At 48.6% G+C, this 57671-nt stretch carries 48 protein-coding genes (2 of these 48 cut by a window edge); 19 read left to right on the forward strand and 29 right to left on the reverse strand.

What is annotated here, in order from left to right; translation table 11 throughout:
* From ACF8PK_RS01725 to cra, 4 genes are all read right to left on the reverse strand, one after another.
* Positions 1 to 1108 carry the 5' portion of a hybrid sensor histidine kinase/response regulator gene (locus ACF8PK_RS01725; protein ID WP_392439819.1) on the reverse strand. The gene continues 944 nt to the left of window position 1, outside the view, so 1108 of the gene's 2052 nt are visible here — the first part of the coding sequence; the start codon lies at positions 1106 to 1108; its stop codon lies off the left edge, out of view.
* A gap of 139 nt (positions 1109 to 1247) precedes the next feature.
* On the reverse strand, positions 1248 to 4289 hold the full coding sequence (locus tag ACF8PK_RS01730) for an SbcC/MukB-like Walker B domain-containing protein (protein ID WP_392439821.1): 3042 nt from the start codon (positions 4287 to 4289) through the stop codon (positions 1248 to 1250).
* A gap of 3 nt (positions 4290 to 4292) precedes the next feature.
* The gene (locus tag ACF8PK_RS01735; protein WP_392439823.1) at positions 4293 to 5435 is read right to left on the reverse strand and encodes an exonuclease SbcCD subunit D; all 1143 of its coding nucleotides are present in this window, start codon (positions 5433 to 5435) and stop codon (positions 4293 to 4295) included.
* A gap of 186 nt (positions 5436 to 5621) precedes the next feature.
* Positions 5622 to 6602, reverse strand: a complete 981-nt coding sequence (cra, locus tag ACF8PK_RS01740; protein WP_392439825.1) for a catabolite repressor/activator — start codon at positions 6600 to 6602, stop codon at positions 5622 to 5624.
* Between the two features lie 335 nt (positions 6603 to 6937).
* Between cra and fruB the strand changes: the two genes are divergently transcribed.
* From fruB to fruA, 3 genes are read left to right on the forward strand one after another with little or no spacing between them, the layout of a single operon-like run.
* Positions 6938 to 8071: a fused PTS fructose transporter subunit IIA/HPr protein gene (gene fruB, locus ACF8PK_RS01745; protein ID WP_238820769.1), complete on the forward strand. Its 1134-nt coding sequence runs from the start codon at positions 6938 to 6940 to the stop codon at positions 8069 to 8071.
* Positions 8072 to 8081: 10 nt separating this feature from the next.
* The gene (pfkB, locus tag ACF8PK_RS01750; RefSeq protein WP_004728191.1) at positions 8082 to 9035 is read left to right on the forward strand and encodes a 1-phosphofructokinase; all 954 of its coding nucleotides are present in this window, start codon (positions 8082 to 8084) and stop codon (positions 9033 to 9035) included.
* Positions 9036 to 9053: 18 nt separating this feature from the next.
* Complete coding sequence (gene fruA, locus ACF8PK_RS01755; RefSeq protein WP_004728192.1) at positions 9054 to 10796, forward strand: PTS fructose transporter subunit IIBC; 1743 nt, start codon at positions 9054 to 9056, stop codon at positions 10794 to 10796.
* A 170-nt stretch (positions 10797 to 10966) separates the two neighbouring features.
* Here the strand turns inward: fruA and ACF8PK_RS01760 are convergent, their stop codons facing one another.
* The 4 genes from ACF8PK_RS01760 to nrdD form a co-directional block, all read right to left on the reverse strand.
* Entirely contained in the window at positions 10967 to 11617 is a 651-nt protein-coding gene (locus ACF8PK_RS01760; RefSeq protein WP_158108577.1) for an ATP-dependent zinc protease, read from the reverse strand.
* A gap of 30 nt (positions 11618 to 11647) precedes the next feature.
* The gene (locus ACF8PK_RS01765; RefSeq protein WP_014257360.1) at positions 11648 to 12829 is read right to left on the reverse strand and encodes an amino acid aminotransferase; all 1182 of its coding nucleotides are present in this window, start codon (positions 12827 to 12829) and stop codon (positions 11648 to 11650) included.
* A gap of 72 nt (positions 12830 to 12901) precedes the next feature.
* Positions 12902 to 13369, reverse strand: a complete 468-nt coding sequence (gene nrdG, locus ACF8PK_RS01770; RefSeq protein WP_004728195.1) for an anaerobic ribonucleoside-triphosphate reductase-activating protein — start codon at positions 13367 to 13369, stop codon at positions 12902 to 12904.
* A gap of 1 nt (position 13370) precedes the next feature.
* The gene (nrdD, locus tag ACF8PK_RS01775) at positions 13371 to 15491 is read right to left on the reverse strand and encodes an anaerobic ribonucleoside-triphosphate reductase (protein WP_392439829.1); all 2121 of its coding nucleotides are present in this window, start codon (positions 15489 to 15491) and stop codon (positions 13371 to 13373) included.
* Between the two features lie 293 nt (positions 15492 to 15784).
* Between nrdD and ACF8PK_RS01780 the strand changes: the two genes are divergently transcribed.
* The gene (locus ACF8PK_RS01780; protein WP_392439831.1) at positions 15785 to 16687 is read left to right on the forward strand and encodes an endonuclease/exonuclease/phosphatase family protein; all 903 of its coding nucleotides are present in this window, start codon (positions 15785 to 15787) and stop codon (positions 16685 to 16687) included.
* A gap of 123 nt (positions 16688 to 16810) precedes the next feature.
* On the opposite strand, the gene ACF8PK_RS01785 is transcribed toward ACF8PK_RS01780, so the two are convergent.
* The 5 genes from ACF8PK_RS01785 to ACF8PK_RS01805 form a co-directional block, all read right to left on the reverse strand.
* Positions 16811 to 19972, reverse strand: a complete 3162-nt coding sequence (locus ACF8PK_RS01785) for an efflux RND transporter permease subunit (RefSeq protein ID WP_392439913.1) — start codon at positions 19970 to 19972, stop codon at positions 16811 to 16813.
* A gap of 1 nt (position 19973) precedes the next feature.
* Positions 19974 to 20978 carry an efflux RND transporter periplasmic adaptor subunit gene (locus tag ACF8PK_RS01790; RefSeq protein ID WP_392439833.1) on the reverse strand — a complete coding sequence of 335 codons (1005 nt, stop codon included), beginning with the start codon at positions 20976 to 20978 and terminating at the stop codon, positions 19974 to 19976.
* A 147-nt stretch (positions 20979 to 21125) separates the two neighbouring features.
* The gene (locus tag ACF8PK_RS01795) at positions 21126 to 21584 is read right to left on the reverse strand and encodes a DUF6691 family protein (protein WP_392439835.1); all 459 of its coding nucleotides are present in this window, start codon (positions 21582 to 21584) and stop codon (positions 21126 to 21128) included.
* Between the two features lie 21 nt (positions 21585 to 21605).
* The gene (locus ACF8PK_RS01800) at positions 21606 to 22025 is read right to left on the reverse strand and encodes a YeeE/YedE family protein (protein WP_004728201.1); all 420 of its coding nucleotides are present in this window, start codon (positions 22023 to 22025) and stop codon (positions 21606 to 21608) included.
* 35 nt (positions 22026 to 22060) lie between these two features.
* On the reverse strand, positions 22061 to 22363 hold the full coding sequence (locus tag ACF8PK_RS01805) for a metalloregulator ArsR/SmtB family transcription factor (RefSeq protein WP_004728202.1): 303 nt from the start codon (positions 22361 to 22363) through the stop codon (positions 22061 to 22063).
* A gap of 154 nt (positions 22364 to 22517) precedes the next feature.
* Here ACF8PK_RS01805 and ACF8PK_RS01810 point away from each other — a divergent pair, with 154 nt between their 5' ends.
* Together ACF8PK_RS01810 and ACF8PK_RS01815 are read left to right on the forward strand one after the other, a co-directional pair.
* The gene (locus tag ACF8PK_RS01810; RefSeq protein ID WP_004728203.1) at positions 22518 to 22703 is read left to right on the forward strand and encodes a DUF2892 domain-containing protein; all 186 of its coding nucleotides are present in this window, start codon (positions 22518 to 22520) and stop codon (positions 22701 to 22703) included.
* A gap of 56 nt (positions 22704 to 22759) precedes the next feature.
* Entirely contained in the window at positions 22760 to 24463 is a 1704-nt protein-coding gene (locus ACF8PK_RS01815; RefSeq protein ID WP_392439838.1) for an FAD-dependent oxidoreductase, read from the forward strand.
* Between the two features lie 1041 nt (positions 24464 to 25504).
* Here ACF8PK_RS01815 and ACF8PK_RS01820 read toward each other — a convergent pair.
* From ACF8PK_RS01820 to ACF8PK_RS01835, 4 genes are all read right to left on the reverse strand, one after another.
* Positions 25505 to 26713, reverse strand: coding sequence for a hypothetical protein (locus tag ACF8PK_RS01820; RefSeq protein ID WP_392439840.1), 1209 nt, complete (start codon positions 26711 to 26713; stop codon positions 25505 to 25507).
* A 245-nt stretch (positions 26714 to 26958) separates the two neighbouring features.
* Positions 26959 to 29373, reverse strand: a complete 2415-nt coding sequence (locus ACF8PK_RS01825; RefSeq protein WP_392439842.1) for a CS1-pili formation C-terminal domain-containing protein — start codon at positions 29371 to 29373, stop codon at positions 26959 to 26961.
* A gap of 93 nt (positions 29374 to 29466) precedes the next feature.
* Positions 29467 to 29946 carry a CS1 type fimbrial major subunit gene (locus ACF8PK_RS01830; RefSeq protein ID WP_392439844.1) on the reverse strand — a complete coding sequence of 160 codons (480 nt, stop codon included), beginning with the start codon at positions 29944 to 29946 and terminating at the stop codon, positions 29467 to 29469.
* 45 nt (positions 29947 to 29991) lie between these two features.
* The gene (locus tag ACF8PK_RS01835; RefSeq protein WP_392439846.1) at positions 29992 to 30732 is read right to left on the reverse strand and encodes a hypothetical protein; all 741 of its coding nucleotides are present in this window, start codon (positions 30730 to 30732) and stop codon (positions 29992 to 29994) included.
* A gap of 225 nt (positions 30733 to 30957) precedes the next feature.
* Between ACF8PK_RS01835 and ACF8PK_RS01840 the strand changes: the two genes are divergently transcribed.
* Positions 30958 to 31617, forward strand: a complete 660-nt coding sequence (locus tag ACF8PK_RS01840; protein WP_392439848.1) for a response regulator — start codon at positions 30958 to 30960, stop codon at positions 31615 to 31617.
* 10 nt (positions 31618 to 31627) lie between these two features.
* On the opposite strand, the gene ACF8PK_RS01845 is transcribed toward ACF8PK_RS01840, so the two are convergent.
* The 3 genes from ACF8PK_RS01845 to ACF8PK_RS01855 form a co-directional block, all read right to left on the reverse strand.
* Entirely contained in the window at positions 31628 to 33931 is a 2304-nt protein-coding gene (locus ACF8PK_RS01845) for an ATP-binding protein (protein WP_392439850.1), read from the reverse strand.
* Between the two features lie 538 nt (positions 33932 to 34469).
* Positions 34470 to 35135: an NAD-dependent epimerase/dehydratase family protein gene (locus ACF8PK_RS01850; protein ID WP_392439852.1), complete on the reverse strand. Its 666-nt coding sequence runs from the start codon at positions 35133 to 35135 to the stop codon at positions 34470 to 34472.
* A gap of 71 nt (positions 35136 to 35206) precedes the next feature.
* Positions 35207 to 36133 (reverse strand): alpha/beta hydrolase, encoded by a 927-nt coding sequence (locus tag ACF8PK_RS01855; RefSeq protein ID WP_197278148.1) that lies wholly within the window; start codon positions 36131 to 36133, stop codon positions 35207 to 35209.
* A 246-nt stretch (positions 36134 to 36379) separates the two neighbouring features.
* On the opposite strand from ACF8PK_RS01855, the gene ACF8PK_RS01860 reads away from it, so the two are divergent.
* From ACF8PK_RS01860 to ACF8PK_RS01870, 3 genes are all read left to right on the forward strand, one after another.
* A complete protein-coding gene (locus tag ACF8PK_RS01860) occupies positions 36380 to 37285 on the forward strand; it encodes a LysR substrate-binding domain-containing protein (protein WP_392439854.1) in 906 nt (301 codons plus the stop codon).
* Between the two features lie 39 nt (positions 37286 to 37324).
* On the forward strand, positions 37325 to 37822 hold the full coding sequence (locus ACF8PK_RS01865; RefSeq protein WP_392439856.1) for a GNAT family N-acetyltransferase: 498 nt from the start codon (positions 37325 to 37327) through the stop codon (positions 37820 to 37822).
* Between the two features lie 111 nt (positions 37823 to 37933).
* Positions 37934 to 38419 (forward strand): GNAT family N-acetyltransferase, encoded by a 486-nt coding sequence (locus tag ACF8PK_RS01870; RefSeq protein WP_392439858.1) that lies wholly within the window; start codon positions 37934 to 37936, stop codon positions 38417 to 38419.
* Positions 38420 to 38677: 258 nt separating this feature from the next.
* On the opposite strand, the gene ACF8PK_RS01875 is transcribed toward ACF8PK_RS01870, so the two are convergent.
* Complete coding sequence (locus tag ACF8PK_RS01875; protein WP_392439860.1) at positions 38678 to 39580, reverse strand: LysR substrate-binding domain-containing protein; 903 nt, start codon at positions 39578 to 39580, stop codon at positions 38678 to 38680.
* A gap of 118 nt (positions 39581 to 39698) precedes the next feature.
* Here ACF8PK_RS01875 and ACF8PK_RS01880 point away from each other — a divergent pair, with 118 nt between their 5' ends.
* Complete coding sequence (locus ACF8PK_RS01880; protein ID WP_143680049.1) at positions 39699 to 40310, forward strand: LysE family translocator; 612 nt, start codon at positions 39699 to 39701, stop codon at positions 40308 to 40310.
* 4 nt (positions 40311 to 40314) lie between these two features.
* On the opposite strand, the gene ACF8PK_RS01885 is transcribed toward ACF8PK_RS01880, so the two are convergent.
* A complete protein-coding gene (locus ACF8PK_RS01885) occupies positions 40315 to 41280 on the reverse strand; it encodes a diguanylate cyclase domain-containing protein (RefSeq protein WP_004728221.1) in 966 nt (321 codons plus the stop codon).
* Positions 41281 to 41419: 139 nt separating this feature from the next.
* On the opposite strand from ACF8PK_RS01885, the gene ACF8PK_RS01890 reads away from it, so the two are divergent.
* Both ACF8PK_RS01890 and glpD read left to right on the forward strand, forming a co-directional pair.
* A complete protein-coding gene (locus ACF8PK_RS01890; RefSeq protein ID WP_004728222.1) occupies positions 41420 to 41857 on the forward strand; it encodes a DUF3069 domain-containing protein in 438 nt (145 codons plus the stop codon).
* A 376-nt stretch (positions 41858 to 42233) separates the two neighbouring features.
* Positions 42234 to 43784, forward strand: a complete 1551-nt coding sequence (gene glpD / locus ACF8PK_RS01895; RefSeq protein ID WP_392439863.1) for a glycerol-3-phosphate dehydrogenase — start codon at positions 42234 to 42236, stop codon at positions 43782 to 43784.
* Positions 43785 to 43861: 77 nt separating this feature from the next.
* On the opposite strand, the gene ACF8PK_RS01900 is transcribed toward glpD, so the two are convergent.
* The gene (locus ACF8PK_RS01900) at positions 43862 to 45424 is read right to left on the reverse strand and encodes a methyl-accepting chemotaxis protein (protein ID WP_392439865.1); all 1563 of its coding nucleotides are present in this window, start codon (positions 45422 to 45424) and stop codon (positions 43862 to 43864) included.
* A 211-nt stretch (positions 45425 to 45635) separates the two neighbouring features.
* A complete protein-coding gene (locus ACF8PK_RS01905) occupies positions 45636 to 46250 on the reverse strand; it encodes an OmpA family protein (protein ID WP_206981935.1) in 615 nt (204 codons plus the stop codon).
* A gap of 153 nt (positions 46251 to 46403) precedes the next feature.
* On the opposite strand from ACF8PK_RS01905, the gene ACF8PK_RS01910 reads away from it, so the two are divergent.
* Both ACF8PK_RS01910 and ACF8PK_RS01915 read left to right on the forward strand, forming a co-directional pair.
* Entirely contained in the window at positions 46404 to 47030 is a 627-nt protein-coding gene (locus tag ACF8PK_RS01910) for a thioredoxin domain-containing protein (RefSeq protein WP_014257374.1), read from the forward strand.
* Positions 47031 to 47045: 15 nt separating this feature from the next.
* Entirely contained in the window at positions 47046 to 47519 is a 474-nt protein-coding gene (locus ACF8PK_RS01915) for an FKBP-type peptidyl-prolyl cis-trans isomerase (protein ID WP_004728228.1), read from the forward strand.
* A 94-nt stretch (positions 47520 to 47613) separates the two neighbouring features.
* Here ACF8PK_RS01915 and ACF8PK_RS01920 read toward each other — a convergent pair whose 3' ends face one another.
* Positions 47614 to 48207, reverse strand: a complete 594-nt coding sequence (locus ACF8PK_RS01920) for a beta-phosphoglucomutase family hydrolase (protein ID WP_014257376.1) — start codon at positions 48205 to 48207, stop codon at positions 47614 to 47616.
* A 141-nt stretch (positions 48208 to 48348) separates the two neighbouring features.
* Here ACF8PK_RS01920 and ACF8PK_RS01925 point away from each other — a divergent pair, with 141 nt between their 5' ends.
* Positions 48349 to 50109: a methyl-accepting chemotaxis protein gene (locus tag ACF8PK_RS01925; RefSeq protein WP_158141861.1), complete on the forward strand. Its 1761-nt coding sequence runs from the start codon at positions 48349 to 48351 to the stop codon at positions 50107 to 50109.
* A gap of 59 nt (positions 50110 to 50168) precedes the next feature.
* Here ACF8PK_RS01925 and ACF8PK_RS01930 read toward each other — a convergent pair whose 3' ends face one another.
* Complete coding sequence (locus ACF8PK_RS01930) at positions 50169 to 51338, reverse strand: MFS transporter (protein ID WP_038152180.1); 1170 nt, start codon at positions 51336 to 51338, stop codon at positions 50169 to 50171.
* Between the two features lie 104 nt (positions 51339 to 51442).
* Positions 51443 to 51973, reverse strand: a complete 531-nt coding sequence (locus ACF8PK_RS01935) for a GNAT family N-acetyltransferase (RefSeq protein WP_004728232.1) — start codon at positions 51971 to 51973, stop codon at positions 51443 to 51445.
* Between the two features lie 163 nt (positions 51974 to 52136).
* Here ACF8PK_RS01935 and ACF8PK_RS01940 point away from each other — a divergent pair, with 163 nt between their 5' ends.
* Together ACF8PK_RS01940 and dcuC are read left to right on the forward strand one after the other, a co-directional pair.
* Positions 52137 to 53258, forward strand: a complete 1122-nt coding sequence (locus ACF8PK_RS01940) for a fatty acid desaturase (RefSeq protein WP_055465225.1) — start codon at positions 52137 to 52139, stop codon at positions 53256 to 53258.
* 295 nt (positions 53259 to 53553) lie between these two features.
* On the forward strand, positions 53554 to 54921 hold the full coding sequence (gene dcuC, locus ACF8PK_RS01945; protein ID WP_041943151.1) for an anaerobic C4-dicarboxylate transporter DcuC: 1368 nt from the start codon (positions 53554 to 53556) through the stop codon (positions 54919 to 54921).
* Between the two features lie 109 nt (positions 54922 to 55030).
* Here dcuC and ACF8PK_RS01950 read toward each other — a convergent pair whose 3' ends face one another.
* Positions 55031 to 55663, reverse strand: coding sequence for a response regulator (locus tag ACF8PK_RS01950; protein ID WP_041943412.1), 633 nt, complete (start codon positions 55661 to 55663; stop codon positions 55031 to 55033).
* Positions 55650 to 57407, reverse strand: a complete 1758-nt coding sequence (gene narQ, locus ACF8PK_RS01955) for a nitrate/nitrite two-component system sensor histidine kinase NarQ (protein WP_392439870.1) — start codon at positions 57405 to 57407, stop codon at positions 55650 to 55652. Before narQ ends, ACF8PK_RS01950 begins: the two co-directional genes overlap by 14 nt.
* A 221-nt stretch (positions 57408 to 57628) precedes the next feature.
* Here narQ and napF point away from each other — a divergent pair, with 221 nt between their 5' ends.
* Positions 57629 to 57671, forward strand: the start of a protein-coding gene (gene napF, locus ACF8PK_RS01960) for a ferredoxin-type protein NapF (RefSeq protein ID WP_004726694.1). It continues 440 nt past the right edge of the window; only the first 43 of its 483 coding nucleotides appear in the window; the start codon lies at positions 57629 to 57631; its stop codon lies beyond the right edge, outside the window.

Raw genomic sequence — 57671 nt, forward strand, 5'->3', positions numbered from 1 at the left:
CAAAGGTATAGAAGTCCTTAAAGATGTCATCCAAGCGATCGGGGGCGATGCCCACGCCGTTATCTCGTACGACGATGAGGTTTTCTTGACCCCGAGTGATGAGCGTCACTTCGATATGAAAATGTTCACTGTTCTGATAGTAAAAGGCATTTTTTAATAAGTTGTAGAGGGCAAACTTCAGCAAGGTTTCACTGCCGAAATAGTCAAAATCGTTGATGGCATTGAGCGTGACGGCCTGACGATCCAACGCGCGTTTATACGAGAAGGAATGAAGGGCGTGGTCAACCACCTCTTTGGCCGACAAACGCTTGAATGTTGAGGTCGAGACGCGGTTTTCATCGATAGACGTGAGTAACAGGTCGATGGTTTCGTTCCCGGTGTGGATCACTTCGTCAGCGTTGCCCAAAATTTCATGCAGCAAAGTCAGATCCTGTCCGTCGATGTATGCACCTTGGGTTGGATTGGCCGGCTGTGCGGGCAAAATCGAACGCAGCACATCAACCGACGATTTCAACGCACTGAGCGGGTTGCGCATTTCATGTGCAATCCCGGCGCCAAAGGATTTCGCGATCGACACCTTCGACTCATGCGAGCTTTGGTTTCTGAAATAAAACAGATTCCCGAACACGTATGTGAACAGGAAAATCGGCACATAAGGCCACAAAATGACATGCTGTGGTTCGTAATGTTGCAACCAATACACGGCGCCATACGCCGCCGCGACGGATAACGCAGCTTGCGCCAGCATCACTTTGGTCTCATGAACCAGCAGAATATGTAGGAAGATGGATGCCATGAATGACATCGCCCACACCGTGGACCAATCGTTCATCAACATCATATAGGCAAAGAAGAACGGCAAACAGAAGCCGATCATAAACAGGTAATAGTAAGGTAAGTAGCGCTGCCACAACTTCGGCACTGCGTTTCGAAACACAATGCCGCCAAACAGGCACGAACAGAAACCGCGCAGCAGCAGCGATTCATAGGGCTGCGGAAACACATGCGCCCACACATAGTAGTAAAACGGAAAACCAATAAACCCCATCCACCCCACTAACGTGAGGTTCGGTTCAGCATATTGGTATATTTTCTTTACGACTTCCATGTGCTCTTACCAAACTCGACTCTAATAATTATTCGTATAATTGCATAGTATGATGCAAAGCGTATGACGGTAAGTGACTTTTTTCATGCTTTCTCATAAACAAGTAGCACAAAGCAAACCACATGCCTACTACAACCAGTTAGGCCACCAATTTGATCGAACTGCCACGACCGCTGGTTTCCACGTCCAACCTGAGTGCAATTTGTTCTTTCAACTCAGTCACATGCGAGATAATGCCAATCGTTCGGCCGCCCTGTTGCAGATCAACCAACGTTTGAATCGCCAGATCGAGTGACTCCGGATCCAAGCTGCCAAAGCCTTCATCAATAAACAGTGTGTCGAGGCGAATACCCCCGCTGTACGACTGCACCACGTCCGACAGCCCCAAAGCAAGCGACAACGCAGCCATGAATGATTCACCGCCGGATAGCGTCGCCACATCGCGCCACTTTCCGGTGTAACCATCTTCAACCATCAAATCGAGGCCAGACCCTGCATTCCCTTTTGCGCGCTCTTCCTTACGTTTAAGCAAATAGCGGCCTTTACTCATTCGCTGCAAACGTTGAGAGGCTTGAATCAACACGTCATCAAGCAAGACGCCGAGTACAAAACGGTGCAAACTCACTTTCGCGCCGGTGCGACCATTGGCAATGTCACTTAACGTGCCGTAGACCTGATACGCTTTATCCAGTTCTGCATTTTTCGCGTACAACTGCGCCAGCTTCTGCTCGACCTGATTGAGGCTGTCCATGCGAGAAAGATGCACTTTCAACGCGTTAAACGCGCTATTCACCGCATCCTGTTGCACGGTAAGCGACGCTTCCAATTGCGTTATTTGCGGTGGCGTTTGGTCTGCCAGTGCCTGTGTCAGGCTGTCCAATTTGCCTTTCAACGTGGCCAAGCTTTCATCGTAACGGCGCACTTGTTCATCCAACGCCGCCAATGCGGCTTCATCCAACCTTGCGGCCAGATACGCTTCAGGATCGGCAAACGCCGTTGCACTGAGCGCCTGTTGCCATTGCACTTGCGTGCGTTGCTGCTCTTTGTCCCACGCTTGGTGCTGCTCGTTTGCGCTGCTCAGCGCCGCCAGCGCCGACGCACGTTGGTTCTGCGCTGTATTGAGCGCCGCGCGAGTTTGCTGCTCCGCTTCCACCAACGCTTTGACTTGTTTTTGAACCTGGCTGTATCGCTGGCGCACTTCGTCCACGGTCTTGAAATCGGATGTAATGTCGCGTTGCAGATCATCCACACGCGTTTGCGCTTCCGTCATCGCTTTCTCTGCTGTTTGACGTGCGGCATGGTGCGAATCCAAGGTGAGCTTCGCAGCGGCAAGGTTTGCTTCCAATTGCAGCAATTGCTGTTCAATCTGCGCAGGATTAATCGCGGACAAACGCGCGATTTCATCCGTCAATAGTTGTTGCTGATGCTGCAGTTCCGCCAGTTCCGCAATCGACTTTTCTTGCAGCGCGGTTTCTAACTGCGTCACATCTTGTTTGAGATGATGGTGCTCTGCGGCCATGGCCTCGTGCTGCTTCAACGCTTGCGTTTCTGCATTTGCAGCCACTTGTTGACGTTCACGCGCCTGTTGAACCTGTTCTTTTGTGACAACGTCACCAGAAAACTGTGCCAGATTCGGATGTGAATGACTGCCACATACCGGACAGGCATCGCCATCCTGAAGAATTTTTGCGAGTTCCGCCGCTTGATTGGTGTGCCACACGTATTCGCACTGATCCGCTTGTTGTTTGGCCAAGCGCGTCTGCTCCGTCGCCTCACGATACGCCGTTTCAGCGCGCGCCAACAGTTTGGCTTTCTCACTCAGTTGTTGGATGAGCAGGTTCAGGCGTGTGCGTCGTTCAATGTGGTCATTGACCAGATTCAAACTGGCGCGCTTGCTGTCGAGTGACGCAAACTGCAGTTGCGCCGCTTCTTTCTCGCTGCGCTTTGTCACAATCTGTTCTTCAAGCGATTTCAGCCCTTGCTCCGCTTGTTGAAACGCTTGCTGAATCCCGGCCAACGTTGACGACGCCTGAGTCAACTCTTTCTGCCACCTATCCAGCTCAGCAAACTTTTTGCCTGTGATTTCAAGTTGATGAAGCTGCGTATTGAGCGCATCCACTTGCTCGGCGTTTTTCAGCGCAGCCTGATAAGCCACGTCCGCGTTCGCAACCTGTGTTTCCGCCAGAGCAACAGCGTTGGTTTTCTCCGCAACAGCGGTTTGCGCCAACGTAAACTGCTTTTCAGCACTGCGCAGTTCGTTAAACGGCGAATCGAGACGCGCCGCCTGCAGCGCCTGCTGTTTGCGAGCGCGAATCGCATCCATCTCACTTTGCTTTGCTAATTCAGCGTGCAACGTGGTATCGAGCGTCGCTTTCTGGCTGAATTTTTGTTGCAGATCTAATGCAGCCGTGTGTTGCTGCTTTAATGCGTCCAGAGCTTTTTGCGCCGTTTGATACGCTTCATCCGCCGCTTTCAGCACAGGGGCCAGCTTCGTCTTTTCTTCTTGCAGCGCTTCTTCCGAGCTGACCGAGACTACATCTAGCGCGCCTTTAATTTGATTATCAAATTCGTCTTTTTCTTTGCGAATGCCCGCCGCACGCTCAAACAAGGTGCGTTCAATTTGCGTATAAATGTGCGTTTGGAAGAGCTGACCAAAGATCTGCTCACGCTCTTTTGAATTGGCAATCAACAGTTCACGGAATTTGCCTTGCGGAATCACCATCACTTGGCGGAACTGTTTCACGTCCAAACCAATCAGATCCACCATGGCTTTCGCGACCGGATTAGGGCGATTCGCAATCAGCTTTTCTTCCCCATCCACCCACTCACACAATGTCGCGCTGTGGGCTTTTTTGGTGGTGCCTTCTCCGCGTTTTTTCGGCACGTCTTGATCCGGGCTACGAGTCACGTTAAACACACGCCCGCCCAGTTCAAAGCTAAATTGAATTTCGGTGATCACCCCTTCGTCGGCGTAGTCACAACGCATTTGGTCGCCCGTACGTTCGCTGCCAGTAGTCTCGCCATACAAAGCGTAACAAATAGCGTCGAGAATCGAGCTTTTACCCGCGCCCGTTGGGCCATTGATCAAAAACAGCGGCGCGTGCCCCAGTTGGGTAAAGTCGACCACTTCTTGCGACGCAAACGGGCCGAATCCTTGCAAAGTCAGTTTAATCGGGCGCATAAATCAATGTTGCTCCGCTTGCTTGAGAGACTGAATCACGTCGGCCATGGCCGATTCTTGTTGCTCAGTGAGCGCTTCTTGTTTTGCTTCAAGGAAGAAATCGCGGAACATGTCCATTTCACCGCGTGCCAAACGTGCGCGGCCCATTTCCTGATCCACACCAATCAGCATGCCCGGTTTTTCGAGGTGCAAGACGTTGGGATAGACCTTTCGCAACTTATCCATCGGATCCAAAATCGCGTGTTTGTCTTGCAAACGCACCAACAAGTAATCGTGATGGTGGGGGTCAGTTTTCCCCTGCGCCAACAAGTCATCCAGTTCACCTTCGATGATGCGCATGTCGTGTGGCGCATTCAGCGGAATATGCTGCGCAGACACAAAACCGGCGTCGTTGAGTTCCACCAATGTCATGCCTTTTTTCTGATGCTGCTCGGAGAAACTGTATTTCATCAACGAGCCAGAATAGCGGATATGCGCTTCACCTTTTTGCTGTGGCTGATGCAAATGCCCTAACGCCACGTAGTCAAAGCTCGAAAAATGCTCATGATTGACCCGATCGGAACCACCAATCGACAGCGGTCGCTCTGACTCGGATGCCATCGCCCCATCCACAAAGCAGTGGCTGATTAATACGTGACGTTGTGACGGATTCAGTTCCGCTTTGATTTGCTCGCACAGAAACTGATGCGCGTCATCATGGGTGGTGACGCTGGTTTGGTAGTGATGACGAACCTGCTCTGGGTCGTTGTAAGGCATGCCATAAAACGCCACTTCTCCCGCTTGCGGCGAGGATAAAACCACGGGCGTCATCATCTGTTCAAAATCGCTGATGATGTGCAAACCCGCATTTTTCATCTGTTTGGCGGCAAAACCAAGGCGCTTGGCACCATCATGGTTGCCCGGAATCACAATCATCGGAATCGACAATTCCGTACAAATGCGGCTGACCACGTCATCCAACAGTTCAATCGCAATGGTCGGCGGTACAGAACGGTCATACACATCCCCTGCCACAATGACGGCATCAACGGGATTATTTTCTAAATAATCAATTAATTGATTGAGGACGTAACGCTGATCTTCTAGAAGAGACACATTGTGAAATTGGCGACCTAAGTGCCAATCAGAGGTGTGAAGAAACTTCATTCCTAGCCTGTTGAACGAATATCTATGAGTAATTTGTGCTTATGATACTCGTTTTGACTGGAAATGCGATGCATGAAGGGAAAAGATTGAAGATAGATCGTCCCCTGCGGCACTAGGTGTCGCTGGGTTTCAATGCTCAAGGGGCGTCAATGACTAAACATTCACGCCCAAGGTTGCGCGATGTGATCAAGCGCGAACTTTTAAGCGACGCGGCACCAGTTCCACCCCCGTCTGATAACGTTTTGCAGAAGCGTTCAGCGCCAGCGCTAGCGCACTATCCGCAATGACTTCAAATTGCTGTGGCAGTGAGTTGATTTTAAGCGGCAGAAAGTCGAGCAAGCGATTATCACCAAAGGTTGCTAAACGGACGTTTTGCATTAATGCCGGATGTGCCAACAGTACATCTAAAATCCCCTCAAGCAGCGTGTAAGATGTTGCCACCACCGCATCAGGTACATCACCCGCAGCCACCCATTGTTCAAACACGCGGCGGCCTTCGTTCCGGTTAAAGTGCTCCCCATAGCCCACTTTCGCGGCGATTTGATTAACCTTTAACGCAGACTCAAACCCCAACTGACGTTCTTGGGAGATATTCAGTTCAGGAAGTGCGCCCACCAACCCGACCGTTTTGACGCTGGCATTGAGCAGTGAATTGGTCAGCTCAAATGCCGCACCAAAATCTTCGCTAATCACACAGGCGAAATATTCATCATCCAACGGACGGTCAATGGCGATCACCGGCGTCCCTGAGTTTTGCATTTTCAGATAGAACTCGCTGGCATTGGGTATCGTGCTGGCGACAAACAGCGCATCGATTCGACGTGACACCAAGGCATCCGCGACACTCATTTCGGTTTCAGGATCGTCATCAGAACATGCAATCAGAATTTGATAGCCAGCTTTGCGCGAATTCTGCTCGAGCAATTTCGCGAGTTTGGCATAACTGGTGTTTTCCAAGTCGGGAATGATCAAACCAAAAGAGCGACTGTTTCCTGCCCGCAACGCTGATGCGGCGTGATCGGGGCGGTAATTGTGCGCATCCACCACCGCCATGACCTTTTGCTGTGTCTTTTCGCTAATTCGATATTTATGTGCCTTGCCGTTGATCACATAGCTTGCGGTCGTTTTCGACACACCAGCCAACTTAGCAATTTCATCTAGTGTCATATCCAGTACTCAGGTTATGTGCGGCGGATCATAGAAATAACCTTTCGATCCTTGATGGTGTTGAATTATACGCTGAATCGATTCAGTATTGAAGCTGAAAGGATTCAGCAAAATCTCAAATTGATAGCGATGTCGAGTTTTTGGAGCTTTTAGCTTTTTTAAACTACACCTATAACAGCAAATGATTTCGCCGGTTGGTGGTTTTGCTGAATTTTTTGAACTAAATGCTGAACCGATTCAGCAAGTATTATAAAGCAGGGTAACACCTGACACCGCAATTGCCATGCGGTGACAACAAAAAACGCCGTCACATGGCGTAATAAAAGGGGCCAAACATGCTGCAACTCTCTCAAAACGACATCCGACTGGCGCAAGCACAGTCAAACAAGTTGGATGCCATCCGCTCAATCGCTGCTGATCTCGCGGCCAAAGGTTTAGTCGAGGCAGGCTACGTCGAAGGCATGCTTAACCGCGAAGCACAAAACTCAACCTTTTTGGGCAATGGTATTGCCATCCCCCACGGCACAACCGACACCCGTGATCTCGTGAAAGAAACAGGCGTCGCTGTACACCACTTCCCTGCGGGGGTGGATTGGGGCGACGGCAACACGGTTTACGTGGCTATCGGCATCGCTGCAAAATCAGATGAACACTTGGGCATTCTGAAACAGTTGACCAAAGTTTTGTCTGCAGATGGTGTGGAAGAGAAGCTGAAACAAGCGAAAACCGAAAACGACATCATTGCCCTGCTGAACGGCGACGTGCAATTTGACGCTGATTTTGATGCCTCATTGATTCAATTGCTGTTCCCAGCAAGTGACATGGTGCAAATGAGCGCCGTGGCTGGCGGCCTGCTGAAAAATACTGGTTGTGCTGAAGCAGAATTCGTTGCGGATTTGGTCACCAAAGCGCCGACACATCTGGGTAAAGGCTTGTGGCTGGTCAGCAGCAATAAAGCAGTCAAACGCACCGGCATGTCTTTTGTTTCCACGGCGAACGATTGCGAATACGACGGCGTTGCGGTGAAAGCGCTGATTGCGTTTGCAGCATGTAACAGTGCGCACCAAGCGTTCCTCAACAAAATCTCAGACATCGTATTCAAACAACAGCAAGAAAAACTGCTGAGCGCCTCAGCTGAAGCGCTGGTTGCCCTATTCACACAGGATGAACAAGACGCCCCTGCGGCTGCCGGTGAAGGCAATGTGGCCGTCTTCAAAATCAAAAACTCGCACGGCCTTCATGCTCGCCCAGGCGCGATGTTGGTGGCTGAAGCGAAGAAATTCGAATCAAACATTAAAGTCTCTAACCTTGATGGTGACGGCAAAGCAGTGAACGCGAAGAGCTTGATGAAAGTGATCGCGCTCGGCGTAAAACACGGTCACCAACTGCAATTTACCGCAGAAGGCCCAGATGCAGCACAAGCGCTGGAATCGATTGGCGCAGCCATCAATTCTGGCCTCGGTGAGTAGGGAGCGCGACATGACAAATAAAGTCGTCACCATCACGCTGAACCCAGCGCTGGATCTAACCGGTAGCCTAAGCACGCTCAACGTTGGCTCCGTCAGCTTGGTCAAAGAAGGCAACCTTCATGCCGCGGGTAAAGGGGTGAACGTTGCCAAAGTGCTGAGCGATCTCGGTGCAGAAGTCACCGTGACCGGTTTCCTTGGTCGTGATAATCAAGAAATGTTCTGCCAACTGTTTGCTGACATGGGCGCAAATGACCAATTCGTTCGTATCAATGGCGCAACGCGCATCAACGTCAAACTGGTAGAAGCCAGTGGTGAAGTGAGTGACATCAACTTCCCCGGCATTCAAGTGTTGCCAGAAGACATTGCCGTGTTTGAACGCACACTGATGGCATTGGCCGAAGAGCACGAATACTTCGTCATGGCCGGTAGCTTGCCCTCTGGCGTGTCGCCTGAGTTGTGTGCCTCGTGGATTGAAAAACTGCACAGCATGGGCAAAAAAGTGTTGTTTGATAGCAGCCGCGATGCGTTGGCTGCTGGCCTCAACGCGCAACCTTGGTTGATTAAACCAAACGACGAAGAGCTTTCTCAATTCGTGGGGCGTGAACTGCATACCCCACAAGAATGCCGCAGCGCTGCCGAACATCTGGCCGACAAAGGCATCGAGAATATTGTTGTGTCCATGGGTGCAGACGGCACCATGTGGTTCAACCAAGGCGTATGGCTTCATGCGAAGCCGCCTCGTATGTCTGTCGTCAGTACCGTAGGTGCGGGCGATACACTGGTGGCCGGTTTATGCTGGGGCCACATGCAAGCGATGAATAAAGAAGAACTGATCACGTTTGCCACTGCCCTCTCTGCCCTTGCGGTTACGCAGGTGGGTGTCGGTGTGCCAAACGCTGAACAATTAGTCACCCTACAACAACAAATCCAATTACAACCCGTTAGTGTTGCCGCTAACGACTAAGGACAGAAGGTCGCATCTATGAATATTGCCATTATTACTGCATGCCCGAGCGGCGTTGCAAATAGCATTATCGCTGCTGGTCTACTAGAACAGGCAGCCAAATCCCTGAACTGGACAGCCGCGGTGGAATGCCATTCATCCGTGCTGGAAGGACACACCCTCACTGATGCCGAAATTGCGGCAGCGGAACTGGTGATTGTCGCGGCAAACACGCCCGTCGACACCACACGCTTCGTGGGCAAAAATGTCTACCAAAGCGACATTTCAGCGTGCACCAGCGATCCTGTCGCGTACCTGAAAGCCGCAGCGGAGCAAGCCAGCGAACTGTCTGCTTCGGCGGCAACCACGTTTGCAGCGCCAGCGGCGTCTGCACCGGAAAGCGCCAAGAAGATCGTCGCCATCACCGCTTGTCCAACGGGTGTCGCGCATACGTTCATGGCGGCAGAAGCCCTGGAAGAAGAAGGCAAACGTCGCGGTTACCAAATTAAAGTGGAAACTCGCGGCTCAGTTGGGGCAAAAAACCAACTGACTGACCAAGAAATTGCCGATGCTGATTTGGTCATCATCGCAGCCGACATCGAAGTTCCTCTGGATCGTTTCAACGGCAAGAAAATGTACCGCACGAAAACAGGTCCTGCGCTGAAGAAAACTGCTGAAGAGATGGACAAAGCGTTCGTACAAGCCACGGTTTATCAACACGCGGGTTCAGCCAATGCGTCTGCTGCAACTGAAGAGAAAAAAGGCGTCTATAAACACCTGATGACCGGCGTGTCACACATGCTACCTGTGGTGGTTGCTGGTGGTTTGATCATCGCACTCTCCTTCGTATTCGGTATCGAAGCGTTTAAAGAAGAAGGCACACTGGCTGCTGCGTTGATGTCCATCGGTGGTGGCTCTGCTTTCGCACTGATGATTCCGGTGCTTGCTGGTTACATTGCGTTCTCCATCGCTGACCGTCCGGGCCTTGCTCCGGGTTTGATCGGCGGTATGTTGGCAAGCTCCATTGGCTCTGGCTTCTTGGGCGGTATCGCAGCAGGTTTCATCGCGGGTTACTCTGCAAAATTCATTGCTGATAAAGTGCAACTTCCACAATCCATGGAAGCCTTGAAACCTATCCTGATCATTCCGTTCCTCGCCAGTTTGGTCACAGGTTTGGTGATGATCTACGTTGTCGGTGGCCCGGTTGCTGGCATCATGTCTGCCATGACCGAGTTCCTCAACAACATGGGTTCAGCGAACGCGGTGTTGCTGGGTGTAATTCTTGGCGCCATGATGTGTTTCGACTTGGGTGGCCCTGTAAACAAAGCAGCATACACCTTTGGTGTGGGCCTACTGGCATCACAAACTTACGCGCCAATGGCTGCCATCATGGCTGCTGGCATGGTGCCTGCGCTGGGTATGGGCTTAGCCACCTTCTTGGCTCGCGATAAGTTTGAACCAAGTGAACGTGAAGCGGGTAAAGCCTCTTTTGTTCTGGGTCTGTGCTTTATCTCTGAAGGCGCGATTCCATTTGCAGCGAAAGACCCAATGCGCGTGATTCCATCGTGCATGGTGGGTGGTGCACTGACTGGTGCGTTGTCTATGCTGTTCGGCGCCAAACTGATGGCACCACACGGCGGCCTGTTTGTACTGCTGATTCCAAATGCGATCAGCCCAGTATTGATGTACTTGGTGGCGATTGCCGCAGGTACGGTAGTGACTGGTGTCGGTTACGCATTCCTGAAGTCTCGCGCTCAAGCCAAAGCCGCAGTGACTGCATAATCTTGATGAATTAAGCCAATCACCGATCTTGGCTAGCCAGTGAGTGACGCTCCTCTCACTGGCTTTTTTATTGGTTTCAATCCCCCACGCCGCCCCCTCGCGTAAATGGCGGCCATGAAAAAGCCAGCATCTCTGCTGGCTTTTCTTTTTGCTTCGCGTGTATCGCTCGCTTATTTGTGTTTCGGCTGCACGTATTGACGGCCAACATCTACCACCGCAACATCTTTAAAGAAGCTACGTCCCAGCAAAACTGGGAAGGTTAAGTGCGTGCGGTCGGCCAGCGTGAATTCGGTTTTCTCTTTCAGGTCACCAATTTCAATCCATGCCATCACAATAGCGCGGCGCTGTGTGCTGTCGGAGCTCGACTGACGAATGTGCACCCAACGCTCAACGGGCAGGCTCACTTCTTCACTTTTAATGCCGTCATGTTCGATACGGAATTTCACCCAATCTTTACCATCGCGCTCAAATGGCGTGATATCGACGGCACTGATGGACGATGTGGTTGCGCCTGTATCAATGCGTGCACGAAAGGTTTCTTTCAACCCCGGAACATAGACCCACTCTTTTTCACCTAAAATGAGTTTACCATCCGATGTTTTCGTCGCTTTCAGCACCACGACTTCTTTCTTCACTGATTGGGTTTCTGATTTCTTACCGGCCTTATCCTTGGCGCTCTCGGTTGCTTCCTGCTTAGGTTGTTCAACTTGAGTCTGTTCCTTCTTCTCTGCATCCGCCGTACGCTCGGTTGGTGTTGTCGCACACGCAACCAGACCGCCACTCAGCATCAAAGGAACCAGGAGTTTCCATTGTTGTTTCATTCATTCACCTAATCAAACTGCTAACTAACGTTATGAGACTTTAACTATCGCATCCGCCACATAAGGAATGTCTTTCTCCGTCAGACCTGCAATATTGATGCGGCCATCTGCCACACCGTAAATACCGAACTCTTCGCGTAAACGTGCCATCTGTTGTGGCGCGAAACCGAGGACAGTAAACATGCCCTTATGGCTTTCGATGAAGTCAAATTGTGACGTATTGTGTTGATTTCTCAACTCTTTACATAAGGTTTGACGAAGGCTTAACAAACGTTGTTGCATTTCACTCAGCTCTTGCTTCCAGATGGTTGTTAGCTGTTCGTTTTGTAACACCGTTTTGACAAGCGCCGCGCCGTGGTCCGGTGGCATGGTGTAAGTCGAGCGAGCCAGCGTCAACATTTTACCGCGCGCATTGGCGACATCGTTGGCCGTTTTGCCCAGCACGATCGCCACGCCCGTGCGTTCACGATACAAACCAAAGTTCTTCGAACACGATGACGTCACCAACATCTCTTCGACATGGCTCGCCATGTGACGTAGCCCTTTCGCGTCGTCGTCCAGACCATCACCAAATCCTTGATAAGCAATATCCACAAACGGAATGAACCCGTTTTTCTGCGACAGCGCGGTGATCGCTTGCCAAGCAGCAAAGTCGATATCTGCACCGGTTGGGTTGTGACAACAGCCGTGCAACAGCACCACATCTTTCGGGCCCGCGTGCGCGAGATCCGTCAACATGCGTTCAGTGTCGACCATCTTGGTCTCGCGACTGAAATAAGCGTAGTACTTCACTTTCAAGCCTGCCGCTTCCATCACCGGTTTGTGGTTCACATAACTCGGATCCGTGAGCCAGACCGTTGTTTCAGGTTGTGCCACACGCATAAGATCGCCCAACATACGCAGCGCACCACTCGCACCCGGGGTTTGAATGGCAGTCACACGTTCTGTGACTAACGATTCCCCCAGCACAAGATTGAGCATGCTGCGGTTAAACTCTTCACAACCGGCAAGGCCGACATAGGATTTGGTTTTCTGCGTGGCGACGACCCTATCTTGCGCTTGTTGAACCGCGCGCATGATGGGCGTTTCGCCTTGGCTATTTTTGTACACACCGATGCCGAGATCGACCTTTTCAGGACGAGGATCGTTTCGGTAAGCGACGGAAAGAGAAAGAATGGGATCTAACGTTGGTGTTGGTAAATGGGAAAACATGAAAGTCACAACCCTTTGAAATTCATCGTGACTTTCAGTAAACACTAGATAGGTAAAAACCTAAAGGTTTTTTTACAATTTGAAGTGGTGGATCACCTGATTGCTGCTGCCACGCCAGTGAAGGCTTGGGTCAGCCAGCTCTTTTTCGAACTTACCATCAATCAGTACGTCGATCAGGTCAACCAGCTCACGCTGTTCTGCACTCAATTCTGCCAACAGGTAACCCGTCCAGAGCCAGATATCTTTGCCCGGACACTCGCTTTTGACCCGCTTGACCAACTTCAACACCGATGCCACGTTTTGCGGATGCAGTGGATCGCCACCAGACAGCGACAAGCCACGACGTGGAATGCGGGTATCGTTGAGGTCATGGATGATTTGGTCTTCCAATGCTTGCGTAAATGGATGACCCGAATCCAACGACCAAGTACTTTGATTGTAACAACCGCGACACTGATGAACGCAGCCGGAAACGAACAGCGTGCAGCGCGTTCCCAGCCCGTTAACCACATCAATCGGATAGTATTGATGATAATTCATATTACAGATGTTTCACTCGACGTTTCACTTCTTCTTGTTTGCCGACGTTGAATGGACGTGCATCCGGGCTACCCAAGTAACCACATACACGACGAATCACCGACACTTTGCTTGGCTCATGGTTGCCGCATTTCGGACACACAAAGCCTTTGCTGGTACAGTCGAATTCACCGGTGTAACCACACTCGTAGCACTCATCAATCGGCGTGTTGGTGCCGTAATAAGGAACGCGGGTGTAGCTGTAATCCCAGACGTTTTCCAACGCTTCAACGTTGCGTTGCATGTTCGGGAACTCACCGTAACAAATGAAACCACCACTTGAGATGTGTGGGTACGGCAATTCGAAATCGATCTTGTCGTATGGGTTCACTTTTTTCTCAACATCCAAGTGGAAGCTGTTGGTGTAGTACCCTTTATCGGTCACACCAGGAATCACACCGAACTCTTTGGTATCAATGCGGCAGAAGCGGCTGCACAAGTTTTCACTTGGTGTACCGTACAAGCTAAAGGCGTAGCCTGTTTCTTCTTTCCATGTGTCGACCGCTTCACGCAGTTTACGAATGATGTTCACCGCGTGTTCACGCAGTTCGCTGTCATCAAACACGTGTTTTCCTTGGCCAAACAACGCGTTCATGGTTTCATGCACACCGATGTAGCCCAATGAAATCGACGCACGACCGTTTTTGAAGATGTCCGCAATCGAGTCGTTCGCATTCAGGCGCACGCCACACGCACCTTCCATATAAAGGATTGGCGCCACACGTGCTTTGACATTTTCCAAGCGGTGGATACGGGTTTCCAATGCGCGACGTGCCAGTTTGAGTTTTTCATCCAACAACTCGTAAAACTTGTTGAGATCGCCTTTCGCACGAATCGCAATACGCGGTAGGTTCAAACTCACCACGCCCAAGTTGTTACGGCCTTCATGAACCAATTCTCCGTTCTCTTCAAACGTGTTCAAGAAGCTACGACAACCCATTGGCGTTTTGAATGAGCCAGTGACTTCGACCACTTTGTCGTAGTTCAGAATGTCTGGGTACATGCGTTTGGTTGCGCAATCTAGTGCCAATTGTTTGATGTCGTAGTTTGGATCGCCCGCTTTATGGTTCAGACCATCTTTGATGGCAAATACCAATTTAGGGAACACGGCCGTTTTACGGTTTTTGCCCAAGCCCGCAATGCGGTTTTTCAGGATCGATGTTTGGATCAAACGCGATTCCCAGCTGGTGCCCAAACCAAACCCCAGTGTCACGAATGGTGTTTGGCCGTTCGCGGTGTGCAGGGTGTTTACTTCGTATTCCAGTGATTGGAACGCGTCGTAACACTCTTTCTCAGTGCGTACTTTGGCAAACTCTTCCGGATCGCGAATGTCCCACTCTTTCGCAATCGCCAGATGTTTTTGGTAACTGGCAGAGACGTAAGGTGCCAGCACTTCATCAATGCGGTTGATGGTTGTGCCGCCGTAAATATGGCTCGCCACTTGTGCGATGATCTGCGCAGTAACAGCCGTTGCGGTCGAAATGGATTTCGGCGTGTCAATTTCCGCGTTACCCATTTTGAAGCCGTGTGTCAGCATGCCTTTTAGATCAATCAACATACAGTTGAACATCGGGAAGAACGGCGCGTAATCGAGATCGTGATAATGCAGGTCGCCCTCTTCGTGCGCTTGAACGATGTCACGCGGCAGAATGCGAGTTTTCGCATAGTGCTTGGCCACGATACCCGCCAGAAGGTCACGTTGAGTCGGGATAACTTTACCGTCTTTGTTCGCGTTTTCGTTGAGCAGATCCGCATTGCTCTCTTGAATCAGGCCTTCGATCTCCTGCGTCAGTTTGCTCTGCTTCTCTCGTGCCACGTCGCGGTCATGTCGGTACTCGATGTATGAACGAGCTAATGCTTTGTACGGCCCTTGCATTAGCTCGTTCTCTACCAGTGTCTGAATTTCTGCGATTCGAACTTCTTCGTACTCTTTGAGTTTGAGTTCGACTGCCAATGCAACATTCAATGCGTAAATCGCGATTTCACTGTTGACTTCTTCCGCTGCACTTTCGACTGCAGCTTGGATACGATCTCGGTTAAACGGGGCTTTTGAGCCATCACGTTTGATTACGATAGGTTTCACCTTTTCTCCTTACCCCAGCATATTCACAGGATTATCCACAAATACACTATATAGGGCTTACCTTTATCCAAACGACACTATATGTTGTGTCGTATTAAACGAGATGACCCAATGGAAAGTATTGATTTAGATCAACGAATTTGGGGCTATGGACAAGAACAAATCGATCTTATAGCTTGAAGTCTCAAAGCGAAAAGAAACCCTGCAAACGCCATTTTTTGTGATAAAAATTATTGCTTTTTGTGGAACACTGTCCGCACCTGACCTCAACGAGATCGACGAGAAGAGCCATCATGAAAACGAACAAAATTGCCACAGTTTTAGCGTCCACCATACTGCTAATTTCCTCTCACTGTGTGTCCGCGCAAAGTTTGTCAATCAGTAGTTGGAATATTGAATGGTTGACGTTGAATGCGTCCGCACCTGTGGATAAAAGCAAACGCACCAGCGAAGATTTTGCCGCGCTGAGCAAACATTTCCACACGGTCAATAGTGATGTGTTGGCGTTTCAAGAAGTCGACAGCGTGCAGGCCATCCAGAACGTGGTGGGTTCGGCGTATCAAATCGTGCTCTCGGATCGCGCGCAGCCTGCGCACGAACAGCATCAGTTTAAAGACCTCAATCAGTACACCGGCTTTGCAATACGCAACACCGTGCCGTTTAGTGACCCAGCCGATGTTGACCTGTATGGCAAACGACACCACAAATTGCGCTTTGCAGCTTATATCGTGTTGTACCCAGACTCGCCGCAGCCCGTGCATACGTTGTCAGTGCATTTAAAAGCGGGTTGTTCCGGGAAGTTTCGCGCTAACCAAACCAGTTGCCAAACGTTGCTGACACAAGGCAAAGCACTCAATGCGTGGATCAAACAGCGGGAAGCCAATCAGCAAGCGTATGTCATTCTGGGCGATTTCAACCATAACCTCGCCTACCGTGGGGATTGGTTATGGCAAACCATGACGCAAGGCACCCTCATTGAACCCACGCTTGCCAGCCGCCAAACACCCGCGACCTGTAAAGTGCGCTCGCGCCAGCAGCCGAATCAACTGCATCAATTTCGTTCGTTGATCGACCACATCATCGTCAGCTCAACGCTTAACGCAAGCGACACACAACAAGTGAATTTCGAGAGCCAAGACGTGTTGCGTTACGCACTGAGTGACCATTGCCCATTGCGCAGTGAACTGCAGTGGTAACCAGCGCTTACCGATTCAACGACTGAATCCAAGGCCCACCTAAATCCAAGACAAAAAAAGCCCCACCGTTGACTGGCGGGGCAAGACACAAGTTACTTGAAACTTTTGTTGTGGCATTGAGCCTCATGATTGAGGTTCAATACGTTTTTTCATCACCACAAAGTATAGGACGGGAATCACCACCAAGGTTAATATTGTTGAGACAAATATCCCAAAAATCAAACTGATAGCCAATCCGTTGAAGATCGGGTCATCCAGAATGAACAGTGCACCAATCATCGCCGCCAATGCGGTCAGCATAATCGGCTTTGCCCTCACCGCCGCCGATTGAATCACCGCTTCAGAAAACGCCACACCCTGCTCGACCTGCTGATGAATGAAATCCACCAGCAAAATCGAGTTACGCACGATGATCCCCGCTAAAGCGATCATGCCAATCATCGACGTTGCCGTGAACTGTGCGCCAAGCAACGCATGCCCCGGCATCACACCAATGATGGTCAGCGGAATCGGTGCCATGATGATCAGCGGCACCACATAGGATTTAAACTGCGCAACGACGAGCAGATAGATCAGAACCATCCCCACCGCATAAGCGATGCCCATGTCACGGAACGTTTCATAGGTGATGGTCCATTCCCCATCCCACAAGACCGCGACGCCACTCAGGCCATCCGGTTGGTGAATGTAGTTCTGGTCGAGGTTCATCTGTCCCTCAAGCGCAGACCCAATGTTGAACATGCCGTACAGCGGGCTGTCAATGGCGCCGGTCATGTCGCCCACCACCATCACCATCGGCACCATGTTTTTGTGCACGATGTAATCTTCCATTCGCGTCTGCGTGACGCTGACCAGTTCAGATAGCGCGTAAGCCTGCCCGCTCTGGTTGGACACATGCATGTTCAGCAGTTGCACCAAACGTATTTTGGCGGTTTCACTGGCTTGGATCTGCACCGGAATCGGGTATTTGTTGTGTTCACTGTGCAGGTAAGTCACTGGCTTTCCGCCAACGGCCGTGGCTAAGGCGTCCACAATCGATGCATACGGGACGCCCAAACGCGCCGCTTTGCTGCGGTCGATCGTCACCTGCCATTTCTGATGCGATTCCGGCAGATACATATCGACGTCGACAATATCCGGTGTCGCCCGGAAAATTTCACGCACCTGACGCGCCGCCTGATTGCGAATTTCCGGAGTTGGGCCATACACTTCGGCCAAGATTGGCGACCATACTGGCGGCCCCGGCGGCACTTCAACCACTTTCACCTTACCGCCAAACTTCAGAGCAACTTGGCTTAGCACAGGGCGAATGGCGCTGGCGATCGCATGACTGTCGCGGTCACGCTCCTTACGTCCCACCAAATTGACTTGAATGTCGCCCTGATTGGCTTGCTCTCGCATAAAGTAGTGACGAACCAGTCCATTAAAGTTGATCGGCGCCGCCGTCCCGGCATAAATCTGGTAACCCGTCACTTCAGGGACCTTGTTCAGTTCCTGTCCCATGTCGAACAACACGCGCTGGGTACGTTCAAGCGACGTCCCTTCCGGCATATCCAACACCACTTGAAACTCCGATTTGTTATCAAACGGCAGCATTTTCAGCACCACCGCCTCAAACACGGGCAGCAAGACCGAACCGACGATCAACGCGAACACCGCGAGCAGTAGCATCAAGCGGTTACGAGTTTGATGTTGGGCGGTGACAAACGGCGTCATAATACGGTGGAATACGGAACTCACCGCGGTTCCTTCATCCTTGTGGTGGGTGGGTTTGAGCAGATGCCCAGCCAACCAAGGGGATATGACAAATGCCACGGCCAGAGAAATGAGCATCCCCATCGACGCGTTAATCGGAATCGGGCTCATGTACGGCCCCATTAAGCCGCTGACAAACGCCATCGGCAGCAACGCCGCGATCACCGTAAGCGTGGCCAGAATGGTCGGCCCGCCCACTTCATCCACCGCAGATGGAATCAATTCGGCCAGTTTGCGTTTGCCCATCGCCATATGACGGTGAATGTTCTCCACCACCACGATCGCATCATCGACCAATATCCCAATGGAGAAGATCAACGCGAACAGTGACACGCGGTTGAGGGTAAACCCCCACGCCCATGACGCAAATAAGGTGATCATCAAAGTCACCATCACCGCCAGCCCCACCACAATGGCTTCGCGCCACCCCATGGTGAGCAATACCAGAATCACGACCGCAGTGGTGGCAAAGGCCAGCTTACCGATCAGGGTGTTACTTTTATCGGCGGCGGTTTTTCCGTAATCACGCGTGATGTCAACATGGATGCCATGCGGGATCAGCTGGTTTTGCAGTGCCGCCACGCGGGCTTCCACCGCTTTGGCCACATCGACTGCGTTTTCACCGCTCTTCTTGGCAATCGCCAGAGTGACGGCCGGATAGATCCCGTTTTTGTCACTGGTCCAGACATTCTGGGTTGCAGTGTCAACGCCAAGTTCAATGGTCGCAATGTCTTCCAAATACACAGGGAATCCATTGTGCACACCCACCACCAACTGTTTGACGTCCTCGACATGTGTCAAAAATTGACCAATTTGTAGTGGCAGGGTTTGGTTGTCACTGGTCAATGCGAGCATGGAAGAGCGACGATTGGCAGCGAGCAAGCTTTGATTGAGTTGATCGATGGTGATGCCAAAAGCGTTCATTTGGGCAGGATCCAGCCGCACATCAACGATGGTGTTGTGCCCACCCACGGTGTAAATATCGCGCGTGCCTTGAATGCGCTTGAGTTCAGTTTCTAACCCATGCGCAACTTGAGTCAGTTGCTGTTGATCCGACTGTCCGCTGCGGTCCGACAAGGTAATCGTGACAATCGGAACATCTTCAATCCCTTTGGGTTTGATAATGGGTTCCCCGACGCCAACCCCCGCAGGCATCCAGTCTTTATTGGAATAGAGCTTGTTGTAGATGCGCACCACGGCATCGTTGCGTGAGACACCCACTTTAAAGATCGCAACAATCATCGCGCCATCCGGCTGGGAAAAGGAATAGAGCTTATCGATGCCTTGGATTTCAGAGATCACCTGTTCAGCCGGCGTCGTCACTAAACTCTCAACTTCGGCTGGCGTCGCGCCCGGGAAAGGAATATAGACATCAGCAAATGTCACATCGATTTGAGGCTCTTCCTCTTTGGGAGTGATGATGACTGCAAACAGCCCCATCAGTAAGCCAACCAACGCCAGTAAAGGCGTCATGGCCGAATTTTGAAAGGCCGCAGCAATGCGACCCGAAATACCGAGTCGTTTGTCCATCTCATTGCCCTTCTGCTGGGAGTAACGTAGTCGCAATGACATCACCGATTTCCAAACCCGACAGCACTTCCACCGCATCGCCGTAGGTTTGACCCAAACGAATCGGATTCAGGATTCGCGCCTCATTGACGATGCGATACACCGCACTCAGTTCCGCACGGCGAATGACCGCAGCGCTGGGGATCAACAGCACGTCCCGGCTGCTGTACTGAAAATCAGTTTTGACCCACATTCCCGGCATCAACAATGGCGTGTTGTCTGGCAACGATAAACGAATGTTGAAATTGTGAGATTGAGGGTCAGCGTAACGAAATAAGCTGTAGTTCGCTGGTGTGACAACGTCACCAGATGGCGACCGTACATGGAACTGCGCCACCGCTTGCACTTTATCCTGATAGCGCTGCGGAATGTCCGTTTCAATTCTGAGTTTTTCCAGTGAAAAACCACTCACCAACGGCGTTCCCGGCGCGACCGTTTCACCCAGTTCCACATGACGCTGCGTGACCACGCCAGCATAGGGTGCTGTGATATTGGTGTACCCCAGCGACTCTTTGGCTTGAGCCACCGCAGCCTGAGCTGATTTCACGGATGCTGCTGCGCTGCGAGCACGCGCTTCAGCCGAATCCATTTGATCGCGCGAGATCGCGCCTTTAGGAAACAACTGGCGATAACGGTTCACTTGAGCCTGCGCTTCGCGGTTTTGCGCCAACGCACTGGCCAATTGCGCCTGCGCCGCATCCAAAGATGCCGATTGCTGCACATCACTGATTTCAAGCAGCACTTGGCCTTGCGCCACGTGATCATTCACATCCACAAATACGCCGATCACGCGACCGGATGTTTGCGCCGCCACCGTGCCTTGATTCACCGGCGCCACGACGCCATCCAACTGAATGACCTGCGGCAGACGTTCTGTCTTCACCGTGTAAAAGCCAGTCCCCTCGGTGGCATGCACCCCACTCACCAAGCTCAGTGCCGCCAGAATAGACAAAGTTAACCCTTTCATCGTGTCAATCTCCTTTGACATTCAGCCCTTTAAAGCGCAGAGATGGCCTATCATCTCCCTCGCGAGATCACGTCATGATGTTCGCAATCATCCGTTGAATCACTTTGCGGCGAAAACAAGACACGATGTCGGGAAAGGTTCGTGTGTTTACGCCGTTTGTGTGTGATGCTCTGGATGTTGTTTGGCACGCAGTACCAGATTAGTCACACCGAGGCCAACCATCATGCACGCAAAAAACACCCACACGCCTGGATTGCCCAACGCCAAACTCGACACCGCAGGTCCTGGGCAAATGCCTGCCAATCCCCAACCCACCCCGAAAATTGCCGCGCCACTGAGTAGACGTGAATCGATCGCGGTGTTCGTCGCGAGACAAAATTTCTCGGCATTCACGGGTTTATGTTTCGGTTTAATCAAGAAAAAATACGCTGGCATAAACACCAGTAACGCGCCACCCATCACAAACATTAAGCTCGGATCCCAATGACCTGTCACATCGAGAAAGCCTGTGACTTTCGCAGGATCCGCCATACCTGAAATCACCATGCCCAAGCCAAATAATAGCCCAGCCACCAGCGACGTTAATCGAAACAAAGCCTGATTCATTCTGATTCCCCACCAACGCTTTTAAATAAGATGCAAACGAACAAATACCGTCATTGCGGCAACAACCATAAAGACACAGGTGGCGACTATTGAACGTTTTGACAATCGACCGATGCCGCAAATGCCATGTCCACTGGTGCAACCATTACCCAAACGTGTGCCGACGCCAACGAGCAAACCCGCCGCCGCTAACCACCACACATGGGAGTCAAACTGTGCTGGCATCTGCTTATCAAAGGCCATCACACCGAAGACGCCACCACTGATCATGCCGACCACAAACAACAAGCGCCACGCAAAATCACGTGATTTCGGCGTCATTAACCCCGTTAAGATGCCGCTGATACCGGCAATTTTTCCGTTCATCAGTAACAAAATGGTTGCCGAAATCCCTAACAACACGCCGCCAAACAAAGATTCCCAAGGCATGGTGAACGTCATAATGTCCTCTTTTTATTTCTCTAAATTTGAAAGATTTAACCACAAAACACGGTTTGTAAGCTCTGAATCAACTGCGCCACGCGCGTATCGGCCAACGAATAGAATACCTGTTGCGATTCCTTGCGCGCTTCAATCAGTCCATGCTTTCGTAATACCGTTAAATGTTGAGAAAACGCTGACTGGCTGAGTGCCGAGCTTTGTTGTAATTGCCCCACACCCACCTCGCCTTTTGTCAATTGACAGAGCACCATCAAACGTTCCGGATGCGCCAAAATTCTAAGTAGTTCAGATACTTCTTCCGCATTGGACTTCATTTGATCAATATTGACGGCTTCCATCACTTTCCCCTTCATAAACTTGTTTTTTAGATAATACTAATAAACGTAGTTTAGTCAAACCTTATTTAGTTATATCGAAATTAGCTCAATTAACATTAGACAATACTAATTTATGTAACTATAGTAAATCCAACATCCAACGGAGGGTATTCTCATGACCATTGAAAATGGCGTACGAATTGTCGCGGGCAGCATGGTTTTGCTGTCGCTACTGTTGACAGTGTTTGTTCATCCGAACTTTATCTGGCTCACCGTGTTTGTTGGTGTGAATCTCATTCAAAGTGCGTTTACCGGGATTTGCCCAGCAGCCTATTTTTTGAAGAAACTTGGGTTTAAATAGTCAGTTCACACTGAAATTCGATACATCAGTTGAGCTAGAAAAATTTGGAGTAAACTATGACTAAGATTGTGATTATCGGCGGTGTTGCCGGCGGGGCTTCTGCGGCAGCGCGTGCGCGTCGTTTGAGCGAAGATGCGCAAATCATTATGTTTGAACGGGGCCCTTTCGTCTCGTTTGCCAACTGCGGCTTGCCCTATCACATCGGTGATGACATCAAAGAACGAGCCAATTTGCTACTGCAAACGCCAGAAAGCTTTTTGGCACGCTTTAATGTCGATGTCCGCGTCATGAATGACGTGGTTCGCATTAACCGTGCAGACAAAACCATCACCGTTCGCAACCTGCTGGATCAATCTGAGTACGAAGAAAGCTACGACTTTCTACTGTTGAGCCCAGGCGCTGGCCCGATTGTGCCGCCAATCCCAGGGTTGGATAACCCACTCACCCATTCGCTGCGCAACATTCCAGATATGGACCGTATTTTGGAAACCATTCAGATGAACCAACCCGACCATGCCACCGTTATTGGTGGTGGCTTTATCGGTTTGGAGATGATGGAAGCGTTCCACCAATTGGGCATCAAAACCACGCTGATTGAAATGGCCGATCAAGTGATGACACCCGTTGACCGAGAAATGGCAGGCTTTGCCCACGCAGAAATTCGCGCTAAAGGCATCGACTTGCGCCTCGGTGTGGCGCTGCAAGCGGTCGAGTTCAAGCCAACGACCTCAATGCCAAGCATCGATTCTGGTGAGAATACCGAGCATCAACACATGAATGGTGAACTCGATCTGACGCTGAGCAATGGAGAAACGCTGACCACTGATATTCTGATCATGGCAATTGGTGTGCGCCCAGAAACCAAACTCGCCGCTGAAGCAGGCCTGCACATCGGTGCGCTGGGCGGGATTGAGACCAACGAATCCCTACAAACTAGCGATCCAAGCATTTATGCCGTGGGCGATGCGATTGAAGAAAAAGACTTTGTAACGGGTCAATCGACCTTAGTGCCACTGGCTGGCCCTGCCAACCGTCAAGGTCGTATGGCCGCAGACAACATGCTGGGTCGCAGCGAAACCTATCAAGGCACGCAAGGCACCGCGATCTGTAAGATCTTCGACTTGGCTGTGGCTTCTACTGGTAAAAACGAGAAGCAACTCAAACGTGCGGGTATCGCATACGAGAAAGTCTACGTTCATACCGCGAGCCACGCGAGCTACTACCCGGGGGCTGAAATTGTGTCTTTCAAAATGCTGTTCGATCCAACATCAGGCAAGATTTTCGGCGCTCAGGCCGTGGGTAAAGATGGCATCGACAAACGTATCGACGTTATGGCGGTTGCGCAGCGTGCGGGCATGACCGTTGAACAGTTGCAACATCTTGAACTGACTTACGCGCCACCTTACGGCAGCGCAAAAGACGTCATCAACCAAGCCGCATTTGTCGCCACCAACCTCATGAAAGGTGATGCAAAAGCGATTCACTTTGATGAAATCGACAGCCTTACCGATGAACAGCTGCTACTCGATGTGCGTAATCCGGGCGAACTGGACAACGTAGGTTATCTGCCGGGCGCCATCAACATTCCAGTCGACCAACTGCGTCAGCGCATGAACGAACTGCCAAAAGACAAAGAAATCATCATCTATTGTCAGGTCGGTTTGCGCGGCAATGTCGCCTATCGTCAGCTCGTCAACAACGGCTACAAAGCACGCAACTTGCTCGGTGGTTACCGCACTTACGCGTTTGCCAAAGCCTAACGTTTTCCGCTTTCTCGTAAGCCAAACAGCCAGCATCAAGTGCTGGCTGTTTCTCATCAAATTCAATCTCTTGATTGTTTCGCATGTTATCAAGATATTCTCAAACGATTGGCATACATTTAAACATTCACAGTTTATTTTCATCTCATAATTCATTCATTTTTAACATATTTCTATTGATGGAGATATGGTGTTGAGATTGAATTGGATCGCTTTTCAAGAATAGTCTTATATCGCCCGCATTCATAGCGTCTGAAAATACGCTATCGTTATCAGCGTCTACTTTTGGACAAGACGAAGCAACTCGGCGAAAACCATTGACGTCTTAATTTTTCAGGAAGATTCAACCATCTGTTCATTCAATTGGTTGATAAATAAACACTCTGCTCGCTGATTATATTTATAACTTTTTTGTTATTTAGGAAAACTTGAATATGACCGAGTCAGTCGAACTTACCTTTATCAATGACGGCAGCTACTTTCACTTTAAGCTGCACGGTGAAACAATACTCTCTATTGATAGCTCGATTATTGATCACGCAAAAGCAGAAGATATCTATATCGGCCTTCTACGAGCAATGTGGAGCATGTTAGGTTAGCCACCTAATCATACGCACTAATTTCATTAACAACCTTCAACTCGCTGCATGCCAGCTCTCAATATAACAAAAGGCCATCGATTGATGGCCTCCTCAAAATAAACATGTCACACACTCCTCATATTTTCAATAAGGACCCTGTGACCATGTATAGCGCTCGAAAATCAGCGACTGACAACATTTTGCTCAAGGTTATCTAATTCCTCTGTATTGCAAGCGAATGAAAAAATCCAGTGTATGCCCACTCTGGTCATTCACCAACCTGACTTCCCTAGGTCGCGTATTCAATTTGACATAGAGTTTATGACGATAGTCCTCAGAATGACCAAAACCTTTATTCGCATGCCATATCGGGAGTACGAGGCTTAGTTCATCATTTGACTACGATGAAAAAAACTGTCACCTACAACCGGACTGAGCATACTGGAAATAGATTGCATCATTAAATCATAGCTTCAAACATCAATGTCACTTGCCCTGACCATTCACTTCCGGGTTGTTTGACCATCGTTTCAACGTCTTCCTTGAACACACTGAAGTGAACCATAGAATTAGTTTCAAAAAGATAAGCCATCGGGTAGAAGTACTGAAAGATAGCGATATTTGACAAATAGTAATCTTTCACTTCTTCTCCGCCTTCTCCAACCCGTAAGCCTGGTATTGTGATTTGGGTATTTAATGGAATCTCGGAACCATCGTTGCTGTTTTTTAGAGCACATCGTGTCCCCGAATCATATTGACACAACAAACTGATCCTTACAGGGCCTGATGTCGTTAAGTTGAAATCCACATCACGACTTAACTTCGATGGTACACGGCCGCCATTTAACCATTGCGTCCATCCGCCAAATGGCTCAAGTGTTACCGCCTTGCGATAATCAGGTATTGTCACATTAAATGAATGCTGAACAGTGACCGTGAATGCAAAGCGAACTTCACTTGACCTATAATAATCAGCATAAAAATCAATATCTCCCCCATTTCCGACCGTATATACCACTTCACCATGATAGACACCATTCGGCACACCAAACGCGTCAGGAGTGAGTAGCTCATAACCGAAACTGACAGAAGAAAACCAATAGTAACCATTAATATCATTACCAAATTCATCTGCTCTATCATTAAGCCAACAATCACTCACAGCATTAGGTAGTCCCCAAGATGCTTTGACTGTCGTAGGACCATGAACTAAACCATATAGCTCACATCCTCCACCTATTACGGATGGCCAAAATTCAGGGAGAGGTTGTTTTCCTGGCACCATGGGTTCCCAGAGTGCAGTAGCAAAGGTGTTCAAGCGAAAACGTACATCCACAATACGGTCATCTCCGACCCTCTGTAATTTGACGTCACGATATTGTCCATCCACTTTCACTCGATACATATGCTCGGGACGATTGCTATCTTGCAACAATGTTTTTTTAGCCTCTACGCCATTAGTTTTTATACTAAAGATACCTTTTGAGGCACAGATATTAGGCAAATCTTCGCAGAACCCCGTTGAAGGGGTCGTGTTCACAAACTCTCTGACGTTCGGTGAATCTGCAGATGGTTTATATTCCGCTGTAATATCAACAGTGACAGTAGAGGCAATAGCTTGAAAGGCAACCATCAGTGGAAAAAATAAAAATATGGCAATAAATTTCATATTGAACCTAAATAAAATAATATCGAAAACAACAGTTGATACATTTCAACTCAGTTGCAATTCATCCTTGAATAAAAATAAGTTTCACAACCTAATCAGGAGCAAAACAAGTCACTTCACACGATTGATAAAATATCGTGGATGTACAAACGAGAATTCAAATCATCCAGAGATTCTATGAGAACATACCGATGCAAGAAATAGGACTGGTCTTAATTTAACCAGCCCTATTCATTAGGGAGTTCTCATTTGAGATTGTTTAGTGCAAGCTGTTGTTCACAGCGGAGGTCACCCGCAAACAACATATCATGTTCTGAATCTTGAGATGGGTCTAAATAAATCTCACATTCCTGTCCATCAGGATGCTTGATTGAAACGACTGGATTATGTGCATGCATTTCTAACGTGAAGAAACCATCTTGGTGCGTCACTGCTCGACCAGCGTGATTCACCACACGGACTCCCCCCTGCGGTGTTCCCTTTGCGTCAATGATACGCCCCATCACCGTTACGGTTTTCATTATCCGTACTTTTTGGTATTCCACACCGCCTCTATTTATTTGATATTGAATCTGATTCGGCCAAACCTGTAACGCGGGGCCATTTGTATCGAGAACATTCAACTCGATTTGACCCTTTTCCCATGCGTTTACCGGAATGACATTACGGCCATGACGCAGTATCATTGTGCTTCTGTTTTGATAAGCAACTAATTCTACATTTGGGTCATCAGAGTCCACGTCAATAATGATGCCGCCACCATTACGTAGGTACTCTTTACTTACCGCCACCTCTCCTTTGCCTAAAACCACGGAGCTATCCAAATTCATCCCTGCCGCCAAAGTATTCTGAGTCGTATATTGCCCCCACAAACTACCGTTTGCATATTGACTATCATAACGTCCCGTTGCACTGACACCCGCACCATAACGATCTGCACTCACTGTCGCAGAACCCGAAGTAAAGGGTCCATCTCGCCATCTCTTGTCAATCGTTGCAGACATATATGCATCACGAGAACCTTTGGCGTCATTCCGGCTACCAATCGCAACGCTCGCACGGTCGTTTTGATTGCCTAGAGAGAAGCTGATGCTCAGATCCGCACCCCAATTGCGATCTGAAGATGATTGCGAATAGGGTCGGTCAAATACCGACAACCGCCAACTCACATCGGTTCCTAACAAGGTTTGTTTGGTCCCATAGCCTAGGTCGTACCCATATTCACCTCGACTATTTCGTGAAATACGAGCGTTCACCGACGAATAAGTATCTAACCTTTGGTTCAGGGATAAACTAGTATTTGTATTCCTTGAAGTCACCGTATCGTCACCATACGTATCCCATCGCTGACTATGGTTGGCAATTAATGAACCAGTTGTATATCGCCAAACAGCTTGAGTGTTATAGCCATAACTAGATTGATTGCTATGATATACATTACCAAAAAAATTGAATTCATCGTTTGTTTTCCAATCTACCGCGATGCCTTTCTGTAATTCCGAACCAATATTATGGATAGCAAGAGATCCAATTAAATTAGAATCCAACAAATAATTGACACTACCACCTAGCATCATATCGCTATGGTTTTCAGCGCTATTGTTTAACAGATTGGTACTTTTCCCAGCAAATATATTGTATTTCATTCTTTGTGCAGTGTTATTCCAACCCAAAGGTTTATGTACCATTTCACTCGAACGAGAAATTTCTTTACCGTCTTCTAGAATAACCACATCAATCTCATAGACGCCTTGCGGCAATGATGTTGTGTCCAGAACTTGCAGGCCAGGTAGTACGGATTGACTGTTAATCAACACACCATTTCGATAGATTTCAGCAACACTATCGCGATTTGCCGAAATGTATATTGGATATAGACTCGGGTTATTTTCTGAAATATAAAGTGCATCCGAAGACCCCATCATGACGCCAAACATCGTCTGCAGTCTACCGCCATTCGTCGTTGGTTGACGTAAAACGCCTAAACTATCGGGAGTAAAGAAACCAGCTCGAACATATTGCCCTTGGCGCTGCTTTTTTACATACAACGAATTCATGGCATAGTTCAGTTCTGAATCATGACTGCGATCAACCATCCCTTGTCCTAATACAGTCCACTGACCAATACTACTTTCCATATTGAAACGCCACCCCATACTTGGGTCGCGGTCACCCTGTGCACTCAAGCTAAAATGATTGGTGATCATCATGCCATAACTCCCACTTTCAGGGAGCGCCAACCAACGGTCGTCATTGGCATTGTCGTTGTTACTCACCAACACCAGTTGTGCGGTTTCCAAGTTATAACTGACTGCTAATAAGTTTGGCGGACAACTTTGATCACACTTCCCCAGAGAAATAGGTTCAAAAAATGCCTGTTTCCATTTATCCCGTTCAAAGTCGCTGTATTCACTGTCATAGCTATCAATGAAGTTTAAAATTTGCACAGTATTATCCGATGATAATATAACCATTGCATCCCCAAGTGTCTTTTTATCAAGTACAACACGTGCGGAAACAGGAGAGCCAAAGAAATGATCTTGAAAATCTTCAGGTAAATTATTTACCTGTTCATACAGAGATAATTCAACTTCACTTTGCACAGCCGTACTAAAAACACTTGTAGTCAATAACACCACAAAGATTACAAATAACATCATACCAAACTCAGATTAGCTAATAAAAAAGGGCGCAATGCCCTTCCTTGTCATATTTCAACTAACGTTGTTATTTAATTCTTAATATAGTTAATTCTATTTTGCGTCAAACATCATAATGACTCGGCCGCTATAATCCCCTGCCACGACATTTGTATCAGGCGAACCCACAGATAGTGGCACAACAAGGCCGTTTTGAGTCGATGCTTCGGCAGCGGTCAACACTTCGACAGCATTCGCTTGACCAACACCAAGTGCTTTGCTGTTCACAGAAACTTCCAGCGCAACAGAATCAGTACCGTTGCCATGAAGCATTTCTGGGACAGCAGATAAATACGCATCAATCGAACCAACACTGTTGTGCGCACGGAGACCATTTGAGCTATTTGTAACGAACTGTCCATTGACAGGGTCATAGGTAAGATTCATATCAACCCATGAACCTTCTTTCACAACATAAAAGGTGTTTGCTGGCACGTTAGCTTTGACATCAAATTCAAGGGGTGTTGCATAGGCAGTCCCCACAGAACACAAAGCGATTGTTAAAGCTGAAAATTTTACTACGTGTTTAAACATGGTATTTCCTCTGTTCATTTAAAATATTTAAAGGTTTGCTTTTATTTAAAGATCGCCAAAGGCCATCTTGGTTTTTTTTCGCCCTTCAACTAATGTGAATTGAAAACTCTTTCCTTTCATTTTATTGAGGGTCATCGAAGTTCCAGGGCGGATGTGATGCACACGATATGTGTGGCAATTCGTTAATTTTTCACTACATTCTGCATATGCATCAAAAATAATCGTGCTATTGCCATGATTCGTAAAAACTGCATATTTATCGGTTTCATTAATATGCGTGTCATAGACTGATTTCTTAGGTTTAACGGTAACAATCGTTCCATAGCCCGTCATAATCGTGACACCCGCGGTGACCTCTTTTTTGTAACTCGTCAAATCATCTTCATCTAAGCCAAACCCCATTGTGCCGTCGGGGACCACAGGCACATAACGAACACGGTAATAACGTTCAGCCTCTCGACTTCCTACTGTCAACATTCGGTTTATTTGCATCCCCGATGCTGGAACTATCATTCTGTCCGGGCTGGCGACCAAACCACTGCCTTTTCCACTCAGTAGTTGCTCTCGATCGATCACTTTCTCTTGAGCGTTGCCATCATGATCAAATTCAATTTCAGCAACATTAATCCTGACGTAACCTGTACTGCTTCCACTATTTCTGATTTGCTTAATCAGAGTATTTCTCTCAGGTTCAATGAAATCGTACATCGCACCAACATGTATTGCTGGGGCAGCAAAGACTGATGTAGACATAACAATCCCAATCCCCATTAATAGCTTTTTCATCACAGCCTCTCGGTAAAAACACTTCGCGGAACAACTCATCTGACCTGTCCTTCCGCTGTGGTTGTATTTTGTATAATTGTATTGGCCAGATATATGAGACTATTCTTAAAAATAACCGTACAAGATAACGATCCATTTTCTATTGCAGACCACTGATGAGGCACAAAGAAAATGGTAAGTTCGTTGAATTTAAATTACTAAATGGTTCAAAGAGGACGCAAAGATATGACCAATCTCAACATCATGATTTTGGATGATCACGAGCTGATATTAAGAGGGATGTTAGATTTACTGAAAGACAATCAAACTTGTGAGGTCGTTGGGACTTACACAGCCAGTCAAAAGCTCATCGCTGACCTGAGAACTCAGAAAGTTGATGTCATTGTATTGGACTATATGCTGTCACCGGAGGATATAGACGGGTTGAGTTTGATAAAACTACTTACCACTCGCCATCCTGACGTTGCTTTGCTCGTCGTTTCCGCGCATTACAATAGTGCGATTGTTGCTCAGGCACTACGTGCGGGCGCAAAAGGTTTTATCGGAAAAAATTTAAACCCAGCGACCATTCATAAAGCAATTGTGACCGTTGCTAAGGGGAGCACATTTTTAGATATCGATATGCAAGAAGAACTGACCATACGGCAGAACGAAGCAAGTAACCGACTAAACGATTCACGAACAAACACAATGTCGATCAACATGTTATCTCCCAAAGAGCTTGAAGTGATTCGTTGCTTTATTGAAGGAATGACTGTGAGTGAAATTGCAGAGAAATTTAGTCGCAGCCTGAAAACCATTAGTGGCCAAAAACAATCTGCACTGAGAAAGCTTGGCTTAAAATCGGACCATGAACTATTCCTGATTCGGCATGAAATACTTTAATGTAAGTTGATTAGCGCTTTGGCACATTACATTCACTCATTTTTTTGCACCATTGTAAGCCATCGAATTCGGACACAACCTCACCACGTCGAAGCAGTGATTCTAACTCACTTGCGAGATCCGATAACGCATCATTCCCACACATCAAACCGGCACCACGAATACGGTGAGCATAATAGAGTTGATGTACAGCATCTTGATTTTCGAAAGCAATTTTCAACGCAACTAAATCCCTTTCTAGATAATTATCCGTATCAAGTTCTGGCGACATAGCTTCTTGCAACGCGTGATCACAAGAAAAATCCTCACCACACCATTTGGTTAGGATTTTACTTAAACTGTCTAAACGTATCGGCTTGTAAAGGACATCACTCATACCACTTTCATAACACCGATTCACGTGTTCATCTTCACTCATGGCTGAAATAGCAATAATTGGAGTGAATGTACCTTGGCTCTCTTCAAAACGACGAATTCTCTCCGATACTTCATAGCCCGAAATGTCAGGTAGATTGCAATCCAATAAGATCAAACTGTAATAGCACTCATCCTGAATCCGTTGAACCGCATCTATCCCACCGCCAACCACATCAACGTGGCATCCTAGTTCCTGCAATTGGAGCGCTATTAGCTGTCGATTCATATCGTGATCTTCAACGACCAATACAGAGATGTTTTCATCAAAACACGCCAACATTTGAGCTGTATTTTTATCAGCACTCTCTTGGTGTTGAGTCACATCAAAAGGCAAAGTTAAAGTCACACGGGTACCAACGCCAAGCTCGCTCTGTAGTGATAGCTCGCCTCCCATTCGTCTTGCTAGCTGATGGGAAATATATAGACCTAAGCCACTCCCCTTTTGTCCTTGCTGGTTACTTCCCCCTTGCTCCCAAGCTTCAAACAACCTTGTTTGTACTCGACGTTCGATACCAGGACCTTCATCGATCACGGTTATATGCAAACGCAAACTATTTACTGCGACACGTTCTGCGGTGACAGACACGACGATATTCCCTTTGATTGAAAACTTGATCGCATTTGAAATGATGTTATGCAGTATTTGTCTCACGCGTTGGGGATCAATAGAGACAACGAGATCATCACAAGGCACCTTGTCCTCCAACTGCAAAATAATCCCCTTATTAATGGCGCTCGCTCGATGACTATCACACACAGATTCGAGCAATGGTTTCAGCTCTACTGATACGTTGTGTATGGTCATGTTATCGGATTCAAGTCGAGAGAAATCCAAAATATCATTTAAAAGCTCCATGAGGCTTTGTGCTGAATTGCTCGCCATTTCGAGATAATTAGATTCACGAATTTTGGAATCCTCACGTTGAAGTAACTCTAAAGAAGCCATCACCGCGTTCAACGGTGTGCGAATCTCATGGCTCATAATTGCAAGAAAACGAGCCTTATCCTTCTCACTTTTTTCAGCGCTTAAACGAGCCTGTCTTGCCTGATGAAGAGAAAAACTAAGCCCCATGACCAATACAACAAAGAAAATAATTTCGTAACGATAATAGAAAAAGATACTCGCGATAGGAGGTTGACCAAGATTCAAAGAACCTACCCAATGTTCAAAAATTTCATCGGTTTGTTTCGCAGTCAGAGATGCCAAGGCTTTATTCAAAATATCAACTAAGGTGGGAATTGAGCCAACAACGGCCATGCTAATCCCCGTATATGTTTCTGAAAGTACGCCTGCGATCGAAAGTGACGTAGGAAAATACTGTTGCATCAATGGACGCATCGTCAGCTCCGTCCCGATAGCCGCGTATATTTCTCCGCGATTGAGTGCTCTCAACGCCAAAAGTCCGTTATCGAATGGTTCCAACACAATCTCTGGATAATGCTCAGAAATCCACTTTTCGTAAAAACTTCCCTTTAATATCCCTATTTTACGACCTACGAGTTGTTTCAACGTATATACGGATGACTGACTCGCTTGTGTAATAACTATAGCGCTTACACTTAAAAATGGGGTGGTTAACTGCCAACCACCTTCATTACTGTGGAAACGTTGCGAAACTGCTGAGATTAAGTCGACAGTGGCTTGAGTTTTACCTTCAGTATCAATTTTTGCTTGTCGAAAAGTTAGCCCCGTAATGTTCGAGATTGCATTCAAGTAGTCTTTCGTTAAACCTTTATGCTCTCCGTCCTCAATATAGTCAACGGGCCAGCTTTCAGGAAAGGTATACAAAATCACCGGATGCGCCTTCATCCACTGTTCTTCTCCCTCAGTGAACAAGCTACTTGCATTTGAAAATAGAGGGCACAATAACACGATCAGATGTAACCAAAACTTCATACGCCCAAAATCCTTATCAACATCATCCCCTACTACTGTATGAGAGACTTTCAATAAAATAAATATTAACCCTTTATTTTGAGAGTAGTCTTATTACAGATTTAATCTAAAGTAATTATTCTAAATTCTCTAACAAGCAATCAATCTAGCCTGTCTTATGCTTGTTGTCCGTTTGCGTTTATTCTACGCCCCCCATAAGCCAATGGGGGTTCTTTTTATTGTTCCAGTCTATTTACAATAGTCGACAGCCATTCCGTAATTCAGCGCCAAGCTAAGATATATTGATCTCCTTTCAGCTTTGCGGTTACCACACTTACGCGTATGCCAAAGCCTAGCGTTTTCCGCTTTCTCGTAAGCCAAACAGCCAGCATCAAGTGCTGGCTGTTTGGTTTCATAAGATAGAACGGCTTATTTCATCACGATGCGTTGAGTAATTTGATATCAATGACAAATCGATATTTGACATCCGCTTTTAATAAACGTGAAAACGCGTCATGAATATCTTGGATAGCGCTCATGAACGTTCATAGTTGACTACCTATTTCGCGATCATGTTGATGTCTTGATTTTCAATCACCCTTGAGCTTTCCCCTCGTCTCAACAGCTTCAAGATGGCCGTTCCGACTTTTTCTGTGTCCGTAATCATGGATGGAAATGCAGGTCGAACTAACCGCATCAACCAACCCGTGTAGCGATATATGAGTCGGTAGGTCGTTTCCTGCGACTGCTCGCCATTCATCGGAATAATCAACGCGGGTCTCAGTAAGTAGACCGCTTTAAAGGGGATTTTCAACAAGTCGTTTTCTGTTTTGCCTTTAATGCGCGCCCAAGTGACTTTCCCAGTTTCACTGGTATCTGTGCCCTTACCCGAGATGTACACAAAACTCATGTTCGGGTTTGCTTCAAACATTGCTTGAGCGACCGTCAAAGGTAACGTCTGATTCAAGCGTAAATACTCCGCTTCTGTGCTTCGAGCAATGGAAGTACCTAGGCAAAATAAGCAAGCATCAAATTGAGAAAGTTTGTTCGTCAGCCCGTCATAGCTGAACATATCGTCGAGCACTAAACTGTCTAATTTGGGATGTTTAATGTCGAGTTGGCGACGGCCAATGACAAGAACTTCTGTCACATCATTGGCATTTAGGCATTCTCTGAGCGTTGCTCGGCCAACCATGCCGGATGCCCCAAATATTATTAGCTTCATATTGTTTCCAGTAAGAGAAGGATGACAGGCCGCATCCGCAGCACTGCGCGTTCACACAGTGCTGCTTGCAACTATAGGTTTTCTTTGTAGAACGGGATGAGTTTTTCTAACGCCATGCCGACTGGCTCTGGTTTGTCATACAGGTCATAGTGAGACCAGCCTTGCAGTTCCACTAACTGTTTGTTCTTTGATGCTGCTCGGCCGATGATTTCACAGCCGTCACGGTACGCACCGAAAGCCCCAACTTTATCGCCGACCACAACCAGAAGCGGTTGAGTCAGGAGCACTTCCGCCAAGTGGAATGCATCCCAGCCCACCGCTGCCGCTTGATGAGAAAACAGTGAACGGTTTACGCCGTTTGGTTTGCGACCACGATCTGAGCGGTAGTATTCCGTTGCCCCCATTAAATCGGTTTCGACGAGGCCAAGACGTGCCGCCTCTTCCGGTGATGGCGGTAATAAATCATCCACTCGTAGTGATTCACCGCGCGCTTCTGCCGTGCGTTGAGCGGCCATGGCTTCCATCGCACTGATCGGATCAAAACCACTGAATCCTTCTCGCATTAATCGGCCATAGTTTGCACCGGTGACGGTACCGACCGCTTTAATACGGCGCTCGGTCATTGCAGCATTAATTGCGTAGCCGCCGCCGCCGCAAATCCCCAACACACCGATTCTGTTTTCATCAACGTAAGGAAGTGTCATCAAGTAATCCGTCACCACTCTGAAATCTTCAACGCGTTGCGTTGGATCTTCGATATAGCGAGGTTCACCACCACTGGCGCCTTGGTAACTGGCATCGAAAGCAATCACTACAAATCCCGCCTCAGCCAAAGCCGCGCCATACACTTCGCCCGAGGTTTGCTCTTTACAGCTACCAATTGGGTGCGCACTAATGATGGCGGCATATTTGTTCTCTTCACTAAAGCCCGGTGGGTAGTAAATGTCAGCAGCAATGTCCCAGTATTTGTTTTTCACCATTACACTTTTCACAATCATGTTCCTCATTAAAATGCGACTTAGCAGCGCGACCGACGGGCAAACTTTATTGCCATGACGACCCCATCACCTTGCGTTGTTTCGTCTCCGTCAACGAATCTCGAAAGAATGCTTTTTCAATTCTAAAAACTTTTCATCAAGCTGGGTCACCGGAAACTGAATTAAATATAGCTTCACCATTTGAATAGACCAATGCCATAATATCAACCACAGAATTAAGCAAAACTTAACAATAGGATGACACGCATGGACCCTTCACTATTGCCGGCACTGCTATGGTTTGTGCGCATTGCGCAGCTACAAAGCTTTACGAAGGTCGCCAAGGAGTTCAGCATCACTCGCGCGGCACTCTCTCAAAATCTAAAAACGTTGGAGCAAAAACTTGGCGTGACATTGATCTACCGAACAACCCGAGACATGTCGTTGACCGAGGAAGGTCGCTTGTTGTTCGAAAGCCTCCAGCCTGCCCTTGGCTCTATCGACCATGCCGTCAGAAATATCGGACAGATTAATGATGAACCAACGGGGCTTTTAAGGATCAACACCTCGAGAGTGGTCGCAAAGTACCTTTTAGAACCACATTTAGCTGAATTTTTAAACCGTTATCCGAAATTGAAAATTGAACTCATCATGGATGATGGATTGTCAAACATCATCGCTGATGGGTGTGACGCAGGCATTAGGCTGGGTGAATCGTTGGCCGAACACGTGGTGGCGATCCCTATTACGCCGATGCTTGAAATGGCGGTTGTCGGTTCACCTCAGTATTTTGAGACGTATGGCACACCCCAACAGCCTTCAGAGCTTATCCATCACAACTGTTTAGGTTTTAGAAACGCAACAAGCCACTCGTTATACGCCTGGGAATTCACAGATCCTAAGGGCGGGGATTTTGAGGTACAACCCAATGGCAAACTCATCACCAATGATGATGAAGGGATGATCAGAGCTGCAGTCAATCACATCGGTCTCATACAACACATAGACTTTGCTGTTCGAGCGCATATCGAAAGCGGAGCATTAGTCCGAGTATTGGATGACTGGTGCCCACCTTTTAATGGCTTCTTTCTCTACGTTCCATCCCGTGAAAACATGCCGGCCAAAACCCGTATTCTCATTGATTTTTTGAAAGAAAAACGCGAACTTTGGTAAAAATGAATCGGCATTCACGATCACGATGAGACAAACAACATGATCACCATTCGATACTACAAAGCCGCCGATGCGCAGGCGCTTTGGGCGCTGTTTTATCACACCGTTCGCAACATTAACGTGCGCGACTACACTCAAGCGCAAGTCGAGGCATGGGCGCCCGCTGAGTTTGACGCTGCCATTTGGCAGCAACGAATGCGAACCATTGATCCTTTTGTCGCGGAAATAGACGGCGACATTGTGGGCTATGCCGATCTGCAAGCCGACGGGCTGATTGATCATTTCTTTTGTCATCACCAGCATCAAGGCAAAGGGGTTGGCCGCAGCCTAATGGAACATATACTAAATGTGGGTCGCCAGCGTGGCATCACTCAGTTTCATGCTGAAGTCAGCATCACCGCCCGCCCATTTTTTGAGCGTTTTGGATTCACCGTGGTTCACGAACAAACGGTTGAAGTTCGCGGGCAAACATTGCGCAACTTTGCGATGAAACGCTCCGCAAAAAATCCTTTGAATCGCGATACACAGCGGGTGTGAGCAAGCTTTTGAAGCGGGTTATCGACCACATTTAAACCGCGAAGCACACCGCTTAACAAGGCGTTATTTCACCACTATATTTCGCAACCATATTTCAAAACGATTGCAATCATGGAGAGCAGAATGACCATCAGGAAAGCGTCCAGAGAAGACTCAGGCAAAATACTCGAACTCATTGAGCAAAAAGCGGAATTCGACCGCAGTATGAAAGGATTTGACGGTAAAATCTCAACCAGCATCGCGAAGATAGAACGCACGCTATTTGGCGACTATCCGTTTGCTCATGTCTTATTGATCGAGCGTGAGCGCGAGGTGGTGGGTTTTGCGCTGTATCACTATCGCTATTCTTCGTTTAGTGGCCAGCCATCGATTTGGCTTGATGACCTGTTGATCGTAGGACAACATCGGTCTCATGGATATGGACATGCACTCATGCAAGCGCTGAAGCGCGAAGCTCAGGCATCGCTGGCGTCTCACATTGCATGGACCGCCAGCCCGCACAACTCAAAAGCACATGAGTTTTACACACGGTTGGGCGCGGAAATTGAGCGCATGGATGGCCAGCGCCCGTACTTTCGTTGGCCGTTATGTGGCTAACGAAGCATGTTTACAATTGTCCATTTTCGTCGGCGTTTCATCAGCGTCGGGGCCTCGCCCCTATTAATCCACTGCCAATTGTTAATAGACGAGTTATTCCGCATGTTCGGAAGCACGTCATCTCGGGGATATTCAAGTCCTTCCCCGCGATGACTTTTTTTCACTATACTTTCTCTTTCACAAAGCTTTCATTTTCACAAAGCATTCGTTTAAACAGCGCCTGCGACCTTGATGTGGACTCATCAAGCGCTTCCTTCATCAGCACGAAACCCCATCCTCTCTTGGCACCGATAACGCCATGGTCTGTTTGAGCCATGCGATAAACTGGCGCTCTAATTCGGTTTCTTCACGCTGCTGACGCAATAACACATAATCGTGACCGGACGGCTGAAAGCCAAACGGCGCGACTAAGCGGCCGCGTTCAATCTCATCCATCACCAACGGATACGATCCGATGGCGGCGCCTAACCCATCCTGCGCAGCTTGCAAGCAAAAATAGAAATGTTCGAACGTTTGCGCTGCGGCGTCGGGAAATTCAAACGCGTGCTGATGATCGCGCAGCTTTTGTTGACCCTCTTGCCACGTTTGCCAAGCGAAGGGACGGGTTTGACTGTGGAGTAATGTCATTGGCAGTTGCAGGGTTCGAACACGCTGCCAATAGTCCGGCGACATCACCGGCCCCACCCACTCAGCCACCAGCGTTTGTTTCTGATAAGGCTGCGTTAACTCGAAATCATCGCGGCGAATCGCTAAATGGTAGCCTTGTGCGCCGAGATTGACCGCGCCACCGGCCGTCGACAGCCGCACATCGCCATGGGCTTGCTGATGAAATTGGCTCATCCGCGGCATGAGCCATCGCATGGTCAACGTGGGTTCACAAGAGACTTCCAGATGCGGCGACCGTGCGGTACGTAGCTGCTCCACCCCTTGTTCAAGTGATGCAAAGGCCTGACGGGTATAGGTTCGCAAGGCGATGCCCTCTTCCGTCAGCACCACATGACGTCCCTGCTTTGCAAACAACGAAACGCCCAAATAGGTTTCCAACGTTTTGATCTGTTTGCTGACAGCGCCGTGGGTGATATTCAGCACGTCGGCCGCCTGCGTGAAACTTGCGCTGTGCGCCGCCACATGAAAAACGTGAAACGCTTTGAGATGCCTCATATGTGAATTTTTCTCACTAAACTAGGTCATTTTTATCGATTATAAGCGGCGACTAGGCAACGTACAATTCATCCCACACTTTCGTTCAATAACTCATTAACTGAAAAGGAAAATTGGAATGGATATCGTCACACTCGCTATTGTTGGCTTACTGATTGTGATCAGCCCAGGGGCGGACTTTGTTTTGGTGTTAAAAAACAGCCTGTCACATGGCCGTCGCGCTGGTCTGTTGAGCGCGCTGGGCATTAGTCTCGCTATCACCGTTCATATCGGGTATTCCTTGCTTGGCATCAGTTACCTAATCTCACACAATGAACTACTATTTAACCTCATCAAATACGCTGGTGCCGCCTATTTGGTCTATCTGGGAATCAAAGGCATCTTTGCGGCAAGTGCCCAGACGGTCATCACCGCCGAGCAGGACAACTCGCTACCCGGCTATCGTTATTTCGCGCAGGGATTTTTGTGCAATGTGCTCAACCCGAAAACCATGCTGTTCTTTCTGAGCATTTTTAGTCAGGTGATTTCTGAAGACGGCGCATCATCCACCCAAGCGCTCATTTATGGCGGATACATGGTTGTGCTGCACGGGGTATGGTTTGCATTGGTGGCAACCTTAATGACCTCAACGGCGCTGCAACATAAGCTAGAGCGAGTGAAACCACTGATCAATAAAGCATGTGGGGTGGGATTGGTGTCGTTTGGTGCGGCGTTAGCGCTGAAAGCCTAACAGGCTACAAACCGCTTTCAGAGATGACGTAACGATTTCGGCCGTTACTTTTCGCCTGATAAAGCGCATTGTCGGCTTGCTCATACACTTGCGCCAGCGTTTCATGGCCATCTGGCGTGATTGTCACCACGCCCTGTGAAATCGTAATGTGATCGGCAACGGCACTGAACGCGTGCGGATAATGGATGTGTTCGATGGAATCTTGGATGCGTTCTGCTGCGGCGCGTGCGCCTTCCACGTCGGTATTGGTCAGCAGAATGAGGAATTCTTCGCCGCCGTAACGCCCCACAAACTCACCGCTGCGACAGAACAATTTATTCGCAGCTTGCGCGATGGTGTGCAGGCAACGATCGCCTTCAATGTGACCGTAGTTGTCGTTAAAGGGCTTGAAATGGTCGACGTCAAACAGAATGACACTCAACGCCATCTCATGGCGACCGTGCCACGAAATCATTTCACGCAGCTTCTCATCCATAAAACGGCGGTTAAACACTTGTGTGAGGCCGTCTTCGTTAGCCTGATGCTGCAAAATACGGTTGAGTTCTTCTAGTTTGGCACTGGTACGTTTGAGCTCGCGACGCATATTGGCAATACGCTGCATCGCCAACAGCTTGGAATTGAGCACCATTTTATCAACCGGCTTGATCAAATAATCATCGCCGCCCGATTCAATCGCACGTGCGATCATCGACGGTTCATCGTGACTGCTCAGGAAAATGATTGGAATCCACTCTTCGTCGTAGCGGCGGCGAATTTCTTGAGACACTTCAAAGCCATCCATATCCGGCATCGACACGTCCAACAAAATCAATTCCGGCTCAAAACGTGGATACAGCTCCAACGCCTCACGCCCGCTGGATGCGACCTCAACAGAGTGGCCTAATTGCTTGAGGCGAATGGCGAGTTGCATCCGTTCCAGTTGAATGTCATCAACCAGTAAGATCCTCATGGATGAGCCAGAACCTAACATCACCACCTCTTTGCAAGATAATCATATGCTTACCTATAGCATAACTTTCTCACGCTTTCACTGCTTTATTTCGCATGTTGTATTGACTTTTCGGTGGAAGTTTTTAGCATTGCCTTTTTCATTGATGGAAACTTTTTTCATGTCAGACACTACACAAACTGAAGCTCCGAAAGTGGACTTAGAAGCCATTTCTCCAGAACTCCGCCAGGTACTTGAATTCGACCAAGTGCCAGAAGAGATGTTCCTGATGGTCACCTCTATTCACGAAGTCTCTGAAGAAGCGGTCCGTGAAGCTTGGGATAGCCTGCCTGCCAGCGCTCAAAACGTCCTGGACAACTTCGAACAGTTCCACGCGCTGATTTCTGTCAGCCAAGCATTTGCTGGCCTAAACGTCATGGAAGAGTTCCCAACGCTGAACCTTCCAAAAGAGATGACTGAGCAAGATAAAGAAGAATACCGTGCTCAGCTTCTGGATCAGGTTCTGCACAGCTGTGTAAAAGACATGGTGAAGCAAATTAAGAAAGCGCGCCGCGACGCGATTCTTAAGCGTGATTTCAAAGACGTGTTCCAAAAGTAAGTCACACGTCCAATAACGAAAAGCCCGTGGCCTGAGGTCACGGGCTTTTTTTTGTCACCTGCTCTCTCTCCCAATCGCATATGCCGTCGCACCGACAAGTGTTTGCCTAAAAATCGCACACGTTGCGCTTCATCGTCACTAGCGGCCACCCGCTTATTTTCACCGTTTTCGCTTTCACTTCATCAAGTCGTCACCTTTCGAGTGCAAAATTTCGCTCCATTTTGGACTTTTTGCACAATAAAAGCACAACTTGACGCTCGAACGCTCATTTATTATGATCAAGATCAAAATTGCTTGAGGGAAAACTCCGCTTTTCTGTGGTTTGATGTTTTCATACGAGCATTAAGATACAAAAACGAAAATCAAGGCCAATAAAATGAAACAGAACTTAAGCTCAACACGTTTTTCTGAAAATGAAGTGCTCGACATCATCATTGTTGGTGGTGGTATCAATGGCGCAGGGATCGCAGCAGACGCTGCCGGTCGTGGACTGAAAGTGGGTATGTATGAAGCGCAGGATTTTGCGGGCGCGACGTCATCGGCCAGTTCAAAGCTGATCCACGGTGGCTTGCGTTACCTTGAGCATTATGAGTTTCGTTTGGTCAGTGAAGCCCTTGCTGAACGTGAAGTTCTGTTGAAAAAAGCCCCTCACATCGTTAAACCGATGCGTTTTCGCTTGCCACATCGTCCATTCTTGCGTCCTGCATGGATGATTCGTACTGGCCTGTTCTTGTACGACAACTTGGGCAAACGTACGTCTCTGCCCGCCAGTAAAAAAGTCGCTTTAAAAGCTGGCGACGTGACCAAGCCAGAAATGAAGATTGGCTTTGAATACTCCGATTGTTGGGTGGACGATGCGCGCTTGGTGATCCTCAACGCGATTCAGGCGCAAGAGCTGGGTTCAGAAGTGATGAACTACTGCCGCGTTGAACATGCCAGCCGTGACGGCGACATTTGGACGGTCACCCTGTTCGATGAACGCACCCAACAACGTTTCGTGCGCAAGAGCCACGCTTTAGTGAACGCAACCGGCCCTTGGGTGAAACACTTCCTAGATGAGAACGTTCACGTGCGCTCCCCTTACGGCATTCGTTTGATCAAAGGGTCACACATCATCGTGCCGAAAATTCACCACGAAGAACAAGCGTACATTCTGCAAAATGAAGATAAGCGCATCGTGTTCGTGATTCCGTATCTGGGTAAATATTCGATGATCGGCACCACCGACGTGGAATACAAAGGCGATCCTCGCAAAGTGGCGATTACCCAAGAGGAGCGCCAGTACTTAGTCGACATCGTCAATAAACACTTTGTGCGTGAAATCAGCACCTCAGACATCGTTTCAGAGTTTAGCGGTGTGCGTCCTTTGTGTGATGATGAATCCAACTCACCACAAGCGATCACTCGTGATTACACCTTGTCACTGGATCAACACGGTGAAGAAGCGCCGCTGCTGTCGATTTTCGGCGGTAAATTGACCACGTATCGCAAGCTGGCGGAATCGGCGATGAAACATTTGTCACCGTTCTTCCCGAACATGAAAGCAAGCCGGACCAACGAATCCACGCTGCCCGGTGGCGAAGATTATGTGTATGGCAACATTCGTAACGAACTGAAACGCCAATATCCATTTGTCAACGATGCCACGCTGGACCGCTGGCTAACCTGTTACGGCAGCCGCACTCGTGCGCTGTTGGCGGGCGTGACAACCATTGACGATCTCGGCACGCAGTTCAGCGATACCCTGTTCCAACGCGAAGTGGATTACCTGATCGACCACGAATACGCGTTCAAAGTCGACGACATTTTCTGGCGTCGTAGCAAGCTGGGCATTGATCACGACAGCGCAACGATGGCACAAGTCGCGCAATACCTCGCGCAGCGCCAAGCGTCAGCCGTTGAGCCAGCGCTTAAGGCAGTGATTTAATCGCTACAGCGCTCCGGTTCTGAATCGAAAAAAAAACCACCGACATTCGGTGGTTTTTTTTGTGGTACTTTTGACGATTATTTTTCTTCAAATCGCTTGGCCAGCTGCCTGAATTCATCGACGCGCGCGTTCATGTCTCTGCTGTACTCTTCGACCATGTTGGTTGCGGCCAAATTCTGTGTCGCCATGGACGCAATCGAATGCACGTGTTGGTTCACTTCACTGGTCAGTTCACGCTGCGCCGTGGCCGATTTTGCCATATCTGCCACGATGCTGTGCATGTCCACCAGCAATTGCTCGACTTGATGCAAGCGCGTCGCACTTTCTTGCGCCACACTGCCGCAAGCTTGCGTCTGCTCTTGGCTATCCATGATTTCGCTTTGCCACGCTTCAATCGTGCTCAGCATTTTATCGATGCTCTCTTTGATGTGGTGAGTCGCTTTCTGCGTACGACCAGAGAGCGCGCGAACTTCATCTGCCACCACCGCAAAGCCGCGACCTTGTTCACCGGCTCGTGCGGCTTCAATCGCAGCATTGAGCGCCAATAAGTTCGTTTGATCGGCAATGCCGCCAATCTCTTCCATCAACTGACTCACATGCTGCGCTTGGTCGTTAAGCGCATATGTGGTGCGCGTGGCGCGTTCAGCCTGATCGCACAACGCTTCAAGGTTATGATGTGTTTGATCAATGCTTTGTTTGGTTTCCAAGCATTGCGATTTCGCTCGATCAATCAGTTCGTAGGCAGAATGCGTGTTGCTCGATACCGAATCAGCCGCCGCTTCCACGGCATCTGTCGCTTGCATCACGCTACAAATATCTTGATTTTGCTGTTTCAGCGCCTGCACCACTTCCGCACTGGTTTCATTCAGTTTGGCCGACATGTCGCGCAGCGGGCGCGCTGAATCCACCATGCGCCCTAACACGGTACGAATCCGTGCTGACGACATTTTTAGGTGGTAATCAGCCACAGAAAACGCATCGTTCCCAGAATAGATCAATCGGCTGATGCTGTCGTATTGAGATTGCAATTGACTGAGCTGTTTGGGCATGGCGATCAGCTCTTGACGGAACAGCAACGCCAGCGACGCGGCAGGCAGCACACTTGCCAACAGTTGCATCGAATCACTCAGTGAAGCAACGTGCGCTGCAACTGGCGCCGCCAACGCGCCAAGCAACACGGCGTAACGCACCGATGTAGGCATGCTCAGTGAGAATGAATGACTGTTTTGCTCAGCCGCACGCAACGATTGATACGCTTTGGCCGCGATGTCGACCCATTGGCGCTGCGCCTTGACGCGCACCGATTGGTAGCCGCACATTTTGCCGTTTTCATAAATCGGCGTGACGTAGGCATCGACCCAATAGTGACCATTGGTTTTGGTTCGATTTTTGACAATGCCGCGCCACGCGTGCCCTTGTTTGAGGTGTTTCCACATATCGGCAAATGCCGCTTTCGGCATATCGACATGGCGAACAATATTGTGATTTTGACCAAGAAGTTCCTGTTCCTGAAACCCTGCAATACGACAAAATGTCTCGTTGCAGTATGTAATGACACCGTTGAGATCCGTGGTAGACACCAGTTGATCGTGTTCGCCAACAGGCACTTCTTGTTGCATAGATGATTGATTAGCTGACATGTTTTGATTAGTTGTTATAGATTTTGGGTGATTGTATACATAATTCAGCGTCGTGTTTCCATACAATGTACCGATAAAAAATCATATCCGTGAGAGTCGTCAATATCCTTGAAGACGATATGGATAAAAAATATCCCAGCCATGGCTGGGATAGTCAGAATGAATAGAATGTGGCGATGCGCTGTTGGGCGATCTTGGTGATTGGAGATGGCTAGTTATTGGAGACAATGAACAGCAATTCGACGCGGCGATTGCAAGCTCGCCCTTCGTAAGTGCCATTGTTACACGCAGGCACATATTCCCCGTAACCACGCGTATAAATCGCATCGCGAGCAACGTTTTTATTGATCAGTGTGTTTTTCACCATCTGCGCGCGTTTGACAGACAATGCATCATTGAATCGAGGTTTGCCGGTATTGTCGGTGTGACCATCAATCACAATGTCGATGCCACGTTCACGGGACAAGAAGCTGCCCATCACACTCAACCAGTAGGCTGAATCTTGAGACACATTGGACGAACCTGTATCAAATTTCACCGTGTCTTTAAGCTTCACCATCACGTGGTTGCCGGGCATCACTTCATAATCGATGCCGTTATCGAGCAGAAAGCGTTGCAATGCGTCGTAGCTTGACGTGCGCGTCTGCCCCATCGGGCCTTGAACGTGAGTCGACACCGGCGAAGGCGTGGTTCCCCAGTCGGGATAAATAACATCGAAATCGCCTTTGGGCGCCGTGTCTAACATGTTGCCGCCGATCATCTTCATCGGAGACATCGACCCACAACCGGTCAACAGCAATACTAGGGAGAGCGCGAGAATTCTCATGTAACCATCATCCATTCATCAAACGACTCTTTATTTATCGGGCAAAAGTGGCAAAACTTTATGGGGAATTGGTAACAAATCGCTTTTTCTCTGTTTGCCTCACAAAATGAAGTCGTTAAAATTAGCGTATTCCTATTCAACTCTTGGTTTTCAATGAAAAAGTTTATTCAACGCACATTGGGTGTCATGGCCGTGTTACTGGTTATCGCTGGCTGCAGCGACGATTCCACGCCCAAAGAAGGCGCTCAATATCAAGCCCTGCCCGTCAACCTCGCCACATACCGTTTAGCACCCGTGACCGAAGTGTTCTCGCTGACCTGTGGCCATTGCCGCAGCATGGAAAGCGTTCTGCCGGAACTGGAGAAAATCACGCAGCAGGAGTTTGGTCGACTGCACGTGACGTTTAACCAAGGCGCACAAATTGGCGCGATGATTTACTACAGCGCCGTGATGCAACTGGGGCACATCCCAGACCACGATATGATGGAAGAGCTGTTCGCGGCAGTGCAAATGGCCGAAGGCAGCACGCTGACCGACCAAAAAGCAGCCATCGATCAAGCGTTCCACACGCGCAACCTAAAAAGCCCTTACGAATTCGATGAAGCGCAACAAAAAGAGTTGTTTGTTTTCCTAAAAACAGCAGACGAAATTTCGCAAAAAGGCCAAATCAATGCTGTACCGACCTTTATCGTGAAAGGCAAATACATCGTTCTGACGGCTGGTCACCAAGATGCCCAAGGCATCGGTAAAACCATTTCTTATCTTCTAACCCAACCTTAATTGAGTGTTCTGACCATGTATAAAATTGTGTTACCCATTGTTGTTTTTGTGCTGGCTGCGCTGTTTATCTACCGCACCTGGAATAACCACAAAGCGGCAGAACAAAACATCGCTATCGGACAAGCGTTCATGATGGAGAATGCGAAGAAGCCAGGTGTGCAGATCACCGAAAGCGGCCTGCAATATGAAGTTCTGGAACCGGGCACGGGCGCGGAACATCCAAAAGCCAACAGCCGCGTTAAAGTACACTACGAAGGTCGCCTGCTAGATGGCACCGTCTTTGATAGCTCTTACCAACGCAACGAGCCGATTGTATTTGGCCTCAATCAAGTGATTAAGGGGTGGCAAGAAGGCGTGCAGCTCATGACCGTGGGTGAAAAAGCGCGTCTGTATGTTCCGGCAAACTTAGCGTATGGCAAAAATGGCGCGGGCCCGATTCCCCCGTCATCAACACTCATTTTCGAAGTCGAGCTGCTGGAGATTCAGTAAGCGAACTGCTTTGGAATCAAAAAGAGCTGCTTAGGCAGCTCTTTTTCTTTATCGATAATGGGTTAAATCGATAAGCGATGGAAACGCTCGCGAATTATGGCAGCGGGAAAAACTGTAAGCCGGTTTCGGTAACCATGATGCAATCCATTCCGCCAGCGTGCGCCGCTTGTTTGCCTAACTCGGTGTCTTCAAACACCACGCACTCACTTGGAGAGAGACCAATCAAATCACACGCACGCAAGAACGTTTCGGGGTGCGGTTTGTGGTTTTCAACATCGGTCGCTGTCACCACGGCATCAAGCTTATCCAGCACTCCCACGCGAGCCAGCAAGGTCTCGGCGCTTTGTCTTTGGCTGCCGGTGCCTATCGCCATTTTTTTATTGCCGAGGCAATCTTGAAACACGGCGTAAGTTGCCGGGATCAACTCCCCTTTGTCATCTAATGCAGAAAACGCCTGCATTTTGTATTCAGCCACCTCTTTGGCCAGTAAATTGGTGCCAAATTTGCGGTTGATCTCGCCAACAATCTTAAAACTCGGCATGCCCCCCAAACTGTTGAGCCACGTGGCTTCAAATGGGAAATCATAAAATTCTGCCGTCGCGCGCCAAGCTTCGATATGGGCCGGCATGGTATCGATCAACGTACCGTCCATATCAAAAATCAGCCCCTTATAGCGCTCTAAGTTCATAAAAACTCCATATGACTGTGCTAAAGATGGAATGAGCCTTACACAACCCATTCTATTAATTATTGCTGGCGATGCAATTGCCATCTAAACTTCACGAATAATAATTACATTTATCAATATATCTCATTCATTGGTCAGCATATGAATATTAAACAGAAGCTTTATTTATTGGGTTTTATCGCCGTCATGGGTATTCTCTCATTGGTGATAACCACAACACACTTTGCCCGTCAAACCAACGAACTATCCGCTGCGATTGGTCTCGTGGATAAACTGGAAATCCGTCTACTCAACATGCGTCGTAATGAAAAAGACTTTTTGCTCAGAAAAGATGCTAAATATCTGGAGACTTTCAAAGACAACAGCGAACGATTCCTCACGATGGAAGCGGAACTGTCCGTGATCCTCAATGATCATCAACTGGCCTCTTCCGCCGCGTTAAAGTCCGATCTCATCAAATACAAAGGCGGCTTTGAGCAACTGGTCAATGGTTACCAAGTGCTTGGCCTGAGCGATAAGTCAGGCATGTGGACAAATTACCATGCCCTACTCGCTGACGCATCGAAAGGCGTTGATGCCGAAATGTTGCTTGCACTCGACACGTTTGACGAAGCAGTCAAAGCTGGCCAGATGATTGACTCACCCGTCACTCGCCAATATCCGGCACTGGCGAAAGCCGCTCAAGCTATCGTGCAGCAAGAAAAGCAAATTGGCTTGGCCTACAACGAAGGCTTTTTGGGGAACACCCGCAGCCTATCGCACAACGTTGAAGAACAATTCAAAACCTTTTCAGAAACCTTGGTGTCTGAAGTCAGCAAAATGCGCGCTGAACTCGACCTCATCAAACAGATTGTGACGGCCTTGGTCGTGCTCATCATCGTTGCCTTCATCTGGCAGATCTCTCGCTCGATCAACGTGCAGGTGCAACGCTTATTGACAGTCATGCAGAAAATCTCCAGCACCAACAACATCGGCTTGCGCGCCGATCTGAAAGGTCGCGACGAACTCACCTCAATCGGCACTTACTTCAACCAACTGTTGGACAAGTTCGAAGAGTTGATTTCCGGCTCTCAAGCCAAATCACATCAGCTCACCAGCAGTACCACCAGCATGCACAATGAACTCGAAGAGGTGATTAACCAGTTCTATGTGCAAGCCGATCACACCACCATGATGGCAACCTCGGTACAAGAAATGGTGGCAACCATTGGTGAGATATCTGAGAGTACCAACGTGGCCGCCGAAGGCGTGCAACAAGCGGTGAACAATGCCGAGAATGGCCGTAATGTGGTCGAGTCGACATTGAAAAACATCGATCAATTGTCTAGTACTTTGCAATCGAGCCAACAGTCGATCGCCTCACTCAACGATCACGTTGAAAAAATTGGCGGCGCGGTCACCATCATTCAAAGTATCGCAGAGCAAACCAACCTGCTGGCTTTAAATGCGGCGATCGAAGCGGCGCGCGCGGGTGAACAAGGCCGCGGATTTGCGGTGGTGGCCGACGAAGTGCGTTCACTGGCAACACGAACCCATCAATCCACCGAAGAAATCACCAAAGTGGTGTCTGCAATTCAATCACAAATGAATTTGGTGATTAGTGACATCGACCAATGCAACGCGCAAGGCCAAGAAACTCTGCACGCGTCGCATCAGTTGGATGAAAGCTTACGCCAAATCATCCATGACATGTCGACCATCCAAGCCAACTCGGAACGCATTGCGTCCGCGATTGAAGAGCAAGGCATTGTGATGAATCAGGTCAGTGGTTCGATTGCCGAACTCAATACCATTTCAGAAAACAACATGCATTCGGCGCAGGAAGTGCTGTCTGAAGTCGATAGCGTGTCGCAGCAAGCACGCCAAATGGACGAAGCGGTGTCTGAGTTTCAAACGCGATAACAGCCCTCACAAAGACAACAAAGCCCGGTTTAACCGGGCTTTTTCTATTCACGGCACGCTTAATTGACAGCGAGGCGACTGTTCTTTGCATGCAGCACAAAAATGCCAATCACGACCAACACAAACGGCAACACATAGAGATTGAGCGACTGCCAACCGACCGTCGATTCGAGCCAGCCCGACAGCAGCGCGGTCAACGTCACGCAACTGAATACGGAAAATTCATTGAAGGCCTGCGCTTTGGGTTTGTTGTGCTCTTGATAAGATTGACTGAACAATCCGGTTGCCGCGATGAACATGAAGTTCCATCCCACACCGAGCAGCACCAACGCCGCGCGAAAATGCCAAATCGACTGACCATGAATGTTGATAGTGATACACAGAATAAACAGTAATCCACCAGCTAGGATCATGCGCTGCGGCCCGAATTTTTCAATCAAACGACCAGTGAAAAATGCCGGTACGAACATGCCGAGCACATGCCACTCAATCACGCCGGCCGCTTTGGTGAAATCAAACCCGCAACCAATCATCGCCAGCGGCGTCGCAGTCATCAGAATATTCATCACCGCATACGACACCATCGCCGCAAAAACAGACGCTTTAAAGTTTGGGCCTTTGGCGATCACCGACAGTTTATCTGTCGAAGGTTGCGATTCATGATGGATGGGCTTAGGAAACTGAATGGTTTGCAGCAGTATCAACGCCAACAGGTTCAAACCAATTAACGCGGCAAATGCGCCGATGTACAGCCCACCGTCGCTCCAGCGTTGTGACAAAATCGCCAAGTTTGGCCCAAGCACGGCGGCCAATACGCCACCGGCCATGGACACCGAAATGGCGCGATGGCGAAGATGCGCATCGCACACTTCAATGGCCGCAAAGCGATACAGCGTGCCGAAACCAATGCCGATCCCCAGCAGAAATGTCGCGACACAAAACAGCCAAAACGCTTGTTGATAGAGCGCGTAAGTCGCCAATGACGCCCCAACAATGCCCACGCTGTTGCCAATGCTAAAACCCAATCGACGGCCCAATTTCCCCATGATCAACGACGCCGGAATGGTCGCCGACATTAAGCCGAGAAATTGCAGCGCAACGGGCAACGTGATCATACTGCTGCTTGGCGCAATCACTTTCCCAATCAAACCAATCACTGAAATGAGCAGGATATTGCCTGTCATTAAAAGTGCCTGACACAAAGATAACAGCCACACGTTGCGGTTCATGATTCATCCCTTTCCGTTGAATCGGGTTACTACACCAGAATGCGCCATGGCATTCAACGCCAAGAAAAAAAGGGCTATTCGCCCCTTTCTTTCATTCCTTGTTTTTAGTCCATCGCCGTCATCAAGGCTTTGGGTGTTTTCCAGCTGTAAACCCGTTCAGGCACTTCGCCGCCACCGGGAGCATGCCACATTTTTTCGGTCAGCAATTCCCCGCCAATGTGATCGTAAAAATCAATCGCCTGCTGATTCTGCTCCAACACTTCCAAATACACCCCATGGTCTGGGAAATAGCGTTCAATCCAAACCGCCATCTCTTTCACCAACAGACGCCCCAATCCGCGACCGCGGTATTGGGGAGCCATATGCAGAGATTCAATGATGGTGCCTTTTTCAAAATCGTGATTGCCAAAGGCACAGATAAAGCCGCACAACACGCCTTCATCTTCGATGAGCAGAATATGTTGATTGAAAGGAGGATTGGTGAGGCGCGTTTGCCAGATCAACAAACGGTCTTGCAGTGCCTCATTGTCGAGATAATCTTTGTCTAAAATATTCGCGTAATTGATCTGCCAACTCAGTGCATGCAGATGGGCAATTCGCTCAAAATCGCTATATTCAGCTACCTTAATTTCCATTTAATAGTCCTTACAACTTCCTGTCGGCTTTTTAAGCACTCTTCATACTATGCATTTCGAGAAAAAACGCAAAACATTCTGATCACAATTCAGCTAAACATATTTGACTTACACGTGTTCGCTGATATTCTGGCGCACAGTTGTAAGCCTAAAGGAACTTTACATGGCAAATAAACCGCCTTTAATTTGGTTGAACATCACGATCTTCACCGTGAGTTTCGTTCTGGCCGCTGTTGTCGCGCCTTGGTATGGCTGGCAGTTCGGCTATGGATGGGAGCATCTGATCTGGCTCATTGTCTGCTTTTCGTTTTGCAATTTATCCATCACAACCGGGTATCATCGCCTGTGGTCTCACAAAGCGTTTGAAGCACACTGGTCCGTGCGTTTCTTGTGCGCACTGGGTGGCGCGTTCGCGGTACAAAACAGTGCCCTGCATTGGGCGTCGGATCACCGCGTTCACCACAAGTTTGTCGATCAAAACGACAAAGATCCTTACTCGGCCAAGCGCGGGTTCTGGTTTTCACACATGGGCTGGATGTTAAGAGACTATCACCCCGCCACGTATGATGATTACAGCAACTGCCGCGATCTGCACAAAGATAAGATTGTGATGTGGCAACATCGCTTTTATGTCCCATTGGCACTGCTAATGAACTTCGGTGTCCCGATTGCGCTGGGTTGGTACTACAACGATGTTTGGGGCATGTTGTTGATTGTTGGCGCAGTGCGTTTGGTGCTGAATCATCACACCACATTCTTTATTAACTCGCTGGCACACATTTGGGGCAAACAGCCTTACACCAACAAAAACACGGCGCGTGATAACGGTATCTTGGCCTTTTTCACCTTTGGCGAGGGTTACCACAACTACCACCATATTTTTGAAAATGACTATCGCAACGGCATTTATTGGTGGCAATACGACCCAACCAAATGGTTGATCAAGACCTGCGCTTGGCTTGGCTTGGCGAAGAAGCTGCGTACTGCACCGGCGATTAAAATCGAAAAAGCGCGTGCGGAGATGAGCTTGAAATATGCCACCGAACGCGTGGCGTTGCTGCCGAATCACCTGCTGATTCTGGCCAACGTTCAAGCGGAGTTTGATGCGTTTATTCACGAACTGCACAATTACTACGACGTGAAAAAACAACTGTTGGAAAGCAAGAAGAGTTCAGCGCTAAAGCGTTATGAACATTCGGTGCTCAAAGCACGTTATCAATCTGTAAAAACAGAATTGATGGAAAAACGACAACGTTGGCAGCAAACGGTTGCTCAATACGCATAAACTCAAAAATACTAAAAAAGTGACGTTTCAACGTCACTTTTTTTATGCCTTTCGCGCCCGCAATTGAATCGACAAGCCATTCAATAACACTGAGCAATTCATTTAACACGGCATTTACCGCTAATGTGTATTTAATTCAACAGAATTTTACTCCGTAAAACTAATTAACAGTTTTGTTTGTTTTAGATCATGAGAAGCTCAAGTTGAACTCGTGCTACAGGGCAGTTTTCAGTAAATTCCCTGTCATACATTGACATACTTTTTGACAACTCAAAATAATTGATTGGAGACAAACATGCTCGAGCTCTTCATAGGTGTGGTGGTTACGATTGTAGTAGGTTACTTCATCGTAAAAGGCTACAAACCTGCGGGTGTTCTGCTGACCGCAGGGATTGTGTTACTGCTACTAACCGGCGTGCTTGGTCACACCGTATTGCCCGCTAAAATGACGTCAACCGGCAACATGCTGACCGACTCGCTGGAATACGTGAAATACATGCTGCAGTACCGTGGCGGCGGTCTGGGTATGCAAATCATGCTGCTGTGTGGTTTTGCGTCTTACATGACGCACATCGGCGCAAACAATGTGGTGGTAAAACAGTTCTCAAAACCACTGTCTGTCATTAACTCGCCTTACATCCTGTTGGTTGCGGCTTACATTGTGGCGTGTTTGATGTCTCTGGCAGTGAGCTCTGCAACTGGCCTTGGCGTGCTGTTGATGGCAACGCTGTTCCCAATGATGACAGCCATGGGGATTTCTCGCCCCGCAGCGGTCGCGGTGTGTGCATCACCAGCGGCGATCATTTTGTCACCAACGTCTGGTGACGTGGTAATTGCAGCGGAGAAATCAGGCCTGCCTCTACACGTGTTTGCTGTTGAAACGGTTCTACCCGTCTCAATTTGCGCCATTATCGTGATGGCGGTAGCGGCGTTCTTCTGGAACAAATACCTGGATAAGAAAGACAACACCCCAATGGAACGCATTGACGTTTCCGAGATTGAAGTGAATGCCCCTGCCTACTACGCAGCGCTACCATTCTTGCCAATCATTGGCGTGTTCTTGTTCAACGGTGAAACCATCGAAGGTCTCTACCTAGATATCTACACCATTGTGGTGCTGTCGATCTTCATCGGCGCGTTGGTTGATTTCGTCACCAAACGTTTTAAAGGCAGAGAAACACTGGAAGACCTCGAAGCGTGTTACGACGGCATGGCCGATGCATTCAAAGGCGTGGTGATGTTGTTGGTTGCGGCGGGCGTGTTCGCTCAAGGCCTGATGTCGATTGGCGCCATTGATAACTTGCTGCACCTTGCTGAAACAGCGGGCGCTGGCGGCATGGCACTGATGCTGATCCTAACCGGTCTGACCGTTGCAGCTGCAATTGCAACCGGTTCTGGTAACGCGCCATTCTACGCGTTCGTTGAACTGGCGCCGTCACTGGCAGCCAAAATGGGTATCAACCCCGCGTTCCTGATCATCCCAATGCTACAAGCCTCGAACCTAGGTCGTACCATTTCTCCAGTTTCAGGCGTGGTGGTTGCGACGTCAGGTATGGGCCACATCAGCCCATTTGAAGTGGTTAAACGTACTTCTGTACCGGTTCTGGCAGGTCTAATCACCGTGATCGTCGGCACCATGGTGCTGGTTCCTATGTACGCATAATCTCAACAAAGAGCCCGCCGTGTTCACTGGCGGGTTTCAAATCAAATATACAAAGGGCGCTGATATCAGCGCCCTTTTTTCATCTCGAACATGGGAAATTGAAAAAGGATTATTTGAGATCGCCGTAACGTTCCAGAAACAGCACAGTCGCGGCGGTGCGAGAAGGCACACGCAGTTTTTTCAGTAAGCTCTTCATGTGAACTTTCACGGTCGATTCTGAGATGAACAAGCGGTCGGCGATTTGCTTGTTGCGATACCCTTTCGCCACTTCACCCAAGATCTGTGCTTCCCGGTCCGTCAGCAAATCAAACACATCTTGTTGATCTTGGCGATCGCGCAGATACGCTGCCACCACATCGCTGTAGGCTTTATTGCCATGCACCGCTTCTTTGAGTAGTTCAACCAGTTGATCAGGCTCGGTGTCTTTCAGTAAGTAGCCATCGGCACCGGCACGTACAATCGCTTCAATATCTGCCGCGCTGTCAGACACCGTCAGGATAACGATGGTCGCGCTGGAGCCATCAGTTCGCAGCGCTTTGAGCGTATCTAAACCGGACATGCCCTTCATGTTCAGGTCGAGCAGAATCATGTCTGGTTCCACTTCATGGGCCAACGCAATGGCATCGGCGCCATTGCTGGCCTCGGCGACCACGTCAAATTCGTCTTCTAAACTTAACAGCTGGTTGATTCCTCTGCGCATCAAAGGATGATCATCCACCAGCATTACTCTACATTTCGTCAACATGTGTATCCTTCGATCGTGTGTATTTGAGTGTGACTTTACAGCCCGTTTCCGGCGACGCATCAATCGTCAGCTCGCCGTTCAGTCGGGCGGCTCGTTCCTGCATGATGCTCATTCCGTAGTGATTCAATTTGGCATTGCTGTGCTCAAAGCCCACGCCATCGTCTTCAATCGTCACCACGACGTCACCATCGCTTTCGTTACATTTGATGCTGATCCGCGTCGCATCCGCATGCTTAATCGCATTGATGGTGGCTTCACGAATCAGTTGTATTAAATGCACCTGCTGATGCGCATCCAGCGCCATCGACGACAGGTTGTTGTCGAGCACAATCTCTGCGCTCGTTTGCTCCCCCAGTTGGTGGAGCATTTCGATTAACGCCTGACCAAAGTTACCCTCTCGAATGGTCAGACGGAATGTGGTCAACAATTCACGCAATTGCGTGTAGGCACCGGATAATCCTTGATCAATATCGATGATGATCTCATCAGTTTTCTCGGAGTATTGATTCTGCTCCAGCTTGCCGATCACGCGTTTGAGCAACGACACCTGAATTTTGAGGTAAGAGAGCGATTGTGCTAAGGAGTCGTGCAATTCACGCGCGATGGTGGCGCGTTCTTCCATCAACAACAGTTGCTCTGCATTTTTCTGCGCGCGATTGTAATACACGGCGCGCGAAAGGATCTGCACAAAGTTGTCGATCAGCGCTTTATCCGGACATGGCAAGCCCGCTTCCCAATGCAACTGTCCAAGGGGGATGCCATCAAGCATAAGCGGTTGAAGGTTCGAATTTTCGCCACAGAAGTGACCTTCGGTGAGCAGCAAACCTTTGCCCGCCACTTCTTCAATTTCCAGTTGCGCCGCCGTGATGCCTTCAATGCTGACAATGTGTTTTAAAATTGCCTGAAAGTTATCTTGACTGATGCGCGATGCAGTCAGCTCTTGCGATGAGTCATACAGCACGCGTAACGACTGGTTGGCGTGTTGCAACTTGCGCGTTTTCTCATTCACGGCCTGTTCCAAGCCGCGATACAACTTACCCAACTCGCCCGCCATCACATTAAAAGTGCGCGTCAAAATGCCCAGCTCATTTTGGCTATTGGTGCTGAGTGCAATATCAAACTCACGATTCTGGATCTGTTCGCTCGCGACCACCAACGCTCTGAGTGGGCGCACGACCTCTTTGCGAATGTAATGAATGACAAACATTGAAATGAAGAGCACCGCGCCTAATCCAAGGCCACCGACCCAAGCGAGGTTGATGAGTTTCTGCTCCGAAAAACGTTGTAACTTGAAGACAAAACTGTCGATCTGGCTGACAAAGCCCGCCACCAGCGTCAAGTAATCGCGGTTGTCATCGCTGCGTAAAACCTGCTTTAGCTCGTGCCAGCGCGCGATCAAGGTGTAGTAATCGTGGGTGATGTCCGCCGGCACGTTCCACTTTTGCAACGCCTTCATCGATGGCGAATAAAGTGAATGCTCAAACGCGGCGATGTGTTCGGCATAATTGACGGATTGGGATTGAATGTCGTGCGCGAGGCGGTAGCTCTGCATCCGCATTGAACCCGCCACGTTCACGGCTTCTGCATCGTTAAGCGAAGAAGCCAGAGTGATGATGGCAAAGCCAGTCGTCGCAATCGAAAGTAATAAAATCAACAACATCGACTTTGCAATCGTGCTGGTTACCGATTTTTCGACTCGTTTTCCCAATTCATCGTCCCCAACCGTGCGTTTTACACGCATTTTGAATGCTCTAGCCTAGCTTTTTCACCATGGTATCAATATGTGATCATACTCGCTCGAATTTATTGATCCAAAACAATATTCCATCCCAATTAACCCCTAAGGGGTATTTATACAAATATGACAAAAACTACAATTTGTGTATGAATAAATGACAGTTTATTAATAAAAATTGTGAACTACGCTTTATTAATACTCTTTCAGCATGCTGGGTGAATTCAGTGGTAGATCTTTCCAAACGACGTTTGTTTGCACGCCGCGCCG

Origin of the sequence: Vibrio sp. CJQ_6 (assembly GCF_043106745.1) — a bacterium.
Taxonomy (GTDB): Bacteria; Pseudomonadota; Gammaproteobacteria; order Enterobacterales; family Vibrionaceae; genus Vibrio; species Vibrio furnissii.

Excerpts from the sequence above, each read along its gene's own strand:
- ACF8PK_RS01930 (WP_038152180.1), bottom strand. The coding sequence starts at position 51,338 with ATGAACCGCAACGTGTGGCTGTTATCTTTGTGTCAGGCACTTTTAATG.
- ACF8PK_RS01820 (WP_392439840.1), bottom strand. The coding sequence starts at position 26,713 with ATGAAATTTATTGCCATATTTTTATTTTTTCCACTGATGGTTGCCTTT.
- narQ (WP_392439870.1), bottom strand. The coding sequence starts at position 57,407 with ATGCGTGTAAAACGCACGGTTGGGGACGATGAATTGGGAAAACGAGTC.
- ACF8PK_RS01915 (WP_004728228.1), top strand. The coding sequence starts at position 47,046 with ATGTATAAAATTGTGTTACCCATTGTTGTTTTTGTGCTGGCTGCGCTG.
- ACF8PK_RS01880 (WP_143680049.1), top strand. The coding sequence starts at position 39,699 with ATGGATATCGTCACACTCGCTATTGTTGGCTTACTGATTGTGATCAGC.
- ACF8PK_RS01935 (WP_004728232.1), bottom strand. The coding sequence starts at position 51,973 with ATGGAAATTAAGGTAGCTGAATATAGCGATTTTGAGCGAATTGCCCAT.
- ACF8PK_RS01860 (WP_392439854.1), top strand. The coding sequence starts at position 36,380 with ATGGACCCTTCACTATTGCCGGCACTGCTATGGTTTGTGCGCATTGCG.
- ACF8PK_RS01790 (WP_392439833.1), bottom strand. The coding sequence starts at position 20,978 with ATGAAAGGGTTAACTTTGTCTATTCTGGCGGCACTGAGCTTGGTGAGT.
- ACF8PK_RS01900 (WP_392439865.1), bottom strand. The coding sequence starts at position 45,424 with ATGTCAGCTAATCAATCATCTATGCAACAAGAAGTGCCTGTTGGCGAA.
- ACF8PK_RS01840 (WP_392439848.1), top strand. The coding sequence starts at position 30,958 with ATGACCAATCTCAACATCATGATTTTGGATGATCACGAGCTGATATTA.
- pfkB (WP_004728191.1), top strand. The coding sequence starts at position 8,082 with ATGACAAATAAAGTCGTCACCATCACGCTGAACCCAGCGCTGGATCTA.
- ACF8PK_RS01780 (WP_392439831.1), top strand. The coding sequence starts at position 15,785 with ATGAAAACGAACAAAATTGCCACAGTTTTAGCGTCCACCATACTGCTA.
- ACF8PK_RS01910 (WP_014257374.1), top strand. The coding sequence starts at position 46,404 with ATGAAAAAGTTTATTCAACGCACATTGGGTGTCATGGCCGTGTTACTG.
- ACF8PK_RS01940 (WP_055465225.1), top strand. The coding sequence starts at position 52,137 with ATGGCAAATAAACCGCCTTTAATTTGGTTGAACATCACGATCTTCACC.
- fruA (WP_004728192.1), top strand. The coding sequence starts at position 9,054 with ATGAATATTGCCATTATTACTGCATGCCCGAGCGGCGTTGCAAATAGC.
- ACF8PK_RS01730 (WP_392439821.1), bottom strand. The coding sequence starts at position 4,289 with ATGCGCCCGATTAAACTGACTTTGCAAGGATTCGGCCCGTTTGCGTCG.
- fruB (WP_238820769.1), top strand. The coding sequence starts at position 6,938 with ATGCTGCAACTCTCTCAAAACGACATCCGACTGGCGCAAGCACAGTCA.
- glpD (WP_392439863.1), top strand. The coding sequence starts at position 42,234 with ATGAAACAGAACTTAAGCTCAACACGTTTTTCTGAAAATGAAGTGCTC.
- ACF8PK_RS01920 (WP_014257376.1), bottom strand. The coding sequence starts at position 48,207 with ATGAACTTAGAGCGCTATAAGGGGCTGATTTTTGATATGGACGGTACG.
- ACF8PK_RS01760 (WP_158108577.1), bottom strand. The coding sequence starts at position 11,617 with ATGAAACAACAATGGAAACTCCTGGTTCCTTTGATGCTGAGTGGCGGT.
- ACF8PK_RS01855 (WP_197278148.1), bottom strand. The coding sequence starts at position 36,133 with ATGATTGTGAAAAGTGTAATGGTGAAAAACAAATACTGGGACATTGCT.
- ACF8PK_RS01885 (WP_004728221.1), bottom strand. The coding sequence starts at position 41,280 with ATGTTAGGTTCTGGCTCATCCATGAGGATCTTACTGGTTGATGACATT.
- ACF8PK_RS01925 (WP_158141861.1), top strand. The coding sequence starts at position 48,349 with ATGAATATTAAACAGAAGCTTTATTTATTGGGTTTTATCGCCGTCATG.
- nrdG (WP_004728195.1), bottom strand. The coding sequence starts at position 13,369 with ATGAATTATCATCAATACTATCCGATTGATGTGGTTAACGGGCTGGGA.
- ACF8PK_RS01875 (WP_392439860.1), bottom strand. The coding sequence starts at position 39,580 with ATGAGGCATCTCAAAGCGTTTCACGTTTTTCATGTGGCGGCGCACAGC.
- ACF8PK_RS01830 (WP_392439844.1), bottom strand. The coding sequence starts at position 29,946 with ATGTTTAAACACGTAGTAAAATTTTCAGCTTTAACAATCGCTTTGTGT.
- ACF8PK_RS01865 (WP_392439856.1), top strand. The coding sequence starts at position 37,325 with ATGATCACCATTCGATACTACAAAGCCGCCGATGCGCAGGCGCTTTGG.
- ACF8PK_RS01850 (WP_392439852.1), bottom strand. The coding sequence starts at position 35,135 with ATGAAGCTAATAATATTTGGGGCATCCGGCATGGTTGGCCGAGCAACG.
- ACF8PK_RS01905 (WP_206981935.1), bottom strand. The coding sequence starts at position 46,250 with ATGAGAATTCTCGCGCTCTCCCTAGTATTGCTGTTGACCGGTTGTGGG.
- ACF8PK_RS01825 (WP_392439842.1), bottom strand. The coding sequence starts at position 29,373 with ATGATGTTATTTGTAATCTTTGTGGTGTTATTGACTACAAGTGTTTTT.
- ACF8PK_RS01785 (WP_392439913.1), bottom strand. The coding sequence starts at position 19,972 with ATGGACAAACGACTCGGTATTTCGGGTCGCATTGCTGCGGCCTTTCAA.
- ACF8PK_RS01810 (WP_004728203.1), top strand. The coding sequence starts at position 22,518 with ATGACCATTGAAAATGGCGTACGAATTGTCGCGGGCAGCATGGTTTTG.
- ACF8PK_RS01835 (WP_392439846.1), bottom strand. The coding sequence starts at position 30,732 with ATGAAAAAGCTATTAATGGGGATTGGGATTGTTATGTCTACATCAGTC.
- ACF8PK_RS01845 (WP_392439850.1), bottom strand. The coding sequence starts at position 33,931 with ATGAAGTTTTGGTTACATCTGATCGTGTTATTGTGCCCTCTATTTTCA.
- cra (WP_392439825.1), bottom strand. The coding sequence starts at position 6,602 with ATGACACTAGATGAAATTGCTAAGTTGGCTGGTGTGTCGAAAACGACC.
- ACF8PK_RS01870 (WP_392439858.1), top strand. The coding sequence starts at position 37,934 with ATGGAGAGCAGAATGACCATCAGGAAAGCGTCCAGAGAAGACTCAGGC.
- dcuC (WP_041943151.1), top strand. The coding sequence starts at position 53,554 with ATGCTCGAGCTCTTCATAGGTGTGGTGGTTACGATTGTAGTAGGTTAC.
- ACF8PK_RS01795 (WP_392439835.1), bottom strand. The coding sequence starts at position 21,584 with ATGAATCAGGCTTTGTTTCGATTAACGTCGCTGGTGGCTGGGCTATTA.
- ACF8PK_RS01765 (WP_014257360.1), bottom strand. The coding sequence starts at position 12,829 with ATGTTTTCCCATTTACCAACACCAACGTTAGATCCCATTCTTTCTCTT.
- ACF8PK_RS01735 (WP_392439823.1), bottom strand. The coding sequence starts at position 5,435 with ATGAAGTTTCTTCACACCTCTGATTGGCACTTAGGTCGCCAATTTCAC.
- ACF8PK_RS01890 (WP_004728222.1), top strand. The coding sequence starts at position 41,420 with ATGTCAGACACTACACAAACTGAAGCTCCGAAAGTGGACTTAGAAGCC.
- ACF8PK_RS01805 (WP_004728202.1), bottom strand. The coding sequence starts at position 22,363 with ATGGAAGCCGTCAATATTGATCAAATGAAGTCCAATGCGGAAGAAGTA.
- ACF8PK_RS01815 (WP_392439838.1), top strand. The coding sequence starts at position 22,760 with ATGACTAAGATTGTGATTATCGGCGGTGTTGCCGGCGGGGCTTCTGCG.
- ACF8PK_RS01800 (WP_004728201.1), bottom strand. The coding sequence starts at position 22,025 with ATGACGTTCACCATGCCTTGGGAATCTTTGTTTGGCGGCGTGTTGTTA.